Below are 57,671 nucleotides of genomic sequence, written 5' to 3'. Positions count from 1 at the left end.
GGCCTTCTCCTGCGCGGCGTCGGGGCGCACGTGAGCCACGAGCGTGTCGCTGTCCGGCCCGAACCACACGCGGTCGATCGCGGGCAGCCGCCCGGGCGGCTCCCGCGTCCGCCGGGTCGTCAGTTCCCGGATCCGTACCTTCCCGTCGGTCGCGGTGACCACCTCGCGGGCGTCCGGGGAGAAGTCCGCCAGACCGAGGCGTTGGTCGAAGGACGTCCCCGGCTCCCCGAACTCCTCACCGCGGATATCCTGCTCCCTGCCCAGCACCGCTGCGTCGTCGGCCCCCGCCGGGTCCACGTCGTGCCAGAACAGAGTGCCGCCGTCCTCGGTGGACAGGTAGGCGATCCTGCGGCCGTCCCTGCTGACCATCGGGAAGAAGACCTGCTCGGCGAGGGGGAGCCGGGCCCGTACGACCCGCTCGCCGGCGCCCCGGACGAAGAGCACGGCGCCCCCCTTCGAGCTCGTCGACCCTCCGGCCTTGGTCGTCACGAGGACCACGCGGCCGTCCGAGCTCGTCGCCACCTGGTCGATCAGGGCTTCGGTCCCGGACAGGGCCCACCTGTCCGCCATGAAGTGGTCGTAGCGGCGCAGCAGCGCGTTGCGGGCCTCCTGGGTGGGGGAGAGGTCGTGGGCCGCCATGGCGACCAGGGCGGCGCCCCCCGGGTCCCGCCGCGCCAGGTCGTCCGAGAGGGTCGCCAGCGAACGCGACCGCCCCTCCGCCTCCCGTTGCGCGCTGTCCCGCGACTCCTGGACCAGGAAGGTACCGAGCCCCACGACGAGCGCGAGGACGAGTGCGGCGGCGCCCCAGGCGACCCGCGTCCGGGTCCGGCGCAGACGTCGGCGCCGTCCGGCGAGGTCGATGAACGCACGTTCCCGCGAGGAGAGTTCGGCCTCGCGGGCCCGTAGCCGCCGGGTCAGGGAACCCAGCTGGACCGGACCGGGCAGCAGGTCCGGGGAGCGCCCCGCCTTCTCCCACCGGTCGAGGTCGTGGCGCAGCTCCGCCCGGGCCGCCAGCAGGTCGGCGTCGGTGCGTACCTGCTCGGCGAGCGTCGGCCAGGCGCTGATGAGGGCTTCGTGAGCGAGCTCGGCCGTCTGCGGTTCGCCCTGCTCGCCGCGCAGCACCAGCAGCCGCCGCTCGGCCAGGGACCGGGCGATCCGCCACCGCGCCCCGCCCGCCTCCTCGCGGGTGATCATCCGGCGTAGCGGGGCCTCGCTGCCGGGCAGCACCCGGACGAGCCCGGTGAGCAGCCGCAGCGCGTCGGCCTCGTCCGCCGGGCGTACGCACTCCCGCCACGCCTGTTCCGCGTGGCGCGCCAAGGCGCCGTGGACCCCGCCGATCTCGTCGTACGTCGTCCGGCGCAACCGGCCTCCGGACTGCCGGTCCCACAGCTGGGTGAGGACGAAGCCGAGCAGGGGCAGGATGCCGGGCGCGCCCCCGGCGTCGTCCAGGATGCGCTGCTCCAGCCCGGGTTCGTACGCCACGGCCGGCAGATGCCTGACCGGCTCGCCGATCACGTCCGCGAGCTGGTCCCCGGACATCGGGGTGAGCGGGACGGTGGTCCCGTCCTTCAGCGCCGGCCCCATGACGGGGTGGCTGAGCGCCGCGTCAACGAAGTCCGCGCGCAGGGTGAGCAGGACGCGCACGTTGCTGGGCTCCGCCTTCGGGAAGAGCAGCCGGACGGCCTCCGCCACCTCGTCCTCGGTGCGGTCCAGGAGGGCCTCGGCCTGGTCGACGACGACGAGCACCCGGGCTGCCGCGGGTCCGAGTGCGCGGTGGAGGGTGTCGGCCAGTCCGTGCTCCGCCAGCTGCGCCTCCACGAGCCCGGCGCTCCGCGCCGCCTCCGGAGCGCGCGCCGGCCGGTACAGCTCGGTGGCGAGCGCGGAGCGCAGGGAGAGGACGTGCCCGGCGTTGACGACCAGGACCGCGTACCCCGCCTCCCGCATCCTCGGTGCCGCCCCGGCCAGCGCCAGCGAGGACTTGCCGCAGCCGGAGGGTCCGTACAGGGTGACGGGCGACCGGTCGCCGTGCAGGGCGTCGACCACCTCCTCGATGTCGGGGCCCCGCCCGAAGAAGACGTCGGCGTCGGCCTCCTGGAAGGTGGCGAGGCCGCGGAAGGGGGTGGGCGGGGTGACGAGGGGCACGAGCTCGGGCAGCGCGTCCAGCAGCGTCCGCGTCCGCAGGGCGAACGCCTGCTGGGCGTCGCGTCCGGGCCCGGCGGCCACCATCAGCCCGACGGCCGCCCCGAGTTCGTCGTCCCAGACGGGGCTGCCGCTGAAGCCCGGCCTGACGTGCACGCCCTCGCCGTCGCCTCGGGAGAGCTGGATCCATCCCTCCCGGGTCGGCCCCCGGAACGTACCGCTGTGCCAGATGCCGCCGGGGTGGTCGTCGGTGAAGCCCACCGCCCGGGCGGCGTGGTGCCACACGCCCTGCGCCGGGTCGACCAGGGGCAGCGGCCGGGCGCCGGGTATCGGTTCCCGCAGCCGCAGGAGAGCCATGTCACCGGTCCGGTCGGACTCGACGGGTATCCAGCGCCGCACCTCGGCCGTGCGGGCGCCGCCGCCGTCCCGGTCGCCGGTGTCCGCGGCGTGCCCGGCCAGCGGCAGGTCGACGACGACTTCGGCCCCGGGCTCCACGGTCGCGTCCCGGGGCTGGTCGAGGGCGTCGGAGACCACATGGGCGCAGGTGAGCACGAGATGGTCGGTGACCAGGAAGCCCGCTCCGGCGATGACCCCGTCCCGGCCCTTGACGCGGACGACGGCGCGGACGAGGGCCGCCTCGGGGCCGTACGCGGGGTCGAAGTGCCCTGCCGCACGCTCACGGGGCGCCCGACGCTCGTCCGCGTCCCTGTCCTGCGGTCCGTGTGTCACTGGGCCCCCACCCGTATCAACTGCCCTGCCCGCCACCAGTATCGGCGCCGCCGGCCGGCTCGTCGCGCCTGTTCCAGGTCAGGGTGACGGCGAAATTGGCCGCCGTCGCGGTGCTGGCGATGACGACGTCCGCCTCGGCGGACAGGGAGACCCCGAACTCCAGGGTGATCTCGTCCGGGGCCTGGGCCATGCCGGAGAAGCGGCCCACGAAGCTCTCCGCCACCGGCCGTACGGTGTCCAGCATCTGCCCGAGCGTCCGCTCGGCGCGGGCCACCGTGCGGCCGCCCCGCCCCACGCGGACGAGCGCCTCGTCCACCTCGCGGATCTGGACCCGGACGGTCTCGTCGCTGCCGTCGCCCAGGGGCACTTCCACCGTGTGGACGGGGCGTTCGCTCATGGCGGTACTCCAATGCTCGGGAGCTGACGAGCGTAGCGACAGCGGCTCGGCGGGCGCCGGGCGCCGGGCGATGTGGTTCATGCACGGCGCGCGACGGCCGTATTGCCGGGCTGGGCCACCTCGGACACCGCCCCCTACACCGGCAACGGCACGTCCTTCGCGGCGCCGCACGGCCCTACGCCGTTCCGGGGAGGATGCACGGAAGGTGAGCGGACGTGGGAGGGGGATCACGCTCCGTGCCAGGGGTCCCGGCACACCCGGCGGGGCATGCCCCCTGTGGTGCGGTGATGCGGCTCACCGCCGACGTACCCATGAGGTATCCGCGGGTTACACAGCGGTTACGTGGTGCCCCGCCACCTTCGGCCACGTGACCCAGGTCGCAGTCGCCCCACCCGATTTATGGCGTCGGTGGACCGGGCACCGCATCGGCGGGCAAGCCGGTGTCCGGAGCACCTAGGCATGCCACCCGCCCGGCCCGCACCGTAGGGAACGAAGGTCCCAGACGCGCAGCCGAGAGGGAAGGTACAGGGATGAGTTCCGCTGCTCTTTACACAGACAACCGTTTGTCGGGCGAGCAGTACCGCCTGCCGCCCGACGCGGCCGGAGTGGAAGACATCGTGCTCGGCGAGCTCGGATCGCGCCTGTTCCTCTCCCTGCCGCGCAGCGACCAGCGCCGGCGCGGGATGCACTACCTGCAGGCGCTGATCGCGGCGGAGGGCCGCAAGTCGATACGGAACATCGCCGCCGTCCTGGGCGGCAGCGCGACGGAGCAGAGCCTGCACCACTTCGTCGCCAGTTCCACCTGGGGCTGGAAACCGGTCCGCCGCGCACTGGCCGAACACGTGGTGCGGGTCGCCCCGCCGCAGGCGTGGGTCGCCCGGTCCATGGTCATCCCGAAGGCCGGGGAGAACTCGGTCGGGGTGGAGCGCCAATTCCTTCCGTATACGGGTCAGGTGCTCAACGCGCAGTACGCCGTGGGGGTGTGGGCCGCGTCCGAGGCCGGCAGCTTCCCCGTCAACTGGCGACTGCACCTCTCCGACGCCTGGCTGGAGGACGGGGCCCGCCGCACCCAGGCGTCCATACCGGACGCCGTGGCATCGGAGTCGCCGGCCGACTGCGCCCACGAGGCCTACCTGGGCATGATGCGGAGCTGGGGTCTGCCGGACTGCCCGGTGGTGCTCGACGGCCACGGCGCCGACGCCGCGGACGCGGCGGCCACCGTGCGGGCGTACCACGCGGCCGGCGTACGGGTGCTGTCCCGGGTGCCGGGCAGCACCCGGCTGCACGCCACCGACCCGCTGCTCCGCGGCCGGGTCGGGGCGTCGACCGCGCACCACATCATGGCGGCCGCCCGGGACCTGCGCCGGCCGGTGGCCTGGCGCGGCCACGGGCCGGGGCGCCCCGCCCACCGGGGTCTGGTCGCCGTGGTCCGGGCGCGCATGCCGAGCACGGTGCGGGAGCCGCGCCGGCCCCGTGGTGAGCTGGTGCTGCTCGGTGTGGGCGAGCAGGGACGGGCCTGGCCCGCCGAACTGTGGCTGACGAACATGACGGACGCCCCGCCGGCCGAACTCCTGCGGCTCACCCGGCTCGTCGACCGGGTGGACCACGACTTCCGGGAGACCGCCGAGCGGGTGGGCATCCGCGACTACACGGGCCGCTCCTTCGCCGGCTGGCACCGCCACGTCACCCTCGCGTCCGCCGCGCACACCGTGGTCGCCCTCAGCCGGGCGGGACAGGGCGTGTCCGGCGGATCGTAGCGAGGGTCACGACGCCCGGCCGGCATCCACCGGGTGGTTCACTCCACGTCCCCGCCGGGGCGGGAACCGTCCGCGTGCAGTTCCCGCCCCATCAGCGCCGTCCTCATCCGCCGCAGCTTCAGGGCGAGTTGAACCTCCAGGGCCCGGTCGGGATGCTGCCAGCCGTCACCCAGCAGTTCACTGACCCGCTCCAGCCGGCGCGCGACGGTGTTGGGGTGCACGTGCAGTTCCTTCGCCGCGTGGGTGGGGGATCCGCAGGCGCTGAAGAAGGCCTCCAGTGTGTCGGTGAGCTGGGTGAGCCGCTGGTGGTCGTAGCGCGCCACCGGGCCGATCACCGAATCGATGAACCCGTCCACGTCGTGGTCGTCGGAGACGAGCAGGCCGAGGAACCCGAGCTCGGACGCGGCGGCCGACCGGCCCGACAGGCCCAGCGCGGCCATCACCTCCAGACAGCGCAGCGCCTCCAGATAGCTCCGGTGGATCGGGGCCGCCCCGGAGACCGGCCCGGCGGCGCTGACCGTCACCAGGTGCCGGAGCAGCGGGGAGAGGTCGTTGTGCACCTCGCGGGCGACTTCGGCCGCGTCGGTGCCGGGCAGCAGGAAGACCACCCGGCCCGACTGCTCCGACTTCAGCCCGTCCTTGCGATGGGCGTAGGAGGAGGCCCAGATCATCGCCTTGCGCCGGGCGTCGCCCACCGGACTGGCGACCACGATGACGTAGGACTCCTCCAGGGCGACGCCCAGCTTCCGGGCCCGCCGGTCCAGCTCCCTCGTGGAGCGGGTGCGGTTGACGAGGTCGTCCAGGAATCCGTCGCGGGCCTGGCTCTCCATGACGATGCCGTGGTTGTTCCGCATGAGCAGCAGGACGGCGGTGGCCTGTGCCACCAGGCCCAGCAGCCGGATGCCGGACTCCCACAGCGGACGTTCGGTGCGCAGCAGCAGCGCGCCCAGGTTCTCGTCGCCCATCAGGACCGGGGCCGCCCACACACCGTTCTTGACCCGGATCGCCTTCCCCGCGGCGTGGGCGTCCATCATCGCCCGGGAGATCATGAGGTGGTCGTCGGGCTGGGCCCCGGCCGTGGTGGCCAGGACCGTGCCGTCGCCCGAGCAGACGGTCAGGGCCCCGCCGAGGCCGTCGGACGCTTCCTCCACCAGGCTCTGCAGATCGCACCCGGAGAGCACCTGGGACATGAGGAACTCGTTGATGTCCCCGACTTCCTGCCACTGCCGGTAGCCGGCCTCCGCCTCGTCGGTGCGCCGCTGGAGCATCTCCATCTCCGCGGCGGTCCGGTCCATCAGCCACGCCTTCTCGATGACGGCACCGGCGAGATCGCCCAGCGAGCTCATCAGGGACACCTCGTCCGCGGAGAAGTGGCGGGGTTCGCGGTCGGCGACGTGCAGCACACCGAAGGGACCGCTGCCGTGGCTCAGCGGGACCGCCATGATGCCGCGCAGCTCCTCGGCCCGCACCATCTCGTCCAGCCGCTCGTGGTGGGGGAAGCGCGCGTCGCTGAGATAGTCCGCGCTCCAGAAGGGGGCCGAGGTGGTGAGGACGTCACTGCTCCCGGCGCCGTGCGGGATCTGCATCCCCACGTGGAACGACGACACGTGCCCGTCACTGGCCTCGACCCGGGCCGTGCCCTTCTCCGAGGTGAGCAGGGTGATGTAGGAGATGTCCGCGCCGAGCAGCATCCGGGCCCGGCGGGTGGTCACCTTGAGCAGCGTCTTCAGGTCATAGGGCGCGGACAGCTCGCGGGCGATGTCCACGAGTGCCGACAGGCTGGCTTCGCGCTGCTGCCGCCGGTCGAGCTGGGAATAGATGTGCAGGCCAAGTTTCCGCGCGTTTTCCAATCGGTCCAATTGCGGTCCCGGCATTCCCGCGGAACGGGCCATCGTGAGGAGCGATTCGAATCGGTCGGGCGGCGCGTCGGAGGCCAATAGTTCCAGTATGGCGACAGCGTCGATGTTCGCCTCGGCTTCGTGTCTTAACACGTGATCCCCCGTTGTGCGGCCCGGCAGCGTCTCTGGTCAGCGGCCTCGGCGCGGCCCGTGCGGTCGCGTCACCACTGGAGCCCCTGCACCGGTCAGAAGAGTAATATGCCCTGATCTTCAGGGGGAGGTGGTCCGGGCACCGTAGAACGGCGCGAAGAGGTAGGCAGCGCACTTTCCGCCTAATTGCCGACCGGGTCAGGGGGTGGCCGGGCACCCGGTTGAAAGGTGAATCAAGAGGGCGGGACAGCCGTCCGCGGCGGCGGTGAACCGGACGGTGAACAACTCCCGGCGCATACGCCACAGGCGTATGGCGTTTCCGGTGGTGCGACCGGATCAGGTCAGGTCGAGCGTTTCCGGGGCGCGACCGGATCAGGTCAGGTCGAGTGTTCCCGGGGTGCGACCGGATCAGGTCAGGTCGAGCAGGACCAGCTCCTGACGTGAGCCCACGCCGAGCTTCGGATACGCCTTGTAGAGGTGGTGCTCGACCGTGCGCGGGCTGAGGAAGAGCTGGGCGGCGATCTCCCGGCTGCTGCTGCCGTCCTTCGCCAGCCGCACCACCTGGAGCTCCTGCGGTGTCAGGCGGTCGATCAGGTTGTCCGCCGGCATCCGCGCGGCCACCGTGTGCTCGCCGGCGGCCTGCAGTTCGGCACCGGCCCGCCGCATCCAGGGCTCCGCCCGCAAGCGCTCGAAGGTGGCCAGCGCGGAACGCAGCTGCCCGCGCGCCTCGTTGCGCCGCCGGGCCCGGCGCAGCCACTCCCCGTACAGCAGCTCGGTACGGGCCCGTTCGAAGGGCCGGCCGCCCTTCTCGTGCAGGTGCAGCGCCTGGGTGAACAGCTCCGGCCGGTCGGTGAGGAGCGCCCGGCACCGGAGCGCCACCGCCTGCGCCCAGGGCGCGGTGGTCGCGGCGGTCCGGGGCCGCGCCCCGGCCCGCGCCCAGTTCTCGAAGTGGCGCAGCGCCTCCTCGGCCCGCTCCGGCCGCCCGAGCCGCACCGCCGCCTCGACCTGGTCCGCCGCGGTGGACAGGGAGAGCCAGGTGTACCGGTCGGGGCCGGGCGGCGGCGGGTCCAGCCGGGTGAGGGCCGCGTCGAAGTCGCCCAGGCCCAGGTCGAGCAGGACGAGCGCGCAGTCCACCCCGGTGCGCAGCGCCCCGGGCGTGGCGTCGGCGAGTTCGCGCACGCGCCCCGCGTCCCCCTCGACGGCCGCGATCCGCGCGCGTACCGCCCCCAGCCGGGCCAGGCGCTGGCGCATCCCGGTGTCCCGGGCGATCTCCTCCGCCTCCGTCACCGCGGCCTCGGCGTCCCGGTGGCGTCCTGCCAGCACCTGAGCCTGAGCCAGGACGTCCAGGGCGTAGGGGAGTTCGCCGATCAGTGCCTGGGAGCGGCACCACCGCACCTCCGCCGCCGCCAGGTCGAGCGTCGCCTCGTCGTCGCCGAGGATCGTCCCGCAGGTGAGCGCGAGCATCCGGACGGCCTGCTCGTCGACGGCACGGGTGTCGGGTGCGTCGAGCCGCCCCTCCAGGAACCGCGCGAGCAGCGGCAGCCCGTGCTCGGCGTCGTCCTCGCAGAGCCGCTCCAACCCCTCGACCAGCCCGTCGGCGCACGAGCCCGCCGCGAGCCGTCCGGCGGCGGCGCGCACCGCGTCCCCGTCACCGGCCAGCCAGCCGTAGGCGGCGGCGGTGCGCAGCAGGCCGGCCGTCCCAGGGGCGGCGGCCTCCCCGACCCGTGCCAGCAGGCCGCGGGCCGCCTCGCTCCGGTCGCCCGCCTCGAAGACGACCGCCGCGCGCACCGAGGCGATCCGGGCCCCGAGAGCCGGGTCCTGCGTGGTGGCGTCGGCCTCCTCGGCGAGTCGGTCCGCCTGCGCGCCGTGGCCCGCCGCGAGCGCCAGCTCGGCCGCGTCGGCCAGCCAGGAGCAGCGCTGTCCGTGGTCGGTGGTGATCCGGGCCGCATGCCGGAAGAGACCGGAGGCCGCGGCGTACGCGGTACGGACCCGGGCACGCCCGGCCGCCGCGGCCAGCTCCAGGGCCGCCTCCTGGTCGGGCTCGGTGGCCACCGCCAGCAGATGCCGGGCGCGGCAGTCGGGGTCGGCCGCGGCCTCGGCCAGCGCCCGGTGCACGGCGATCCGGCGGGCCAGCACCGACCCCTGGTACGTCGCCGAGGCGATCAGCGGATGCCGGAAGGTGACGGTGCCGTCCATGACGTACATCAGGCCGGTCCGCTCGGCCTCCTCCAGATCGCCGAGGTCCACACCCAGCAGCTCCGACGCCCGCAGCAGCAGGGGCAGATCACCGCGCCCCTCGGCCGCCGCGATGAGCATCATCAGCCGGGTGCGCTCCGGCAGCCTGCCGATCTGCGACCGAAAGGCCGAGAACACGCGGTCCGCGACCGGCAGGGGGGTGTGCTGGTGCGGCTGGTCGCGCCGTGCGGCGTCGAACTCGATGAGCGCGAGCGGGTTCCCCGCGGACTCGGTGATGATCTGGGAGTGCAGCGCGGGGGCTCTGCCCCGGTCCGCGAGCAGCCTGGAGGAGTCCTCGAAGTCCAGTCGGGAAAGCCGCAGTTCGGGGATGCCCGGGGCGGTGAAACCGTCGTCCCGGCCGGCCAGCACCATCGCCACGCCCTCGGCGGCCAGCCGGCGGGCGGCGAACAGCAGGGCCTCGGCCGTCGCCTGGTCCAGCCACTGGGCGTCGTCGACCAGGCAGAGCAGGGGGCCGTCCTCGGCGAGATCCGCCAGGACGGTGAGGACCGCGAGTCCGGTGAGGAAGCGGTCCGGTCCGCGCTGCTCCCGCCCGGTGCCGAGGACCGCCCGCAGCGCGGCGGCCTGCGGCTCGGGCAGGGCGTCCAGCCGGGCCTGCACCGGCCAGAGCAGCTGGACGAGGCCGCCGAAGGCCAGATCCGCCTCCGGTTCGACACCGGTGACCCGTAAGACGCGCAGCTCGCGGCCGTCGTCCCCGTCGGGCTGTGCGGCCGTCCCGGCGAGCCAGTCGAGCAGGGCCGTCTTGCCGATCCCCGCCTCACCGCGTACCAGCAGGGCGCCGCTGCGGCCGGCCCGCGCGTCCGCCACCAGCTGCTTCAGCCGCTCCTGTTCGGTGGTTCGCCCGTACAGCACCGACGTCCCCCTCCACCCGCTCCACGACCCCGCCCGCATACCACCGGTATACGGTCCCATGTTACGTACCCGTGAATACGTACCCGGAGCAGTAGAGACTACGGATTCCCGGCGTGAGCGCCGCTCCTACCGTTGTGATCAGGACATCGACCGATGATCACGCACCGATGGAGGAGACCATGGACGAGCTGTTCGCGCCGCTGCGAGTCGGCAAGATGACCCTGCCGAACCGTCTGGTGATGGCGCCCATGACCCGCAGCCGCTCCGCCGACCGCTCCGTGAACGCGCTCACCGCCGAGTACTACGCCCAGCGGGCCGGGGCCGGGCTGATCATCACCGAGGGCACCCAGCCGAGCGTGATCGGCCAGGGCTACATCGACACCCCCGGTCTGCACTCGGCGGAGCAGGCCGAGGCCTGGCGCGGCGTGACCGACGCGGTGCACGCCGCCGGCGGCCGGATCTTCGTCCAGCTCATGCACTCCGGCCGGGTCGGCCACCCCAGCCTCTACCCGGACGGGGCGCTCCCGGTGGCGCCCTCGGCCATCGCCACCGGCGGGCAGATGTACACCCCCGACGGCATGGTCGACCACCCCGTCCCGCGCGAGATGACCCTGGAGGACATCGCGCGGACGGTGGAGGACTTCGTCTCCGCCGCCCAGCACGCGGTGGACGCCGGATTCGACGGGGTGGAGCTGCACGGGGCCAACGGCTACCTGATCCAGCAGTTCCTCGCCGACGGCTCCAACCACCGCACCGACGTCTACGGCGGCTCGGTGGAGAACCGGGTGCGGTTCGCCGACGAGGTCGCGCGGGCCGTCAGCGACGCCATCGGCCCCGAGCGCGTGGGCATCCGCATCTCCCCCGGATCCACCAGCGAGGGCGTCAGCGAGAGCGACCCGGCCGAGCTGTACCGCACGCTGATCCGCACCCTGGCCCCGTACAACCTCGCCTATGTGCACATCATGGAGTTCGGCCACCGCGAGGTCACCGAGCTGATCCGGGCCGAGTGGCCGGGCACGCTGATCCTCAACCCGCACAAGACCGGTACGGAGGCCTCGGTGACCCCCGAGGCCGCGTTGGAGGTCCTGCAGGACGACCTCGCCGACGCGGTCAGCCTCGCCTCGCTCTGGCTCGCCAACCCGGACCTGGACCGGCGCATCCGGGTCGGCGGCCCGTTCAACCCGCCGGAGCCGAGCACCTTCTACGGCGGCGACCACCGCGGCTACACCGACTACCCCACGCTGTCCGCCTGACCCCGCGCGGGCCCGGCACCGGGCCGCCCGGTGCCGGGCCCGCGCGGAGACCGCCCGACCTATCCCTCACCCCTGGAGGACCGATGAGTGAATCCCTCGCGGGTCCGGGCACCGCGCGCCCCGCGGACGCGGACACCCCGCCCCCCGACAGCCCCCGCATCCCCACCTACTGGCTGGGGCTGATGGCCGGACCGCTCTCGTTCGGCATCGCCGGACCCGCGCTGGTCCTGGACGACATCGCCCGTGACCTGTCCACCACCACCGGAACCGTCACCTGGGGCGTGACCGCCTTCGGCTGGGGCATCGCGGTGGGCACGCCCCTGATGACCGGCCTGCTGCGGCACCGCGGAGCACGGGCCGCGCTCGCCGCCTGCGGAGCGCTCGTCCTGCTCGGCGCGCTCCTGGTGCTCACCGTGCCGCTGCTGCCGGCCGTCATCATCGGCTGCGCGCTCCAGGCGCTCGGCACCGCCGGTCTGACCTCCATCGCGATGAGCCTGACGAACTCCGCCCGCTCGATGGGCTTCGTCACCGCCTCGCTCGCGGTGGTCGGCTCCACCGCGCCGCTGGTCGGCTCGCTGGCCAACGACGTGCTGAACTGGCAGGCCACCCTCGCCCTGCCCGCGATCAGCCTGATCGGTCTGCTCGTCGTCATCGGGCGGGCCTCCACCAGGCCGACCTCGACCGCCCCCTTCGACGGGCTCGGCGCGGTGCTGCTCACCGCGGTGGTCACGGCCCTGGTCTTCGTCCCACACCATCCGGCGGTCGCCGGGGTCCTGTCGGTGGTGACGATCGCCGCGCTCGTGTGGCACCTGCGGCGCAAGCCGCAGGGGTTCGTCCCGGCCGTGGTGGTACGCAGCCCCGTCTTCCTGATCTCCTCGGTGCTGGCCTTCCTGCTCGCGGCGGTCAACTTCGGGCTGATGTTCGCGGTGCCGGACGCCCTCTCGGAGCACACCTCGTGGTCGAGCGGCACGATCGGCGTGGCCATGGTGTGGCCGCTGCTGCTGGGCGGTGCGCTGTCGTGGCTGGTGGTCGCCCTCTCGGCGAAGGTGGGCCGGCAGCCGGTCATCATCACCCTGGTCGCCCTGAGCGTCGCGGGGGTGGTGCTGGCCTCGGTGAGCGCCGTCGCGGTCCTGCTCCTGCTGGCGCAGGCCCTCGCCTCGATCGCGGCCGCCTCCGGGCAGGGCGTCTTCGCGGTGCACTCCACCAAGGCCGTGCCCGACGAGGAACGGCCCGCGGCGATCGGGCTGTTCAACCTCTGCTACCTGCTCGGCGCGGCCTTCGGGCCGGCGATCGTCTCGCTGCTGTAGGACTCGGCGCGCGACGGCGAGGGCCCCGGCACCAGGTGCCGGGGCCCTCGCCGGGTGCGGGGGGCGTTCAGAGGTCGCTCTCCCCCCGGTGCAGGAAGGCCAGGAGCAGCGAGACGTCCTCGTCGGTCAGGGTGAGGCCGAACTTCTCCCGCAGGGCGGCCACCACCTGCTCGGGGCTCAGCACCGCCCGTTCGGTGCGCCCGTCCGGGTGGTCGGTGACCAGGACGTCGTTGCGCAGCCGGTGACGTACGGTCTCCGAGCCCCGCTGCGCCACGAGCCGGTTGACGAACGGGGAGCCGGGCCGGGTGGAGCTGACGTAGTGGGCCGCCCGGTAGTCGACCTCGTACTGGCGCTCCGGCCGGAAGGCGTACAGATCGGTCCAGCCGCCGTCACGGCCCTGGGCCCGCAGTACCCAGTGGTCGTCGTCGACGCCCAGCTCCCAGCTCCAGCCCGCCACGGTGCTCCGCGCGCCCTCGCGCAGCGGGATCGGCTCGATGAGCCCCGCGTAGCCGTAGCCGGGGTCGGCCAGCCACACCGTGTCCGGCTCGTCCGCCGCCCTGACCAGCAGGGAGGTGTGCGAGCGGAAGCGGCGCCGGGTGTCGCCCTCCCGGATGCGCGAGAGCACCCGCACGACGGGAAAGCCGAGGCGGTCCAGGACGGCGGCGAACAGCAGGTTGTTCTCGTAGCAGTAGCCGCCGCGTCCGGAGCGGACCAGTTTCCGCTCCAGGTCCGCCATGTCGAGCGACACCGGGCGGCCCACCGCGATGTCGACGTTCTCGAAACAGATGGTGCTCATGTGCGCCCGGTGCAACTGCTGAAGGGTCTTCAGCGAGTCGTCCCGCGCGCCCTCGTAGCCGACCCGCGACAGGTAGGCGTCGAGATCGAGCCTGTCCGCACCCCACTCGGGCGAGTGGTCGACGTCGACAGGCAGCCCGGTGGCGTACATCCGGTCATCACTCCTTCAGGGGGTCGACAGCGGTCGGGGCGTGCCGGGGCGCGTCACGCCTCGACCCGGACCCCGTACACGGTGACCCAGGTGTTGAACTCGACCAGCCGCTCCATCACCGCGCGCGTCCCCCACAGCCCGCCGAGCCCGGCGTACGACTCCAGCGGCTTGTCCAGCAGCCGCTGGATGGACTCGGCCGGCACCAGGGCCAGCACCGGCGAACCCTCGTCCAGCAGGGCGGCCACCTTCTCCCGCAGCGCCCGGACGTACTCCAGGTCCTGGGTGGAGGGGTAGGGGCTCTTCTTGCGGGTCAGCACCGACTCCGGGAGCACGTCCGCGACCGCCGCGCGCAGCAGGCTCTTCTCGCGTCCGTCGAAGTTCTTCATCTCCCACGGCACGTTGAAGACGTACTCCACGAGCCGGTGGTCGGTGAAGGGGACGCGGACCTCCAGGCTGGCGGCCATGCTGATCCGGTCCTTGCGGTCGAGCAGGAAGTTCTCCCAGCGGGAGATGTTGAGGTAGGTGAGCTCCCGCATCCGCTCCTCACGGGCGGACTCGCCCGGCAGCCGGGGGACCTCCGCCAGCGCCTCGGCGTAGCGCGTCTTGACGTACTCCTCCAGCCCCAGCCGGTCCCACAGCCCGATCTCCTTCATGGTGTCCAGGCCGCCGAGCCGACGCCAGGCGTCGTACCAGGGGAAGGTGTCGCCCTCGACGGCCTCCCGGTCGAAGAACCAGTTGTACCCGCCGAACAGTTCGTCGGCGGTCTCCCCGGACAGGGCGACGGTCACCTGGCGCTTCAGCGCGGTGCACAGGTGCAGCAGCGAGTGCTCCATGTCACCGGTGGAGACGGGGAGGTCCTGGCAGCGCAGCACCCGGGCCCGGATGGACTCGTCCAGGACGTCGGCGTTCTCCAGCTCCACGACGATGTGCTCGGCGCCGCAGTGCTCGGCGACCTCGACGGCGTACGGGGTGTCGGGGTCCTGCCAGATCCCGTTGCCGGCGAAGGCCTCGTCGTTGCCCTTGAAGTCGATCGAGAACGCCTTGACCCGCTCGGAGCGCCCCTGGTCCCGGAAGGCCTTGGCCGCGAGGGCGGTGAGGGCGCTGGAGTCCAGTCCGCCGGAGAGCAGGGTGCCCACCGGCACATCGGCGATGAGCTGGCGCCGGACGATGTCGTCCAGCAGCTCGCGGACCTGGGCGATGGTGGTGTCGAGGTCGTCGGCGTGCGGCTGCGCCCGCAGCTCCCAGTAGGCGCGGGCCGTGTGGCCGCCCTTGCCGAAGCGGACGACCGTGCCGGGGACCACCTCGTGCATGCCCTGGAACACGGCGTGCCCGGGGGTGTTGATGATGGCGAAGATCTCGGCCAGGCCCTCGCGGTCCACGACCGCCTCGGCCTCCGGGTGGGCCAGGATCGCCTTCGCCTCGGAGCCGAAGAGGACCCCGTCACGGGTCGGGTAGTAGAACAGCGGCTTGACGCCCATCCGGTCCCGGACCAGCAGCAGTTCCTCGGTGCGCGGGTCCCAGATCGCCAGCGCGTACATCCCGTTGAGCCGCTGCGCGAAGTCCTCACCCCACTGGAGGTAGGCGTGCAGCACGACCTCGGTGTCGCTGGAGGTGCGGAACTGGTGGCCGAGGCCGCTCAACTCCTCCTTCAGCTCCAGGAAGTTGTAGACCTCACCGGTGTAGACGACGACCGGCAGGCCGTCGTCGGGGCCGGTGACGTGCATCGGCTGCCGGCCGCCCGCCAGGTCGATGACCGAGAGCCGGCAGTGGCCGAGCGCCACATGGGGTGCCGTCCACACTCCCGCGTCGTCCGGCCCCCGGCACGCCATCGTCGCGGTCATGGCCGCCGCGGTGTCGCCCAAGGGGGACAGATCGCGGTCGTAGCCGACCCAGCCTGCGAGTCCACACATAGTGTCTCGGTTCCTTTCCTCGTGGTGAGCCGTGTCAACAGCGCTGTGCGGGAGTGGGGCGACGGACCTCAGGTGCGGGGCACCCAGCCGGCCCGGTCCCAGTAGCGGAGCTGGTCCGCCTTGAAGGTCGTGGAGACGCGGGCGACGTCGGGGCCGCCGACCACCATCGTGCTGGGGGTGCGGGGGGAGAACTCCGGCCACGCGGGGGCGTGCGGGCTCACCGGCCTGCCGTCGCGGGCGAAGGAGGCGATCAGGTCGATCAGGGTGTCGGAGACCTGGCGCTCCAGCGGGCCGTCACCGTAGGCGGGCTCGTTGGCGGGCAGGGCGTGCGAACCGAACAGGAACTTGGAGGTGGCCTCGTGCGGCGTGCCGGAGTAGGGCGCGCGCACCGGGTGCGCGAACTCCATGAGGTACTGCGGCGACCGTCCCTCGCGGGCGTGCCGCTCGGCGAGCCGGATGATCTGGTAGCGGAACAGGCCGTCGCCCCAGATCTCCGACCAGAGCGACATCGGGTCCTGCGGCAGCCCGTCCCGCACGGCCGCCTCGCGGTAGAAGGCGATGGCCCGGTCCGCATCGCGGTAGCCGGCCCGGGCACTGCCCTTGCGCAGCACCATGAACACCGCCTCGCGCAGCTCGGCGTCGTCGCCAGGGTGGGGGCCGGGGTAGGGGTAGCCGGGTCCGCCGGTGAAGAACGAGCCCTCGGTACGGGCGTACACCGGCATGATCGGTATCCGGGGGGTGGGCAGCTCGTGGTCGTAGCCGCGCATCCACCGCCCGTCGGGCACCGGCCCCCGGTACTCCCGCCAGCCGGTCACCGGCCGCTCGGAGGGGTCGCCGGAGTACAGCGCCTCCCAGGCGGCCTTCAGCTCATGGCCCGATACCTCACGCAGTCCGGCGACCGTCGTGCCGAGCCGTGACGCGAGCAGCGCGTAGACCTCGCGCGACTCCTGCGGGCTGGTCGAACTCGCCGGGTTCCAGACGTGCTTGGCGCTGATCGGGACCGCCCGCCTGATCACGCCGCGCAGCTGCGGCAGCAGGCTGAGCTGCCAGGTGCTCGATCCGCCGGCCGAGGTGCCGGCCAGCGTGATGTTGCCCGGGTCCCCTCCGAAGGCGGCGGCGTTGGCCTGGACCCAGTGCAGCAGCGCCGCCTGGTCCTGGAGGCCCCAGTTGGCGAAGGACTGCGTCCGGGAGTCGGTGAACTCCTCGTTCAGGCCCCAGCCGAGCAGCCCCAGGCGGTAGTTGAAGTTGATGACGACCAGATCGCCGCGTACGGCCGGCCGGGCGCCGTCGTAGTCGGGCTCGCTGCCCGCCCCGAGGAACCAGCCGCCGCCGTGGATGTAGACCACCACCGGGCGCCGGCCGGTGGTGCCCGGCGTCCAGATGTTGGCGTACAGGCAGTCCTCGCTGCTGTCCGGCAGGTAGTCGGTCTGCAGCGCCGGGGCGCCGAAGGCCGTGGCGTCCCGTACACCGGTCCACGGTTCGGGCGGCCGGGGTGAGGCGAAGCGCAGCGGTCCCACGGGCGGGGCCGCGTAGGGGACACCGCGGAAGACGGTGACGTCGTCGAGCCGCTCCCCCGCTATGCGGCCGGCGGTCGTGCGGACGACCACCGATCCGCCACGGGACCGGGAGGGCCGGGGAGAGGTGGCCGCCGCCGGCCGGACCGAACCGGCGGTCGCGGCCGCCGCGGCGGCCGCCGCGGCGGTGGCGACGAACGCGCGCCGGGGAAGGCCGAGGTTGTTGCCTGATGTCATCGAAAGGTCTCCAGGGGCCTGGCGCAGCGCAGCGCGGAGCAGGGGTCGGGAGCGGCCTCATGGTGCAACGCCCCCGGTACGCCGGCCCAGGGCCGCCCGGCTAGTCCGTCAGGTCGGTACCGCTGGACGCGGGTAGACCTGATGGAATCCGCGTCACCTGACGAACTGCTCCGCCGTTGGTTGGCAGCCGCCCCGATCCCGCCCAGGATCGGCAGCCGGACCAGGGCGGGACGGCCGCCCCCCCTCCTGACCCGCGGGCTCGGGTCGTCCGGGTACCGGGCGGCGCGGCGCACCCCGCCCGCCGCCTCGTCACCGACGGCGCCCGCGACGGGCATGCCGACGCCGCACCGACTCACCCCCGACAGCGAGCGGCCCCGCTCGCCCATGCGACCGTGGAGGCACCAGTGGACAACGTCGTGTCCGAGATCCGGCTCAGGCCCGCACTCCAGCAGCCGGACTGGCCCGATGCCGACCGGCTGGAGGACGTGCGCAGAACGCTGTCCGGGCGCCGCGCACTCGTCCGTTACGAGGACGTCCAGGACCTCCGGCAGATCCTCGCGCGGGTCGCCCGCGGCGAGGCGCAGGTGGTCCAGGCGGGAGACTGCGCCGAGGACCCCATGGAGTCCAGCGCGGGGTACGTCGCCCGGAAGGCCGCGGTGCTCGACCTGCTGGCCGGGGCCATGAAGATGGCCTCGCACAAGCCCATCGTCCGGATCGGCCGGATCGCCGGCCAGTTCGCCAAGCCCCGCTCGCAGCCGGTGGAACGGATCGGCGGGGTCGAGTTACCGGTCTACCGGGGGCACATGGTCAACAGCCCCGAACCCGCCCCCAAGGGCCGCGTCCCCGACCCGTCCCGGCTGCTGACCGGCTACGACGCGGCGGGCGAGATGATGGGCCACCTCGGCTGGCACCCCGGCCCCCGCGAGGAGACCCGGGCCATCGACCCGCCGGTGTGGACGAGCCACGAGGCGCTGCTGCTCGACTACGAGCTGCCGATGCTCCGCCGGGACGGGTCGGGGGCCCTGTGGCTGGCCTCCACCCATCTGCCGTGGATCGGTGAGCGCACCCGCGCGCTCGACGGGGCCCATGTGGAGCTGTTCGCCGCCATCGCCAACCCGGTGGCCTGCAAGGTCGGCCCGTCGATGGCGGTCGCGGACCTGCTGACCCTGTGCGAGCGGCTGGACCCCTTGCGCGAGCCCGGACGGCTCACCCTCATCTCCCGGATGGGCGCGTACGTCGTCGGCGAGCGGCTGCCCGCCCTGGTCGCGGCCGTCCGCGCGGCCGGGCACCCGGTGAGCTGGCTCTGCGACCCGATGCACGGCAACACCGTCACCACCGGCGAGGGGCTCAAGACCCGCTACCTGGAACACGTCGAGCGTGAGGTGCGGGGCTTCCTCGCCGCGGTCCGCTCGGCCGACGGCACGCCCGGCGGCATCCATCTGGAGACCACCCCCGACGACGTGACCGAGTGCGTGCGCAACGAGACCCGGGCCCACCAGGTCGGGGAGAAGTACACCAGCTTCTGCGACCCCCGGCTCACCGCCTCCCAGGCGGTCTCCGTCATCGCCGCCTGGCGCGACTGAGCCGCGGACGCGTCCGCAGGCATCCGTACGTACACACCCGTACACCCCTCGTACGAAGGAGAGTTCAGGTGGAAGAGCAGACAGCACTGGTCACCGGGGCGGCCGGCGGTATCGGCGCGGCCGTGGTCCGGCTGCTCGCCGAACAGGGCACGACGGTGGCCGCCGTCGACCGTGACGCCGGCCGGCTGGCCGAGGAGGTCGGCAAACTCCGCGCGGAGTCCCTGCCGGTGACGGCCTTCCCGGTCGACGTGTCCGACAGCGCGGCGGTGAACGCCGTGGTGGCGGCCGTCGAGGAGCGGGTGGGACCGGTGGACCAGCTGGTCAACGCCGCCGGGGTGCTGCGCCTCGGGCCGGTCAGCGACCTCACCGACCAGGACTGGCGGAGCATGCTCGACGTCAACGTCACCGGCGTCCTGAACGTGTCCCGCGCGGTCGTGAACCGGATGATCCCGCGCAACCGGGGCGCGATCGTCACCGTCACCTCCAACGCGGCCGTCACCCCCCGGGCGGGGATGGCCGCCTACGCCGCCTCCAAGGCCGCCGCGACCCTGCTCATCAAGTCACTCGGGCTGGAGGTCGCCGGGTACGGCATCCGGTGCAACACCGTGGCCCCCGGCTCCACCGACACCCCGATGCTCCGCTCGATGTGGCACGACCGGGAGGCCGAACAGCACACCCTCGACGGCTCGCCCTCCGCGTACCGCGTCGGCATCCCGCTGCGCCGGATCGGCCGCCCCGCGGATGTCGCGGAGGCGGTGGCGTTCCTGCTCTCCGACCGGGCCGCCCAGATCACCCTGCACGACCTGACCGTGGACGGCGGCGCCTCGCTGGGGGCCTGACCCGTACGGCCCGCCCGCGAAGCCCCCGGGACCGGCCGAGACCCCGACAGCACCTACTCCCGAAAGGACCAAGGACCACCCATGGCCGGCATCGCCCCCATCCCGCCGTACCCGATCCCGGAACGCGGCGACCTGCCCGACAACACCGCCCCCTGGAGCATCGACCCCGACCGGGCCGTCCTGCTCCTCCACGACATGCAGCGGTACTTCCTCCAGCCGTTGGCCCCGGAGCTGCGCGAACCGCTGCTGGCCAACGCGTCCCGGCTGCGGGCCTTCGCCGTCGCGGCCGGGATGCCGGTGGCGTACACCGCCCAGCCCGGCAGCATGACAGCCCAACAGCGCGGTCTGCTCCGGGACTTCTGGGGCCCGGGCATGCGCAGCGAGCCCGCCGACCGGGAGGTCGTCGACGAGCTCGCGCCCGCCCCCGGTGACTGGATGCTCACCAAATGGCGCTACAGCGCGTTCTTCCGCACCGACCTTCTGGAGCGGATGCGGGAGGCGGGCCGGGACCAGCTCGTCGTCTGCGGTGTCTACGGGCACGTCGGCGTGCTGATGACCGCCGTCGAGTCCTTCACCCACGACATCGAGACCTTCCTGATCGCGGACGCCGTCGCCGACTTCTCCCGGGAGCGGCACCTGATGACCGTGGAGTACGCCGCGCACCGCTGCGCCGTGGTGCTGACGACCAAGGAGGCGGTGGGCTGATGACCGATCTGCTCGGGCAGGTGCTCGCTCCCCACCCGCCGCCCTTCGCCCTGCTGTACCGCCCGGAGTCCACCGGCGAGGGCACCCTCGACGTACTGGTCGGGGACGTCCGCGCCTACGCCACCCTGGCCGACATCCCGCTCCCCTCGGGCTCCGGGGGCGAGCCCCGGCACGACGCGCTGGTCCTCGTCCCGTACCGGCAGATCGCCGAGCGCGGCTTCGTCGGCGCCGAGGACGGCTCGCCGCTCCTGGCGATGACCGTCACCGGCCAGGAGGTCCGGACGGTCGCCGAGGCGCTGCGCCGCATCCCGGACGTGCCGATCGCCCTCACCGGCGGCGGCTTCGACACCGACGACGAGACGTACGCGGAGACCGTGCGCACCGTCGTCACCGAGGAGATCGGCACCGGCAAGGGCGCCAACTTCGTCATCAAGCGCACCTACTCGGCGGACATCACCGACTACGGCCCCGGGGCCGCGCTCACCTTCTTCCGGCGGCTGCTGGAGCGGGAGTCCGGCGCGTACTGGACGTTCGTCGTGCACACCGGCGAGCGCACCTTCGTCGGCGCCACCCCCGAGCGCCACGTCAGCCTCGCCGGCGGGCTCGCCGTGATGAACCCCATCAGCGGCACCTACCGGTACGCGGCCACCGGCCCGAGCCTGCCCGCCATGATGGAGTTCCTCGCGGACCGCAAGGAGATCGACGAGCTGTACATGGTCGTCGACGAGGAGCTGAAGATGATGTCCCGGATCTGCTCGGAGGGCGGGCGGGTCATCGGACCGTTCCTCAAGGAGATGGCCCGGCTCGCCCACACCGAGTACTTCATCGAGGGGCACAGCGACCGCGACCCGCGCGACATCCTGCGCGAGACGATGTTCGCCCCCACCGTCACCGGCAGTCCGCTGGAGAGCGCCTGCCGCGTCATCCACCAGTACGAGCCCGAGGGCCGCGGCTACTACAGCGGGGTGGTGGCGCTGCTGGGCCGCGACCGGGACGGCGGCCACGCCTTGGACTCCTCGATCCTGATCCGCACCGCCGACATCGACGGAGGCGGACGCCTGCGGATCGGCGTCGGTGCCACCCTCGTACGCCACTCCGATCCGATGTCCGAGGCGGCCGAGACCCGCGCCAAGGCCGCCGGGCTGCTCGCGGCGCTGGAGACCGGCGGAGAGGTCCGGCTCTCCGCCAACCCGGAGGTCAGGGCGGCCCTGGCCGAACGCAACTCCTCCCTGGCGGACTTCTGGCTCGCCCGCACCGGCGACCGGCACGCCCCGGACCCGTACCTGGCCGGGAGGCGGGTGCTGGTGGTGGACGCCGAGGACACCTTCACCTCGATGATCGCCCAGCAACTCACGTCGCTGGGCCTGACGGTGACGGTGCGCCGGTTCGACGAGCCCTACGACCCGGCCGACCACGACCTCACCGTCATGGGCCCGGGCCCCGGCGACCCACGGGGACTCACCGACCCGAAGGTGGCCCACCTCGACGCGGCCGTGGCCCGGCTCCTGGCCGACCGCACCCCGTTCCTCGCCGTCTGCCTCAGCCACCAGGTGCTGAGCAACCGCCTGGGGCTGCCGCTGACCCGCCGGGAGGTGCCCAACCAGGGCGTCCAGCGGGAGATCGACCTCTTCGGCCGCCGCGAACGGGTGGGCTTCTACAACACCTTCGCCGCGGTCTGTGACGAGGACAAGATCGACTGTCCGGGTATCGGCCCGGTCGAGGTGAGCCGGTCCGCCCGGACCGGTGAGGTGCACGGGCTGCGCGGCCCCTGGTTCGCCTCCGTCCAGTTCCACGCCGAATCGGTGCTCACCCGTGACGGGGTGCACATCTCCCGTAACCTGCTGACCGAACTGCTGCGGCGCACCGAGGGAGCGGCCCGATGACGAGCGACGACCCCGCACTGGTCGGCACCGGACCGGCGGACGGCGGCGGCCCGCCCGTCCTCACCGTCTGGTCGGACATCGGCTGCCCCTGGGCGGCGCTCGCCCTGCACACCCTGCGGGCCGCCTCCGCCCGGCTGGGCCTGCCGGTCCTGGTCGACCACCGGGCCTTCCCGCTGGAGCTCTTCAACCGCGAGCCCACCCCGAAGTTCATCGTGGACGTGGAGCTCGCCGCCATCGCCGCCCGCCGCCCCGAGGTCGGCTGGCGGCGGTGGTCGGCACCGGAGTGGACCTACCCCTCCAGCATGCTGCCCGCCCTGGAGGCCGTACAGGCCGCGAAGTCGCCGGCCGTCGGCGGACTGCGGGCCTCCGACGAGCTGGACACCGCACTGCGCCACGCCTTCTTCACCGACAGCCGGTCGGTCGGGGTGCACGCGGTGATCCTGGAGCTCGCCGAGAGCTGCGAACACGTGGACGCGAGCGCGCTGGCCAAGGCGCTGCGCGCGGGGGAGGGCCGGGCCGAGGTGTACGGCCAGTGGGACATCGCCCGGGGGCCCCAGGTGCAGGGCAGCCCGCACCTGTTCGCCCCGGGCGGGTACGCCGTGCACAACCCGGGGGTGCGGTGCCGCTGGACGGACGCGCCGGAGCGGGGCGGCTTCCCGCTCTTCGAGGCGTACGAGGACAGGTGGGCGGAGGCGCTGCTGCGGCGGCTGCACGACGCGGCCTGAACACGCGGGTGCGCGGTGGCGTCCCTCTCGGGGATGCCACCGCGCACCCGTGCGATCAGCCCCGGGGGGACTCCCCGGACCGCCCCACCTCCCGGTCGACCAGGGCGCCCGCGGCGCCCGTGTAGCACGCCGGGTCGCACAGCCGGTCCAGCTCCGCGCCGGCCGGCAGCCCCGCTGCCTCGGGACGCGCCGCCAGCACCTGCGCCAGCGGCCGGCCGCTCGTCCGTACCTCGTCGGCCACCTGACCGAGCAGCCGCTTGGCCGCCGTACGGCCGAGGTGCGGGGCCAGATGCGCCGCGATCCGTTCGGTCACCACCTGGTCGCCGGTGAGCGCCAGGTTGTCCCGCATCCGGTCCGGGTGCACCTCCAGGCCCGCGCACAGCTCCACCGCCGTGTGCGCGGCCCCGGCGGTCAGCCGCAGGCACTCCCGCAGCGGCGACCACTCGGCGTGCCAGACACCGGCCGACCGCTCGTCCTCGGAGACCAGGCACTGGGTCAGTCCGGCTGCCAGCAGCGGGACCTGGAGCGCGGCACTGCGGATCAGCGTGGCGAGCACCGGGTTGCGTTTGTGCGGCATGGCGGAGGAGGCGCCGCGCCCGGCCACGGACGGTTCGGCGACCTCGGCGACCTCGGTCCGGGCCAGCGACTGGACGTCGACCGCGATCTTGCCGAGCGCGCCGGCGGTGAAGGCGAGGGCGGCGCCGAGGTCCGCGACGGGCGTCCGCAGCGAGTGCCAGGGCAGCGGGGGCCGGGCGAGCCCCGTCTCGGCGGCGAACCCGTCCAGCAGCAGCCCGAGGTAACCGTCCACGTCCTCGGCCCGCTCGTCGCCGTCGACCAGCGCGTACTCCAGGTATCCGGCGAGCGTGCCGGCCGCCCCGCCCAGCGAGACGGGCAGTCCCCCGTCGAGCAATGAGGTGATCCGCCGGTGGGCGTCCAGCAGCAGCCGCCGCCACCCCGCCGCCTTCAGCCCGAAGGTGGTGGGTACGGCCTGGAGGGCGAGGGTGCGCCCCGGCATCACGGTGTCCCGGTGCTCCCGCGCCAGCCGGGCCAGCGAGTCCGCGGCTGCGACCAGGTCCGCCGCGATCAGCTCCAGGGTCCGGGTGGCGACCAGCATGGCCCCGGTGTCCAGGATGTCCTGGCTGGTGGAGCCCCGGTGCACGTACTCGGCGGCCTCCGGCGACACGGCCGCGACGGCCCGGGTCAGCGCCGCCACCAGGGAGACCACCGGGTTGGCCGTCTCCCGGGAGGCCAGCGCCAGCGCCCGCAGGTCCAGCGCGTCCGCACGCGCCACGCGGGTGACGGTCCCGGCGGCCTCCTTCGGTACGGTGCCGATCCCGGCCTGGGTCCGGGTCAACGCCGCCTCGGCGTCCAGCATGGCCTGCAACCAGGCCTCGTCGCCCGTCGCAGCCTCACCGGGCGTGCCCGCGCGGACCGGGGACAGCAGCCCCGAGTCGATGCCCGCGCCCGCCGGTGCCGGCCCCGTGTCGGTGCCGGCCGGACGGGCCGCCGCCCCCGGCGCGGGGGCACCGGGGGCGGCGGCCCGGGGGCCGGTCGGTTCGGCCGTCACACGATCACCCCGACGAAGCCCTCTGCCGCGGTGTGGGGCTGCGCGGACCACGGCCGGTGGGCGACGGGCGGCACGGCCAGGGCGGCCCGCGCGATGGCGTCGGAGTCGCCGAGCGTCACCGAGTCGACCCCGGGGCGGATGCCGGCGGCCGTGACCCAGTGCACCGACTCCGTCGGTACGCCGTAGGCGAAGCGCCGCGGATGCGCCTGCCCGTTCCCGTCCAGCAGCCGGTAGGGGCGCTCGGTGACGGCCAGCCCGCCGGTCTGGTAACTCGTGCCGCGCGAACCGGTGATGGCGTACGGGCGGGCCTGCCCGGTGTCGAGCAGATGGCGCATCAGCGGATCGTCGGTGCGCCGCAGATCGGGCTCGGGCAGCCGGGCCTCGATCAGCACCGTGGAGTGGATCGGCGGGCCCGGGACATCGGTGGAGACCGCGACGAACTGCGGCACGGTGGTGTCCACCGCGATCTTCGTGCCCGGTCCGGTCACCTCCAGCAGACCGCACTCGATCAGCGCGATCATCTCCTCGATGCGCGAGGCCGGCGGACCGATGGACAGGAACGCGTTGAGCGGGGTGTACCACCCCTCCAGCTCGTCCCGGTAGGAGTCCCCTGCCAGCCCGCCGTGGTCCACCGCGAGCCGGATCTCGTTGCGCAGGTCGCGCAGCACGTCCAGCGCGGCCTTGACGGGTCCGCTGACGTTGCCGCTGCGGGCCGCGACCACGTCGGCGGCCAGGTACTCCAGCAGCCAGGCCCGGAAGTCCTCCCGGCTGGTGAACTGCCGGTTCTCGTACGGCCGCGAGATCCGCTCCCAGGACCAGCGCTCCTGCGGCGGGACGCCGAACTCCGTGAGCAGCCGCTCCCCGTCGTCGTCGGCCGGCCGTGCCAGGTACCGCTCCGCCAGCGCCTCGCCGTCGCCCGCGCGGTCCCGGGAGGTGAGCAGGGTCCGGTAGTAGACGCTCTCCACCTCGCGGGCGATCAGCGGCCACAGGTCGGCGGTGAACCTGATCCGCTCGCCCTCGGCGGAGCGGGCGCGCAGATCGGCGATGTACTCCACGGTGAGCAGCCGGGGGAAGTACCGCCCGAAGGCGCCCTTCTGGTTCTCGCCGCGGGAGTGGTACGGCACCCCGCGCCGGGAGAAGGCGTACATCCGCGGCTCGCGCCCCGAGGGCCGGTAGCCGAGCCTGCCGTCCGCACCGCGCTCGTAGGCACCGCCCCGGCCCGCGCTGAACAGCGCCATGTGGTCGAAGAAGTTCAGCCCGAGGCCGCGCAGCAGCACCGGCTGTCCGGGTTCGATGGAGCTGAGGTCGAGGTCGGCGGGGTTCGCCGGGGCCACGTACGTCAGGTGGTGGATGCGGGCGAGACCGGCGGTGCGCGCCTCGCGCTGGGTCAGCCGGGTGGGCAGGTGGCCCTGGGCGAGGACGATCACGTCGAGCTGGTTGAGCCGGGTGCCGTCCTCCAGCCGTACGCCCTGGGTCCCGTCGGTGACGCCGTGCACATCGGCGATGGCCACCGCCCGGGAGCGGTGCACCATGACGGTGACGTGCTCCGGGGCGCGGTCCACCACCTGCTGGAAGCAGTGGCGCAGGTAGCGGCCGTAGAAGGACCGGGTGGGGTAGTCGTCCGGCCCCAGGGCCCGGGCCTCCGCCAGTACGTCGTCGTCGGCGTCGTCGGCGTCGACGTGGCCCGCCCCGGCCCGGGCGTCGAGCGCGCGGGCCCACTCGTACAGGCTGGGCCCGGATTCGATCGGGCCGGCCAGCCGCGCGCTGTCGTCGGTGAAGACGGTGATCTGCGAGGCCACGGTGTTCATCAGCAGGTGCCGGGACTGCTCGGGCCGCCAGACCGTACCGGCCCCCGGTGGCGAGGGGTCCACCACGTGGATGGTGATGGCGGAGTGCTGCGGGGCGGCCCGCTCGTTGGCGCAGAGCCGCTCCAGCACCGACAGGCCGCGGGGTCCGGCGCCCACCACACAGATCTCGAGAGGGGCGTCGCTCATGGCCGGTCGCCGTTCCCGGTGGAGCCGGCCGCCAGCAGCCGGGCCAGTTCCAGCCGTTTGATCTTGGTGGTGGCCGTCTGCGGCAGATCCTCCAGCTTCCACCGGACCGGGTCCGCCATCGGGGGCAGACCGACCACCGCGTCCCGCCACACGCGCTCGTCCAGCGGCTTGTCGTCGCGGGTGGACACCACCGGGACGGGCCGGCCGTCCGGGCCGGGGATGATGATGACCTCGATCAGGTCCTCGACCCGGGCGAAGAGCTTGTCCTCGATCTCCAGGGTGGACTCCACCCCGGGGATCTCGTCCACTTCGCGGTCCAGCAGGTGCAGGCAGCCCCACTTGGTGCGGTAGCCGACGTCACCCATCCGCCACCAGCCGTCGTTGACCTGCTTCTCCCACCGCGGGTGCTCACCCAGGTAGGTGACGATCCGTCCGTCGCTGCGGACCTCGATGAAGCCCGGTGAGGACTTGGTCGGCGGGTTGCCGTCGCGGCTGACCACCCGCACGTCGGTCATCCCGGGGAACGGTGAGCCGACACAGCGGCCGTCCGCCTCGGTCCCGCGCTTGCGGGAGTACGTCCGCGCCGCGATCGGGCCGACCTCGCTCTGGCCGTACGCCTGGGCGAACAGCGGGAGCCGCCGGCGCGAGGCGCCCAGCAGCTTGTGCACCGTGCGCGGGTGGATGGCGTCGAAGGTGGAGCTGAAGTACTTGACGTTGCTCAGCGGGCCGCGCGGGTCGTCCGCCAGCACCTCCCACCGCAGGAACGTGTTGGGGTGGGCCTCGATCAGCCCCGGGGGGACCTGGGAGAAGAGGGTGCCCACCGACTCCGGGTCGTCGTCCTTGAGGATGATCAGCGGGTGGCCCTGGAGGATCGCGATCGGCATGGCGGTGAACATCCGCGAGTGCACGAACGAGACGTGGATGGCGACCGGTTCGCGGCTGCGGACCGCCGAGACCACCGTCGCCTGGGGGCGGTAGCGGGACTGGAAGGTGTGGCCGGTGTGCACCGCCAGCTTCGGTGTGCCCGTGGTGCCCGAGGTGTGGGTGATCAGCGTCGGGTGGTCCGGCGGCATGGTGATCGGGGCGACCCGCTCGGTACCGGCGTACGACGCCAGCGGGGTCGCGCCCTCGAAGGTGCCGGAGGTCAGGAGCACCTTGCGCGCCGCGTCGAAGACGTCCGCCGGAAGGCTGTCGGTGAGCTTGGCCTCGTCGGTGACCAGATAGGGCTGCTGGGCCCTGCGCACCAGCTCGACGACGGTCGCGCCGTCCAGCTTGGGGGAGAGCAGCACCGGTACGGCACCGATCCGGGCCGCGGCGCAGGCCAGCAGCGAAATGTCGAAGCCGTCGGTCTTGTGGACGACGATCCGCTCACCGGTGCGGACCCCGGCGGCCCACAGCCGCGACGCCAGTTCGGCGACCAGCTCGGCCACCTCGGGCAGCACCAGCCGGCGGCCCAGCTCGGGCGCGACGTCCAGGTCGTGGTCCAGGACCACCATGTTGCCCGGGTGCCGGGCGGCCGCCCGGTCGAAGAGCGTTCCCAGCCGGATGCCCTTGTTCCCTATTCGTTGCAGAAACATCTCGCCCACTCCGTTTCACGTACGCGGGAAGGAACCCGTCATGCGGATTCGATGACGTCCTTGATTCGCTTGAGGGTGTCGTCGAGGTCCCGTTCCAGCTTTGCGGTCCAGTCCGCGACGAATCGCTTGCGGGCGTCCTCGTCGAGCTCGGAGACGATCTTGTGAATTCCGGCGGTCGCCTTGCCCATCCGGAAGTGGTGGACCAGCCTGCTGTCTTCGGCGAGCGGCTCGATGTCGAAGCCCCAGACCGATTCCTGGTCGTCCTGGGCGTGCGAGAGCATCATCCAGCGGAAGGTCTCGCCCGGCTCGGCCGCGGTGACGCGGGCCTCGGTGTACCAGGTCCCGCGCACGAGCGGGGCCCACGCCACGACGTCCTCGCTGCGCAGGTTCTCGCCGCGGAAGACGGTGCCCACGGCGGCGGGCTCTCCGCCGATCCATTCACCGCCCCGGCATTCGGGGCTCCATTCGGCGCTGCGCGGCAAATCGCTGACGACCGCGTAGACCTCTTTCGGGGTGGCGGATACGGCGATGTCCGCGCGCAGTTCGAAAAGCGGCGAGTTGTCGATGATTGATTTACTCATGAGGAGAACTCTGGTAGCGCGCCGAACCAGGGTCAACGAACCACGGTATGGTCCGTCAAGTCCTCTCCGGCGGACCTCACCTCCGCCACCCGGAGGAGGATTTTCCCGCGGACCTCGCCGCGTTCGAGCCGGCCGTGCGCGTCGGCGGCGGCGCTGAGCGGCATCAGGACCGTCGCCGGAGGGCGCAGCTTTCCCGAGGCCAGCAAGGTGCCGATGGTGTCCGCGGCGGCGGCGAGTTCGGCGGCGGTGGCCTGCGAGATGGCGAAGCCGACCACGGAGCCGTCCTTCAGGTACAGCGGACCGGCGGGCAGTACCGGCCGGGTGGCCATCCCGGCGAGCACCACGATCCGCCCGCGCCGGGCCAGGAGGTCGACCGCCGTTTCGAGGTCGTTGGCGGCCGAGGTGTCGACGAACACGTCAACTCCGTCGGGGCAGGCGGCCTTCAGCCGCCCCACCACGTCCGGGTCGCGGTAGTCGATCACCTCGGCGGCCCCCAGGCCCCGGCAGCGTTCGGTGTCCCGGGCCGAGGCGGTGGCGACGACCCGCGCTCCGGCGTGCACCGCCAGCACGATGAGGGCGCTGCCCACGTTGCCGCCGCCCCCCAGGACGACGACCGTCTCACCGGCCCGCACCCGGCCGTGCGGATGCAGGGCGAGGTAGGCGGTGGCGGCGGGATGGGCGAGTGCGACGGCGTCCTCGGGGTCGACCCCGTCGGGAAGCCGGTAGAGGCGGTCGGCGGGGACGGCCACCCGTTCGGCCGCGGCGCCCTGCCGGCCGGCGTGCCCCATGCTGTTGCACCACACCCGGTCGCCGGCCTCGAAGCCGGTACCGGGCGCCGACGCGGCGACGGTCCCGGCCAGGTCGCGGCCGATGACGAAGGGGAAGGTCAGGGGCGTACGCCAGGCCCCGGACCGGACGAAGGTGTCGACGTGGTTGACGGAGGCGACGCTCACGTCGACCAGAACCTCACCCGCCCGGGCCACAGGCGGGGGGAGTTCGCCGTACCGGATGGAGTCGGGAGTGCCGAGCTGTTCGATGTAGGCGGCGAGCATGGTGCCGGATTCTGGCAGCGGCGCCCAGGCCGCGTCGCCACCGGACGATTTCTCTGTCAGGTCGGCGGCGGGCGGTGGGGGGCCGGGGGGCGGCGGCCGGGGGGTTGGAGTCGGCGGGTCGGGGCGAGGGCGTCGGCGGGCGGTGGACGGCGTCGGCGGTCGGCGGGCGGCGTCGGCGGTCAACAGGCGGCGTCGGCAGGCGGTGGACGGCGTCGGCAGGCGGTGGACGGAGTCGGCGGGCGGTGGACGGAGTCGGCGGACGGTGGGCGGCGTCGGCGGGCGGTGGACGGAGTCGGCGGACGGCGTCGGCGGGCGGTGGGCGGCGTCGGCAGGCGGGTCGGTGGTCAGTGGTCGGTTCGGTGGTCAGTGGTCGGCAGCCCGGGGCCGGTGACCGGCAGGCTCGCGGAAGGCCCCCTGAGCCGCCCCGCCCCGCTCCTAGCATGAGAGCCGTGAACCTGACACTCACCGACCTCGCCCCTGACGACCCTCGTACGGTCACAGACATCGCCCCCCTGATCCGCACCCTGCGCCCCGCGTTGACCGCTGCCGCCTTCGCCGCCTTCGTGGCGGAGGCGTACGGCCAGGGGCTCCGCTTCACCGTCGCGTACGACGCCACCGGCCGGGCCCTGGGAGCGGCCACCCACCGCCTGCTGGCGACCAGCCGGGGCCGGATACTGTTCGTCGACGACCTGGTGACGGCACCCGCCTCACGGGGCCAGGGGGTCGGTGCCCACCTGCTGGCGGAACTGGAACGCCGCGCCAGGGCGGCGGGCTGCGCCCGGCTGGAACTGGACTGCGGCACCGCCAACGTCCACGCGCACCGCTTCTACCACGCGCGCCGCATGACGATCGGGGCACTGCACTTCGGCCTCGACCTCGACCTCGGCGGCCCGGACCTCGACCCGCCTGACCTCCGTCATCCGGACGCATGACACAGGGCCGAAGCCGCCCGCTCACCGGGCACCTGGAGCGGGTCACCTGGCTCAGGACCGAGCACGGCCCGGGCCACGGCCACGCCAAGGCCGTCGAGAAGGTCCGCAAGCAGGCCGGCATCCCCGGCGTCGTCATCGGACTCTGGATGCCGGGCAAGGGGAGCTACGTCCGGGCGACCGGTGTCGCCGACACCGCCACCCGTGACCCAGCGGCGGTCAGGAACCGTCCACGCTGGTCGCCCGGGCGGTGACCCGGATCGTCACCCCGGACAACGTCTACGACGCGGAGTCAGCCCGCGCTAGGGGAGTTCTCGTCGTCGGGTCCGGCGGGCTGCCTCACCCGGAGCCACGCTCACACCGCCGCCGGCGCGGTGCCGGCCCTGTCGTCGTGCCCCGCCCCCGGGCGCCCGCCCGGCGGCCACCGGAGCGGGACGAGGCGAACCCGGACCGCCTCCAGCCGTTCCAGGCAGGGAAGTTCGGGTACCCGGCTGGGAACACGGAATCGACGGACGAACAGGGAGAGCGCCATGGCGAAGAAGAAGGCATCCGGCACCACGCGTCCGAAGGCCGCCTCAGCGGCGGGCCGGGCCGCCAAGGGGGGCTCGTCGAAGAGCAGCAGGACGGCCGCCGCGAGCGCACTGTCGCAGACCTCCGGCAAGGCGGGCGGGGCCGAAGCGAAGACGACCACGTCGAAACCGGCCTCCGCGGCGGGCAAGACCGTGCGGTCCGAGAAGCGGACGAAGTCCGAGAAGAAGGCCGCGGCCAGCGCCTTGGCCCAGACGTCGACCGCATCGCCGCGCAGGCCCGGCAAGAAGATACTCACCGCCGCCGCCAAGGTCCTGGCCGACAAGAAGTCGACGAAGGCGGAACGTTCCGAGGCGGCGAGCACCCTCGCCCAGGCTGCGGCGTACGCACTGAGGTAACGCGAGCGGTCATGCCCTCGGCGCGGAACGGGGACCCTGCGGCAGGTCGGAACGGGACCCTGCGGCAGGTCGGAGACGAACCCCTGCCGAGGGCCACCGCACTCTCAGCGCAGCGCGCTGCGCTGCTGCCACTCGGTCCACGAGAGGTTCCACGCGCCGAAGCCGTTCCCGGGCTCGACCACGCCCTTGGTGTCCTGGCCGGTGATCTCGAACGGGTCGCCCGGCCGCACCCGCGCGTAGAACCAGGCCGCGTCCGCGTCGCTCATCCCTATGCACCCGGAACTCCGGTTGGCCCTGCCCAGGTGCCGGGCGTTCCACGGGGCGGCGTGCGCGTACATGCCCGACCAGGTCAGCCGCATCGAGTGGTCGACCGTCTTGTCGTAGGCGTCGCCGAGGCCCACCGTCTCGGAGTTCATGTTGATGGTGCCCTCCTTGGCCATGAGCACGGCGGTTCCGCGCCAGGAACGCTTGTCACCACCGGGTGTGCCGCCGGAGACGGGTATGCGGCGGACCGTCCTCCCGTCGCGGACGAGGGAGAGCCGATGACGGTCGAGGTCGACCTTGACGACCTGCCGGCCGCCGACGGTGAAGGCGGTCGCGTAGTCACGTACGAACCAGCCGCCGCCCGCCCCTGAGTCGGTGCCGTTCAGCTCGGCGTTCAGCCTGACCTCGGTCCCGGGCTTCCAGTAGGTCCTGGGCCGCCAGTCCACCCTGTCCCGGCCCGACCAGTCGCGTATCCAGCCCCAGGAACCCTCGGTGCCGTTCGAGGTGGTGATCCGGAGCTGCTTCTCGACCTCGGCCCGGTTCCTGACCGGGTGGTCGAAGACCAGGGAGATCGGCTGGGCGATGCCCACGGTGGCGCCGGCGCCCGGTCGCCAGTCGACCTTGTTGACCTTGTCCGCCGCAGCCGTGGTGACGCCGACCCTGGTGCTGCGGGCGGTTCCGCCCGCGGACCGGGTCGCCGCCGTCACCGTGTACGCCGTGCCGGGTACGGCCTTGCGGTCGGAGACCCAGGACCGGCCGTCGGCGGCGACCCGGCCGGCGAGCCGGTGGCCCTCGGCGTCGGTGACGGTCACCGAGGTGAGGCTGCCGCCCGCGGCCGTGACCCGTATGGGCTCGCCGGCCGGGGCCTTCCTCCCCGCGGGCGTGACGGTGACCGTGACGGGGCGGTCGTCGGGGCTCGGCGTCACCTCGGCGGCCGGCGAGCCGGCGGAGGTGCTCGACGAGCAGGCGGCGAGCGGCACCAGCAGGGCGGCCACGACGGTGGCCCGGAGGCGGGCATGGGCGAGGACGCGAATGCGGGACAACAGGGCCTCCGGTGAAGGACACGAGAGCGGACGAGCCGGCGATGTCGTGACTGTAGAGCCGGAAAATCCGAGGTCAGTGGCTACGGGGCGATGTGACGGCGACTGGTGAGGAACGGTCATCGTCCGGTCACATTCGCCGCGCGGAGCGGTCATGAACCGCTGTGAGCATCCTCTGCATCCCCGCGAAAGGTCCGGGGAGCCGTCCCCGCGAAAGGTCCGGGGAGAAGGAGAGGCCAGACCGTGTCAGCGCTGCTCGTGCCGTCGTCGTCCAGCCCCGTGCGCCGAGCACGGAACCGGGACGTGGTCCTGCGAACCATCACCGCCGAGACCTACCGTGCCTTCCTCGCGTCCCCCGACGGCCAGGCCCTCGGCCCCGGCTTCCTGCAATGCCCGTCCTGGGCCGACGTCAAGGAGGGCTGGCGCTCCCAGCTGCTCGGCTGGGGGCCGGATCCGGAGGCGGGCGAACTGACCGGCGTGGCCCTGGTGCTGCTGCGGCAGTTCCCCGGCACCCGCAAGTACTTCGCCTACCTCCCCGAAGGGCCCGTCGCCGACTGGCACGACCCCGACGTCGACGGCTGGTTCGACCCGCTGCTGGAGCACCTGCGCCGGGCGGGAGCCTTCGCCGTGCGCATCGGCCCGTCCCCCGCCTACCGGCGTTGGAGCGCCACCCGGCTCAAGCCGCTCACCGGCCCGGGCCGCCGCCTGGGCGACGTCCTTGCCAGTGAGGTCGACCCGCTCGGCACCGCCGTCGCCGAGCGGCTGCGGGCCCGGGGCTGGAGCCGCTGCGGTGGCGAGGGGACCGGCGAGGACGGGGACGCCCAGCCCCGGTACGTCTTCCACGTGCCGCTCGCCGGACGCACCACGGAGGAGCTGTGGTCCGGCCTCAACCAGGAGTGGCGCCGCAATGTGCGCCGGGCCCAGAAGGAGGGCGTGGAGGTGGTGGTGGGCAGTGCGGCGGACCTCCCGGAGTTCTGCCGGCTGCTCGGCATCACCGAGCGGCGCGACGGTTTCCGGCTGGGCCGCTCGCTCGCGTACTACGAGCGTCAGTACGCGGCGCTCAACGCCGAGGAGCCGGGCCGGATGAAGCTGTACCTGGCCCGTCACCAGGGCGAGATCCTGGCCGCCCACACGATGATCACGGTGGGCCGCCGGGCCTGGTACCAGACCGGCGCCTCGGCCGACCACCGCCGCGAGGTCCGGCCCTCCAACGCCCTTCAGTGGCGGATGCTGCAGGACGCCCACGCCCTCGGCGCCGACGTCTACGACATGCGCGGGGTACCCTCCTGTCTCGATCCGGAGGAACGTGCGTACGGATTGCTGCGGTGGAAGCTCGGCACCGGGGGGCAGGTCGTCGAGACGTTGGGGGAATGGGAGAGGCCAGTGGGCGGCAGCGCCAACCATGCGCTTCACCGCGCCTTCCAGGCGTACCTGAAGCGCCGATGAAGCAGACGGCCTCGATGAAGCAGACGGCCCCGACGAATCAGACGGCCCCGACGAAGCAGACCGCCCCGCCGCAGCAGACGGCCCCGACGAATCAGACGGCCCCGATGCAGCAAGCAGCTCCGACGCGACAGGTGGTGCAGTCCGGCACGGACCGTACGGAAGCGACGATGGCGGTGTCCGCTCCACGCGGCAGCGCCGTGATGGCCGCCGGATCCATCGTCTCCCGGGCCACCGGATTCGCCCGGTCCGCCGTGGTCGCGGCGGCGCTGGGCACCATCGGGCCGACCGCCGACGGCTATGCGGTCGGCAACGCCCTGCCCACCATCGTCTACATGCTGCTCCTCGGCGGCGCGCTGAACGCCGTCTTCGTGCCCGAGCTGGTCCGGGCGGCCAAGGAGCACGCCGACGGGGGAGCCGCCTACACCGACCGGCTCATCACCATCTGCGTCGTCGCCCTGCTGGCCATCACCGCGACGGCGGTATGGGCGGCTCCCGCGATCGTCGACGCGTACACCGACTACAGCGGCCGGCAGGCGGCCATGACCACCGCGCTGGCCCGCTACTGCCTGCCCCAGATCTTCTTCCTCGGACTGTTCACGCTGCTCGGACAGGTACTCAACGCCCGGGGCCGGTTCGGCGTGATGATGTGGTCGCCGGTCCTGAACAATCTCGTCGTCATGACCGTCTTCGGTCTGTACCTCGCCCTGGCGCTGGGGGGCGGGGACACGCTCACCCCGACCGGGACCGCCCTGCTCGGCTGGGGCACGACCGCCGGGATCGCCGTCCAGGCACTCGCCCTCGTCCCCGCGCTGCGCGCCGCCCGCTTCCGCTGGCGGCCCCGCTTCGACTGGCGCGGCAGCGGACTGACGCGCCCTCTGCGGTCGGCCGGCTGGCTGGTGCTGCTGGTCCTCGCCAACCAGGCCGCGTACTGGGTCACCACCCGGCTCGCCACGACCGCGGGCCTCGACGGCGGCCCCGGATTCGGCGCCTACAACAACGCCTACGTCCTCTGGGTCGTCCCGCACGGCATCATCACGGTCTCCGTGGTGACCGCCCTGATGCCCCGGATGAGTGCGGCCGCCGCCGACGGGGACACCGCCGCCGTGCGGCGCGACGTCTCCCACGCCCTGCGGGTGAGTGCCGCCGCCGTCGTCCCCGCCGCCTGCGCGCTGCTCGCCCTCGCCCAGCCGGTGATGGCCCTCGTCTTCGGGTACGGCAGGACCAGCGCCGCCGACACGGCCGCGATGGCCGTGATCCTGATGGCCTTCGCGCCGGGGCTCGTCGCCCTGTCGGGCCAGTACGTGCTGTCCCGCGCCTTCTACGCGCTCTCCGACACCCGTACGCCCTTCCTCCTCAACCTCGTGATCGTCGCCCTCAACGCCGGACTGTCCCTGGCCGCCGCGCACCTGCTGCCGGCCCGCTGGGCGGTCACGGGCATGGCGGCGGCGTACTCCCTGGCGCTGTGCGCGGGCTGCGCGGTGACCGGCCGGGTGCTGAGCCGCCGGCTCGCCGTCGTACGCCCCCTGCGGTCGTCCGCGGCGGCCACCCACGCACGGCTGCTGCTCGCCGCCGTCCCCGCCACCGCGCTGGCTCACCTCGCGGCCCTGGGCGCGGGACGCGCGGGGGCCCTGGCCGCCACGGCCGCCGGCGCGGCTGCCGTCGTCCTCACCTTCGCCCTGCTCGCCCGTCCGCTGCGGCTCGCCGAACTGGAAGCGCTTCTCCTGCGTGTACGCGGGAGACGGGCCCGGACCTGACCACCACCGAGGGAGAACTGCCGATGCCCCGCGTGCTCCTCATCGAGGACGACCCCGCCGTGCGCGAGGGGGTCGAACTCGGGCTGCGCCGCCGCGGCCACGACGTACGGGCGGCCGCGACCGGCGAGGACGGCCTCGCCGCGCTGGCGGAGTTCCGCCCCGATCTGCTGCTGCTGGACCTGATGCTGCCCGGAATGAACGGCGTCCAGGTCTGCCGGCAGGTCCGCGGCCACAGCCAGCTGCCGATCATCATGCTCACCGCGCGCGGCGACGACTTCGACGTGGTCATCGGCCTGGAGGCCGGCGCCGACGACTACATCGTCAAGCCAGCCCGGCCCGAGGTGATCGAGGCCCGGATCCGTGCCGTACTGCGCCGCATGGACGACGGCGGCACGGGACGCCCGGCCATCGAGGTGTACGGCGAACTCACCATCGACCGGGTCGGGCTGACGGTCACCAGGTCCGGCCGCCCGCTGTCACTGGCTCCCTCGGAGCTGCGGCTCCTGCTGCATCTCTCGGCCGCTCCTGAACAGGTGTTCAGCAGGCAGCAACTGCTGGAGAACGTCTGGGAGCACACGTTCCACGCCGATGCCCGGCTGGTCGACGCCTGCGTCGCCCGTCTGCGCGGCAAGATCGAGCACGAGGTCGGCAGCCCCCGCTACGTCCAGACCCTGCGGGGCTTCGGCTACCGCTTCGGTCCGTTGTGACCATCGCTTCCCGCCTCGCTCAGCAGCGCCGGCTCAAGGGCAGGGGCACGGGACCGGGCGAAGGCAAGGGACCGGGACCGGGCGAAGGCAAGGGCACGGGACCGGGCGAAGGCAAGGGCACGGGACCGGGCGAAGGCAAGGGCACGGGACCGGGCAAGGGCGTAGGCACAGGACCGAGCGGGGCGGCCGCACCACCCGCACCGGCCAGACCGTCCGTACCGGGCCAACTGTCCGCATCGGCCGGACCGTCCGCACCGGGCCGACCGGACCGCCCAGGCCCCGACGAGCGTGCGCGCGTCCGGGCGTTCGGCCTGCGCACGCGCCTGCTGGCCGCCTTCCTCCTGGTCGCGGCCGTCAGTGCGGGCACGACGTCCGCGCTGACCTACCGCGAGGCCCGCAGCGCGCTGCTGAAGACCGCCCAGGACACGGCGGTCTCGACGTTCCGCGAGCAGGTCCAGCAGACGGGCTTCGGCCTGCCCGTCCAGGAGGAGGGACTGGAGGAAGTCCTCCGCGACCTCGCCCGTAAGGGCAAACCGCGCCCCTGGGTGGTCTTCGCCGAGTACGGTTCGCTGCGCGCCTCCTCCGGCGAGAACCCGGTCTCCACGGTCATCACCCCCGAACTGCGCCGCGCCGCACGGGCCGACCCGTACGGCAGCTTCGAGCGGGTGGTCAAGGACGGCGTCCCCTACCTGACGATCGCCATGCCCGCCGTCTTCAGGACCGGCCCGCAAAGCGTGCTGCCCACCGGGCTCGTCCTGTACGCCGTCATGCGGATGACCGATGAGCAGACCAACGTCGACGCCCTCCTCACGGCCGCCCGCGACGGCGCCCTGCCCGGCCTCGCCGTAGCGCTGGTACCCGGCCTGATCGCCGCACGCAGCGTGCTGCGCCCGGTGCGGGAGCTGCGTCGGGCGGCCCGGAGCATGGGCAGCGGCAGACTCGACACCCGGATCTCGGTGCGGGGCAGCGACGAACTGGCGGACCTGGCCGCCACCTTCAACGAGTCGGCGGCCCAACTGGAGGACTCGGTCCACGAACTGCGCGAGGCAGAGGCGCGCGCCCGCCGCTTCGCCTCTGACGTCTCGCACGAACTGCGCACCCCCCTCGCCGGAATGCTCGCCGTCACCGAGGTCCTCGACGAGGACGCGGACCACCTGGACGCCGACACCGCGCGGGCGGTCCGACTCGTCAGCGCGGAGACCGGGAAGCTCGCCGTACTCGTCGAGGACCTGATGGAGATCTCCCGCTTCGACGCCCGTGCGGCCGAGCTGAACGCCGACGAGGTCGATGTGGCCGAGACCATCCGCAAGACCCTCCAGAACCGGCACTGGAACGAGGACGACCGGGTCCACACCGAACTCCCCGCCGACATCCGGGCCCGGCTCGACCCGCGCCGCTTCGACGTCGTGATCGCCAACCTGGTCGGCAACGCGCTGCGGCACGGCGGCGCGCCGGTGGCGGTACGCCTGCGCACCGGGGAACGCCCGGGGGGAACGCCCGTACTGATCACCGAGGTGGCGGACCGGGGCCCCGGTATCCGCCCCGAGTCGATCCCGTACATCTTCGACCGCTTCTACAAGGCCGACGCGGCCCGAACCCGCTCGGCGGGCAGCGGCCTGGGCCTGGCGATCACCCAGGAGAACGTGCGTCTGCACGGCGGAACGATCCGCGCGGGGAACCGGCCGGGCGGCGGTGCGGTCTTCACCGTGGAGATCCCGCTCCACGCCGGGGAGGCCACCGTATGAGGCATACGCGGGCACACCGATGCGCGGCGGCCGTCGTCGCGGCCGCCCTGCCGCTGCTGGGCGGCTGCGGCATCCAGGAGACCGACCCCATCGAGGCGGGCGGCCCGGCGACCGTCGAGGCCTTCTACAACCGCAACGACGACATGATGCTCTTCTTCCGCACCCCGGAGGGAGCGGTGACCCCCGTGATCAGGAGCGCCAGGCCTTCGGCCGGGTTCGGCGGCGACTACGTCGAGCCGAACGCCGACACCACCCCCGGCCCGCCACCGACGGAGAAGACCGTCATGGCGCTGCTCGCCGGCCCGATGCGGGAGGACCGGGCCGCCGGCCTGACCACCGCCCTGCCCGCCGCCCGCCCCGGCACGACCGCCGAGGTCGCGTCCTCCCCCGGCGACAAGGTCACCACCCGTCTCCCCCTCCCCCTGAAGGGACTGGACACCACCGCGCTACGCCAGCTGACCTGCACGATCGCCTACAGCCTGGCCGCCGACGGCCAGGTCGAAGTGGAGCTGACGGGCCAGGACGGCGCAACGACCTCCGGCACCTGCGGCCTCGCCCCCGGCCCGGCCGGCTGAGAACAGGGCAGGGTCTGGACGACGACTCAGTCCGAGAAGGGGGTTGCTGTCTCCCCCCAGGCGAATACGAACTGGCCCCGTGAAGCCTCATACGTGACAGCAGCACCTGAACTCTCCATGTCGAACCGCTCATGGAGCCACCCGTCCATGGCCAACGCTGCCGCCTCGGACCGATAGTCGCTCAGCGGGTAATCGAGTGAGGCTGCTTGAATGAAAACGCCTTCGGGCAGGAGGTCACTCAGGGCACGTGCATTGATGGAAACTCCGAATGCCAGCCAGGCGGCGTCTTTCCAGTGCAGGCCGGAGGCGGGGAGGCCGAGCCAGATGTTCTTGTGGATCTGCATGCTGTGCGGTGGGACCCCGCCTTCCGCGGGAGCGGCTTCCGCCCGCAGGTTCACCGCGAGCCCGCCTGCTGGGCCGCGAAAGCGGAACTTGAATACCTGAGTCACGGGTTCCTTCAGTCGCCGAAATTGAGGAGATCGAAAATTCGCCTGTGGAAGTAGTGCTCGTCGCCCATTCCTGTGTGACCCCGGATGTAGTCGAAGTCGTGAGGTTGTCCATCTCCGTACAGGCGACTGTAGCGATCCATGACGCCTCCGCCTCAGCAGGAGACATCTCCACGACGTCGGCTTTGTGCAAGGACGAGAAGTCGGAATCGGATATCCTGAACCTCAGGACTTCGACCTCGGCCCCACGGCCGCGGAGCCGCTCCGAGTAACGTGCTGCTTCCTCCGCCGACCCCCACGAATAGCCGCCTTCTCCGTACTGTCCACGAATGTCTTCCGTCGGCCAGGGCGTTCCGTCTCCCCGCAGACGAGTCGCGTTCGCAGCATCCTGGACGGAGTAGAACTCGCGGTACTCGGGAGCAAGACCGAGTGGGTCCGCCCAGGTATGAGGGTTGTGGACATAGGTGGACGGATTGGGAGCGGGCGTCAGGCCCAAGGGGTCAGGGGTGAGGTAGCGGGCGGTCTCGGGGTCGTAGTGACGGTGGTGGTTGTAGTGGAGGCCGGTTTCGGGATCGAAGTACTGGCCCGGGAACCGTAGCGGGGTGTAGGTGGTGCTGCCCCTCGCCCAGGCCGTCGTACCCCACAAGGCCGCCCGACTCCGCCAGGCGAGCGCGCCGGCTTCGTCGACGAGTTCGGTGGGACTGCCCACAAGGCCGGTGGCGATGGCGAAGAAGCGCTCGTCGATCGCTTTCTGAGAGGCGTTCGCGCCGAGGAGGCGTTCCGTCTGGGCCAGGGGGCGGGTGCCCTGGTGGTCCCAGGTCAGGGTGACGGTGTTGGGCAGATCGGCCGAGTCGGTGGACTGTTCGCAGAGGGTGGTGCCGTCCCAGGTGAAGCGGGTTTCCTCCAACACCGTCCCGCCGTCATGGTCGAGGCGTTGCTTCGCCGTGCGGCGTCCCATCGGGTCGTACCGGTAGCGCCAACGGCTGCCGTCGGCGTGATGGCGGAGACCAGACGGTTCTCCGCGTCCCACTCGTAACGCCATGTGTCGGGTTTACGGGAGAGCCGGGTCACCTGGCGCAGGACGATGCGGCCGGCGGCGTCGTGTTCGTACCGCACGTTGCCGGCCTTGACGAGGGCTGTGCCCGTGTACTTGCGAGAACCGGCGGCCTCGCTGCCAGGGTGGCACGAGGGCCAGGCGGCCGAGGTCTGGTTGCCCGCGGCGTCGTAGGCGTACGTCTCGGTCCAGTCGGCGGCGGTGACCTCGGTGACTCGCCCCACTTCGTCGAGGCCGAAGCGGTGAGGGCCGCGCAAGGCGTCGCCCATCGCTATGACGTGGCCGTCGGCCCGGTAGCTGTAGGAGCGGTGGTTCACCACGCGGTCCCCCGCCACCAGGTGCTGCGCGGACAGGCGGCCCGCCTCGTCCCAGGCCGAGGTCAGGGTGACGGTGTCGCCGAAGGCGCGTTGCACCTCCCGGCCGATGGCGTTGTAGGCGAACGTGATCCGGTGGTCGCCGCTGTTGAGACCGGTGAGGCGTCCGGCTGGGTCGTACTCGCGCGTGGTGTGCCGCCCGGTGGGAGTGGTCCGGCGGATACGGCGGCCCAACGCGTCGTGAGCGAAGGTGAGCGCACGGCCGTCGGCCAGCTCCGTCTTGACGTGCCCCCGCGCCCGTACTGGTACATCAGGTTGCCGTCCGGCCCGGAAGCCTCCACCAGACGTCCGGCCCGGTCGTAGGCGTACGTGGTCACCCGGCCGGCGGCGTCTTTTCGTACTATCCGGCCGAGCGCGTCGTGCGTGTAGGTGATGGTCTCGCCGAGCGGATTGGTGCGGGCGCTGATCTGTCCCGCGGGGTTCCGGTGGTAGGCGTGGACACGCCCGTCGAAGTCCGACTCGGATACCAGCCGCCCGGCCGCGTCATGGGTGTACGACCAGTTCAGGCCCTGCGGATCGGTGACCTGCGTCAGGCGCAGTTCCGCGTCATGGGCGAACTCGTAGCGGGCGCCGTCGGGTCCCGTACGTGCCGCGAGCAGATCGAAGTGGGTGTATTCGAAGCGGGTGGTACCGCCGGCGGGGTCGGTGTGGGTGAGGCGGTTTCCCTCACCGTCGTAGGTCCAGGACTCCGTCGTGCCGTCGGGACCGGTGCGCTGCGCGAGCCGGCCGTCGGCGGTCCACAGGAAGACGGTGACCGCTCCCGCCGGGTTCGTCACGCGCACGGTGCGGCCCAGGGAGTCCCGCTCGTGGAGAGTCACGCCCCCGAGAGGGTCGGTGACCTTCAGCGGCAGCCCGGCCGGGTCGCAGCTCACCTGGGTCACATGTCCCAGCGCGTCGCTGACCGAGACGAGATGGCCTTGTGCGTCGTAGCCGTAGCGAGTGGTCTGCCCGGCGGGGTCGGTCACGGCGACGCGATTGCCTCGTTCGTCGAACTCCTGCTCCCAGCGAGCGCCGTCGGGGCCGGTGAACCGGCTGGGCAGACCGAGCGGGTCGCGGTCCGTGCGCTGTTCGCTGCCGTCGGGACGGATGAGTGAAGTGAGCCTGCCCACCGCGTCGTAGGTGAAGGCGGTGGTACGCCCGAGGGGGTCCGTACGAGTCAGCTGATGGCCCGAGGCATCGTAGGAGAAGCGTGTGGTGTGACCCAGCGGATCGGTGGTCGCCAGGATGCGGCACTGGCCGTCGATCAGGTGCCGCGTGCTGCGCCCGCCGGCCGTCGTCAGTGTGGTGAGCCGTTGACCGGTGGCGGGATCGGGCTCGGCATGGGCGAGAGTGAGCTGGAAGTGCCCGGCCTCGCCGCCTTCGGCGACCACACGGTCCTGGTCGTCGTAGGAGTAGGCGTAGCGCGAGGAGTTGGAGTCGGTCCAGGAGGTGACCCGTCGGCGGTCATCGTAGGTGAAGGTGAGTGACGCTCCTGACGGCTTGGTGACGGTGGTGAGGTTGCCGTCCGCGTAGCCGTACTCCATGAGGCGCTTGGGCAGGTGACTGTCCGAGGGCGTGCGCGGCGGTGTGCGTGAACTTGCAGCACACGGCGTAAATGGCATACGCCTCTTCCCGCTCGTGCCCGTCCGAGTCCTCCGCCAAGGCGCGTGCTTCCCGGAACAGGTCCGGGAGAACTCGGAGGATCGCGACGTTGGAGGCGGTGTCCCGCAGGCGGTGCAGCCGGGTCACCTCACGCCATAGCTGTGACGCCGGTCGCGGAACCCCGTCGAAGACGGGGACGAGGTCGTAGCGACGCAGCTCGCGCAGGATCGACGAGGCGGCGATCTGCCACTGGCTGTCGTCGGGGGAGCTGCTGTACGGGCGTCCGATCAGGTCGTTCGGATGGACGTGCAGCTCTGCGGCCACCTGGTTGAGCAGCCCGACCCGGTCCAGCTCGATCAGGCCACGCTCCATCTTCGACACCCATCCCTGCGACTTCCCGAGGGCCGTCGCCAGATCGGCCTGCGGCATGCCCAGCCGCAGCCTCGCCCTGCGAGCGCGTTTGCCGATCTCCTCGGCTTCCTCCAGCATCAGGACACCTCCCAGCCGCCGGACGATCCGGCGCGACCGCCGGTCTTTCCGTACAGCGTTCGTCTCCTGCACGGTACCCATGACGAGGCTTCAGCGTGAGACGAGCTGCAAGGACAGTGGGGGCGACGGGCCGTGTACTGCGGTCTCGCCCTGAACGGCGAGTCCGAGACCGGAGGCACTTCTGTCCGCCATCAGTGCCCGGACTGCCATCAGGCATTGATCCTGACGCCGCCGGTGCCGAGCGACAGCGGATCATGAGGATGAGGGACATTCCACGTCGCACACCGCCGGAGGCAGCCAGTGATCACCGTGACCGTCCTCCACCCTGGAATCCTGGGCGCGGCGATCACCGCCGAGCTTGTCGCCGGCGGCCATGAGGTGCTGTCGGTGACCAAAGGCCGCAGTGACAGCACCTGGCTCCGCGGGAGGGAGACCGGTGCCGCGGCGTGCGACTCGCTCGCGGAAGCGCTGTCCCGAAGCGCGGTCGTTCTCTCGGTCTGCCCACCGCAGGCGGCGGAGGACGTTGCGGCGGCGGTGGCCGCGCACGGTTTCGCGGGGTGTACGTCAACGCCCTCGACGCGTACGGCGCATCGATGACGAGATCCGCCCCGGCTCCGCAGTCGTCGACGGTGCCGTTTTCGGTCAGCCGCCAGGCGAGGGGCGTGCCACACGGCTCTATCTCGCAGGGGCCGACTCTGCCGTCGAGCTGGTGGCGTCGCTGTTCACAGACTCTGCGCTGCACGTGTGCCGGGTCGGGGACACACCCGGTTCCGCTTCCGCTCTGAAGATGGCCTTTGCCAGCTACCAGAAGGCCGCTCACACCCGCGCCGGCATCGCGCACGCGCTCGCCGACGCCCATGGAGTCGGTGATCAGCTCACAGCCGAAGCCGAGATCATGATCTCCGCGATCCTCACCGATCCGGAGTATCTGCCGAGTGTCGCAGCCCGAGCCTGGCGCTGGGCAGCCGAGATGGAAGAGGTCGCCGACACCCTGCGCGCGGCTGACCTACCCACGGACATGGCCGAGGCCACGGCTCGGGTGCTCGCTTTCTGGGAGCAGGACAAGGACCGGTACGACCTGCCGGCCGTGCATGCCCTCTCTCAGCTCAGGTCAGAAATGAGCAGTTGATTCGTTCACGCTGAGGGCACGCGACACCTAGACAGGTCCAGACAACAAACAAGGCCCGGGTCGATGACCTGGGCCTCAGTCGTGGAGCGGGTGACGAGAATCGAACTCGCGCTCTGAGCTTGGGAATCAGCGGTGCCTGGACCTTTGGAAGTGCTCTGACCTGCACTTCCCTGCGAGGAAGCTTGGATTGCCCTGGTCTCCGGAGGCTGTACGAGGCTAGGGGTGCGGCGAACCTTGCCAGGGGTGTGGTCGGGGTGGGCGGGCTCGTCAGACAGGGATGATGCGGACCTGGTTTCCGCAGAGTTTGGTCATGTCGTCGCTGTCGGAGGTCAGGAGGGCGACGGGTTTCGGCTGACGCAGGGCGACCTCGGCGACCGTGGCGTCGATGGCGTACTTGTGCCCGTGCAGCCCGGCGCCTTTGAGCAGCTCCGCTGCCGCTTTCGCCGCTTGTTCGGTGACCGGCTCCACTTTGACGCGGGACAGAGCCCAGTTCAGGCGAGGCATGTTGGTACGGGAGTGGCTGACTTCCACGATGGTGTTGGCCCCGATGACCAGGTCTGCTCCCACGTCGTGGAAGACCTGAAGCATCGCGAGGAGCTTGCGGTCCTGAGCAATCCAGGCGGAGAGCCCCTCCGAGTCCAGGACGACGGTCTCGATGCGCTCGCTCACGCGGCATCCGCACCCTTGGAGGAGTCGGCGGAGCCGAAGATCTTGGCGCGGGCCTCGGCGAGCTCCTCATCGCTGAAAGAGCCGTGCTCCTCCTCGTGACGGCGGAGGTCGTCGCCCAGGAGCTGGTGCCGGATCTGGCGGGCTACGGCCTCCGCCACGTAGCCGGAGACGTTGTCCGTAAGCTTGCGGAGCTCCGCCACTTGGTCGCTGGGGAGAGTGACGGTGATGCGAGTCGTTGAGGACATGAGTCCAATCATACTGGAGTATGCAAGGGCCGGCTTGAGTCACATGCCCTGCCTTGACGGTCGCGACCGCATGCTCCGGGTGATGGCAGGGTGGCCGCTCTCCGGCAGTCCACTGCGGGGCAAGGATTTGGGCCGACGCCGCTGGAGGGCAAGCGAAAAGCCCCGGTCATCGACCAGGGCCTTCATCAAAGAGCGGGTGACGAGAATCGAACGCGCTCTGAGCTTGGGAATCAGCGGTTCTTGGGCGCCGTAGCGGTCCTGACCTGCACTTTCGCATGTCGCAGGCGGGTGGCCCCGGTCTTTGGGAGCCGTACCTGACCGCTGTTGTCCACTCTGCTGGGCACGGATGGGGCACGGCCGTTGAGGTCTGAACAGCCCGATGCACAGCTTGCCGAGCGTCCGGCCTCCATGCGGCCATCAGTCTTCGTGCGGAACTTCCACTTCCCGGAGTCGTTCGCCGATGTCGTCGCCCCATGCCTGTGCCCATTGCCGCAGCCCGGTGATTGCCTGCTCGTCGAGTCCGTAGGCGGCGCATTTCGTGTCGCCGATCCAGTCGGCTCCGCCCTGTCGCGCCTGCAAGTCGCTCAGGTCGAAGGAGTCACCGGCATGGCGCCGTCCGAGCTCCTTGGGTTCGGCTGGTTCCAGCGGTTCACGGCGGTCCGTATGTCGAGATGTCCGGGCGAACAGCGAGTGAGGTAAACCCACGCCCTGCCCCACTCACCACTCCTCGTAGTCCTCGATCAGGCGGGCCACAAGCCGGTGGAGCGCTGCTGCCCTGTTCAGGTCCTCCCGCTGTTCGCGCAGGGCCCGCTCGGTCGTCCGGAGTCGGTGCCAGGCGTCCGGTTCCTTGTCCATCACGTCGTCGACCAACGGCCGGGTGATCAGTGCGAGGCACTCGGCCAGTCGCCGCCTGGTGGACGGCGCCGGCGGCGCCGGGTCGGCGACGGCGTACCCGGTCGTCAGGTATCGGACAGGGTCGCCCAGGCTCCAGCCGACGACTGCCCCGGCCTGGACCAGGAGCGCCAGGTCGGGGGCGATACCGATCCGGGCATCCAGCGGAGTGTCGAGGACCGCGAGATCGCGCAGGCAGGCCAGTTCCGTCGCTTCGGGGTCGCAGCACAGCACCGTTGTCTGCGCGAGGGCGAAGTCGTGTGTCTCCTCCGCGCGGAGCCCGCCCCGGACGGCTCGGGGCTCGGTGGAAAGGCGGATCCCGGCCTCTGCCGGGGCGGATACGGCGGGCAGGTGGAGGCCCACGCCGACCAGCTCGCGGCTGCCGTTGTCGAACAGAAGGTCGTCGTTCTCCGACCCCAGCCACTCCTGGCTTCCGAAGGTGCCGGGCAGTAGCCGCTCGAATTCCGCCCGGTCGGTGAACTCACCGACGACCAACTGGGGGATGTCGAGGGCGAGGCGCGGGGTGGGCGTGAGCGGAGTGTCCGTCACCACGGCGCGAAGGGTGTTCAGGGCGATTTCCACAGGTGACCCACCTCACCGGATCTGGTCGGCGGGCGCCAGCGTGCCGCCTCGGCTGTCCGGAATGTTGCCGTTCACAATATCGTCATGAGTCACCGGCAGGCCGGGGTCGTCGGGCGACCCGCCGAACGCCTTGGCGCCGCTTTCCCCTCGGGTCCCCGAAGGACCGTACGCGGTGATGACATCGCCCGCACCGGCGCCCGGCCCCTTGGTGATCACGACGTCTTCTCCTTGCCGGAAGGTGAGGTTTCCCCGCTGCCCCTGGGAGTGGTAGACCGCATCGGGGTTCTTGAGGATCTCCAGAACCCGGTCGTCGCTGAACTGGTGTCGTGTGTCGGCGTGGTAGTTGCCGGACTTCCTCATCTTCCCTTCCTGGGCCCGTTCGATCACCTGGTCGGAAACCTTCCGGGCCCTCTCCTTGGGGCACTTGGGCATGAGTCCCAGTGGGTCGCACCAGGTGAAGGGGTTGTCGACGTAGGCGACGGGGTTCGGTCCGGGCGCCAGACCGAGGGGATCGGGAGAGACGTAGCGGCCTGCTTCCGGATCGTAGTGGCGGAAGAGGTTGTAGTGGAGGCCGGTCTCCGGGTCGTAGTACTGGCCGGGAAAACGCAGAGGGGTGTAGGCGGTACTCGTCCGCGCCCAGGCAGTGGTGCCCCAGATGGTGGCGCGGGTGCGCCAGGCTATGTCGCCCGACTCGTCGACGAGTTCGGTGGGGGCGCCGACGAGGTCGGTGGCGATAGCGAAGAACCGCCGGTCGATCTCGTCCTGACGGGTGTCGGCGGTCAGGATGCGTTCGGTCTGGGCGAGAGGGACTCCGGCGCGGTGATCCCATGTGAGGACAACGGTGTTCGGGAGAGCGGACTCTCGCATGGTCTGTTCGCAGAGGGTGAGGCCGTCCCAGGCGAACCTGACCTCTTCGACGACGGTCCCACCGTCGGTGGACAGGCGCTGCTTGGCGGTGCGACGTCCCAGTGGGTCGTATCGGTAGCGCCAGCGGGTGCCGTCCGGGGTGATCACCGAAGTGAGACGGCTTTCGGCGTCCCATGTGTAACGCCAGATGTCGGGCTTGCGGGAGAGCCGGGCCCTCCGGCGGAGGGTGACGCGCCCGAGGGCGTCGTACTCGAAATGAATGCCTCCAGCCCGGATGAGCTTCGTGCCGGTGTAGGAACGAGGTCCGGCGCCATCGCTGCCCGGATGTGTGGCAGGCCAGACGGCCTCGGTCTGGTTGCCGTCGGCGTCGTAGGCGTAACGCTCTGTCCAGCCTCGCGCGTGCACTGCGGTGACCCGGCCTACCGCGTCGAGGTCGAAGGTACGTGAGCCCGTCAGCCGGTCGGACAGTTCGGTGAGGTGGCCGTCCGAACGGTAGGCGTAACTACGGCCGTTGAGTGCGCGACCGTCGGCGGTCAGTTCCTCGGCAGAGAGCCGTCCGGCCTCGTCCCACGCAGAGGCGACAGTGAGGAAGCCGCCGAACACGCGGGCCGTTTCCCGACCGGCGACATCGTGGGTGAAGGCGACCCGGCAGCCCCCTGCCGTCAGGTGTGCGGGTTGTCCACTGCTGTCGTAGGCGTACGCGGTCACTTGCCCGGTGGGTGTAGTGCGGCGGGTGCGGCGGCCCACGGCGTCGTACGCGTAGGCCATGGCGTATCCGTCCACCAGCTCGGTCTTGACCTGGCCTCGGCGGTCGTACCGGTAGAGGAGTTCGCTGTCCGGGCTCGACGCCTGCAGAAGGCGTCCGGCCTGGTCGTAGGTATAGACGGTCACCTGCCCGTCGGCGTCCTTCTCGATGACTCGACCGAGCTGGTCGCGCTTGAACGAGATGGTTTGGCCGAGGGCGTCGGTGCGGGAGCTGAGCTGCCCGTCGGCGTCGTAGTGGTAGGACACGGTGCGGCCGTCGAAGTCGGTCTCCGAGATCATGCGGCCGGCCGCGTCGTACATGTAATTCCAGTTCATCCCTTGGGGATTGATGACCTGGGTGAGCTGAAGGTGGGCATCGTACCGGAATGAGTAGCGGGCTCCGTCCGGATGGGTGCGGGCCGCCGGCAGGTCGAAGTGGGTGTAGTCGAAGGATGAGACGCCGCCGACCGGATCGGTGTAGGTGAGGCAGTTGCCCTCGCCGTCGTAGGTCCACGATTCGGTCGTGCCGCCAGGGGCCACCCTGCGGGCCAGTCGACCGTCCACGTCCCACTCGAGACGGGTGGTGCCGCCGGCGGGATCAGTGACGCGCACGGGGCGCCCCAGCACGTCGCGCTTCACATGGGTGGTGCCACCCGCGGGATCCGTCACCTCCGTCGGCATCCCGGCTGCGTCACAACGGATCGTGGTGGTGGCTCCGAGCGCGTCGGTGACCGAGGTCGGCCGCCCCTGTGCGTCGAGGTTCCAGCGGGTGGTGTGCCCGGCCGCGTCGGTGACCGCTGTCAGGTTGCCCTGCTCGTCGAACTCCTGCAGACGGCGCGCGCCGTCCGGACCTCGCGTTTCCATGTGGCTTCCCGACGGGTCGCGCTTCGTCGTGAGCCGACTGCCGTCGGGGCGGGTGACGGTGAGCAGGCGGCCTTGTTCATCGTACGTGAAGTCGGTGACGCGGCCGAGCGGATCGGTACGGGTGAGGTGTCTGCCGTGGCTGTCGTACGTTGATCGAGTGGTGTGGCCGAGCGGGTCGGTGGTGGCAAGGACCCGGCACCTGGCGTCGATCAGGTGCCGGGTGGTGTGGCCGTCGGCGGTGGTCAGGGTGGTCACGCGGTGGCCTGTGGCCGGAGCGGGGTGACCGTAGGAGAGTGCGAGTTCGACGTGGCCGGCCTCGCCTCCTGCCGCGATCACCCGGTCGTACTCGTCGTACACATACGCGTACCGGCTCCGGTTGGAGTCGGTCCAGGCCGTTATCCGGCGGGCGTCATCGTATTCGAAGGTGAGGGCTGACCCGGACGGTTGGGCGATGGTGGAGAGGTTGCCGGACGCGTAGCCGTAGGACCTGAGGGGATGGACCGCTCCCGTGCCGTCCATCAGACCCAGTCCGGTGACTCGAGCTTCGGCCACGGTCAGGACGAGGCGGTGGCCGGCCGAGTGGACGAGCGCCAGGGGCGTGCCGTCGTCAGCGCGGTCCAGGCTGATGGTGTTGCTGTTGCGGTCGGTGATCTGGACGAGCCAGGCGGTGCCGTCTTCGCCGGGTTCCGCCCCGGGAGGCCCAGCGAAGTGCTTGGTCAGGCGGGTCTCGGGATCGGTGAGCGTGTAATAGCCTGCGGCGTCGCGGCTCAGGGCGCTCCGTGAGGTCCCTGATTCCGGGAGCGTGGGCAGTCCCGGCACGGGGTGGGGGTAGGTGATCAGCAGGCCGTCGTCGGTGACGTGGATGACACCGGCGGCATCGATCTCCAGGCGTTCGTCGACGGTGGAGGACCAGGAAGGGCCGAAGAACCGGCCCGCGGTGTAGCCCGACTCCACCCGGCGGGTGAAGGCCAGGGGCAGCACCCCGGGCAGGACCACATCGGTCTGGGGGAGGAACATGCGACCGGAGGCCAGGTCGACCGGGTCCGTGCCCCCGGTCGTACGTTCACCGTCGGGGCGGTTGTGGGTGCCTTCGGGGGCGGCGTTCTCCAGCTTGCGGGCGTCGGAGGCGAGGTCGGCGGCCTCCTTCGCCAGCCGCGCCCCCCTGACGCCTGCCCCCGCGCCGCCGGTGGCGAGGGTGAGGGCCAGGTCGGGCAGGAGCCGCCCGAAGCCTTCGGCGGGGTCTTTCATGAACCCGTCGATCATCTGCTTGCCGGTGCCCCAGGGGTCGTTGGCGACCCGGACGAGCCCGGCGGCGGTGTTGTTGAGCGCGAGCGCGTACTCGGCGGGGTGGGTGATGTTGTACGGGTCCGTGGGGTTGACGCTGCGCGCGAAGTTCACGATGCCCGCGGCGCCCTTGACGACGCCGCCCGCGATATGGGTCTGGATCACCCGGTGCTCGGCGAGCCCGTCCATGGCCTGCTCGGCGTACCGGGGCTTCTGAGGGGCGGTGTCGCGGGCCGCGGTCACCGCCTGGCGGGCGGTCTCGGCCGCCGTATTGCGCTGCTTACGCGCCTCCGCGAGCAGCTCCTGGGCTTCCTTCATCCGCCCGGTGCCCGGATCGCTGAAGGCGCCCGGCTTCGGCGGCAGGGTGGAGGGGTCGCGCTCGTCGGCGGGTTTGGCGTTGTAGACGTCGACGGCCTTGTTGTACGTGTTCGCCTTCTCGTTGTGCGCGTCCCTGGCCTCCTCCGACGCCTTCGTCCCGGCCTTCCACTTGTCGATCGCGGTCTGCGCCTGCCCCTGGGCCCACTCCACGGTCCCGGCGAACGAGTCCAGCGCACCGGCCGCCTTCTCGAACGCGTCGGCGGCCTTGAACCACTTCGGCGGCTCGACCGACACCGATCCCCGGAACGCGTCCGCCGCCTGCCCCTTCAACGCGGACGAGTCGACCCCCTTCAGCCCCCCACCCACCTTGTCGAACGAGCCCTGCAGCTTACGCAGATGGGTCGCGGTGGACCGGATCTCGGACGGGCTGCCGTAGATCAGCTTCGTCTTGTCCTCGGTCTGCCCGAGGTCCATCTCGTCGACCTCGGCACCCATCCGGGTCGCCACGGACCGGGACTTCTCCCGGACCCAGTCCGCCCCGGACTCCCACCCGGCGTCCTCCAGCCGGTCGCCGGTCCAGTTCCCGGCATCCTCGACCCGGTCACCGACCCACTCGACACCGTCCTCGACCGCGTCCTCGATACCATCGGGCGTGATGTCACTGACGAAATCCCCGAGCCCCATGACCTAGCTCCCCCCGCCGTCCTGCTGCTCCTGCTGCCGGGCACGCTCCTCTGGCGAGGGCCCGAACATGTCGTCCACGGACCGGTCGAACGCCGCCTGGTCCACGCCGAACATCTCGTTCAGCCGATCTGTCTGGCGGCCACCGTTGCCCTCGGTCATCAACGCCCGCCAGGTGTCCTTCCAGGTCTGCCCGGCCTCCTGCGCCGTCCGCTCGAACGACTCCCGGCTGTAATCCGGACTCAGATAGTCCGGGGTCAGCACCTCCCCCCACCCCTGCTTGACGATGTCGTCCTCGGACGCATGCGGATTACCGACACCCGCGTTCACCGCGATCTTCAGCGTGCCCTGGACGTACTGGTCCTCCTCCCACACGATCCCCGCCGCCAGCCCCAGCTTCGCCGCGATCGCATTGGCGTCCTGGACCAGCGCCCGCACCCCCCACTCCCACCGCTCGCAGAAGTCCTCGAAGTCCACCGACAACCCATGATGCCCGGCCTCCATCCCGGTCATCGACAGCCCCGAAAGCCCCTTGCCGAGCACCGCCCCCGTACCGGTACCGACCTCCCTCAACTCCGCCACGGCCTCCCGCAACCCGGTGGTGATCAGCTGAACACTGACCGGATCGACGTTCAGGTCCTCGGCCCCGCCACCGCTCACAGCCCGGCCCCCCCGCCCCGCGCCGCAGGCACGTCCGCGTCGACGGCGAAGGCATCCGGCACGATCCCCACCACCGGCGGAAACAACATCGACCCGTCCGGATCAGCCACATTCACCGCGACCCCGGCCGGCACCCCCATGGCAGGGATGACCTCATCCAGCAACCGCGCCCCCCGGAACTCGGCGTACTCCCACACCCGCTCCAGCGCCCCGGTCCCCTCCACCACAGCCCGCTCCGCAGCGAACCGGGCCAACGCCGCCTCATCGGTGAACCCGCACACCCACCGCACCCCACCGAACTCGGCGGTCCACAACCCGCCCCGGTCGAACGGCACCAGCACCAAAGCCCGCCGCAGCTCACCCACCAAAGCCAACGGATCCCCGACCCCGGCCCGCCGCTCGGCTATCCGATCCGCCAGCGCCACCCCGTCACCCACTAGAAGCCCTCCCCCGTACGCGAGTCATCACCCTTCACTTCCGCACACGCTAGGACACCACGCACGCCGGCACCCACACGGTTCCAGCCGTCCCCACAGCCTCCACATCACAGCCGGGCCCCGAACACAAGAAAGGCCCCGGTCATCGACCAGGGCCTTCATCAAAGAGCGGGTGACGAGAATCGAACTCGCGCTCTGAGCTTGGGAATCAGCGGTGCTTGAGTCTCCGGAAGGGGCCTGACCTGCACTTTCCTGCGAGGAAGCTGGGGTCGCCGTGGTCTCTGGAGGCTGTGCCTGACCGCTGTTGTCCGCTCTGCTGGGCACGGATGGGGCACGGGAGGGCGATACAGCAGACCCTGCCAGGGTGCGTGCTCGGGGTGGGCCAGCGCGTCAGAGAGGGATGATGCGGACTTGGTTGCCGCAGAGCCGGGTCATGTCGTCGCTGTCGGAGGTCAGGAGGGCGACGGGTTTCGGATGGCGCAGGGCGACCTCGGCGACTGTGGCGTCGATGGCGTACTTGTGCCCGTGCAGTCCGGCACCTTTGAGGAGTTCCGCTGCTGCTTTCGCCGCCGCTTCGGTGACGGGCTCCACCTTGACGCGGGAGAGAGCCCAGTTCAGGCGAGGCATGTTGGTGCGGGAGTGGGTGACTTCCACGATGGTGTTGGCCCCGATGACCAGGTCGGCTCCCATGTCGTGGAAGACCTGAAGCATCGCGAGCAGCTTGCGATCCTGCGCGATCCAGGCGGAGAGCCCTTCCGAGTCCAGGACGACGGTTTCGATGCGCTCGCTCACGCGGCATCCGCGCCCGTGGAGGTGCCGGCGGAGCCGAAGATCTTCCCGCGCGCCTCGGCGAGCTCCTCGTCGCTGAAGGCGCCGTGCTCCTCCTCGTGACGGCGGAGGTCGTCGCCCAAGAGCTGGTGCCGGATCTGGCGGGCTACGGCTTCCGCCACGTAGCCGGAGACGTTGTCCGTGATCTTGCGAAGCTCCGCCACCTGATCGCTAGGCAGCGTGACGGTGATGCGAGTCGTCGAGGACATGAGTCCAATCATACTGGAGTATGCAAGGGCCGGCTTGAGTCACGGGCCCCTGTCTTGACGACCGCGACCGCGTGCTCCGGATGTAGACAGGGAGCGGTCGCTCTCCGGATGTCCACGGCGGGGTGAGGCTCAGGGTCGGTATTGCTGAAGGCAAGCAAAAGACCCCGGTCGTCGACCAGGGCCTTCATCAAAGAGCGGGTGACGAGAATCGAACTCGCGCTCTGAGCTTGGGAATCAGCGGTGTTTGAGTCTCGGGAAGGGATCTGACCTGCGCTTTCCTGCGAGGAAGCCGGGGTCGCCATGGTCTCTGGAGGCTGCACCTGACCGCTGTTGTCCGCTCTGCTGGGCACGGATGGGGCATGGGAGGGCGATGCAGCGGACCCTGCCACGGGGTGTGCTTGGGGTGGGGCGGCGCGTCAGAGAGGGATGATGCGGATCTGGTTGCCGCAGAGTTTGGTCATGTCGTCGCTGTCGGAGGTGAGGAGGGCGACGGGTTTCGGCTGGCGCAGGGCGACTTCGGCGACCGTGGCGTCGATGGCGTGCTTGTGTCCGTGCAGTCCGGCGTCTTTGAGGAGTTCCGCTGCTGCTTTCGCCGCCTGTTCGGTGACGGGCTCCACCTTGACGCGGGACAGGGCCCAGTTCAGGCGGGGCATGTTGGTGCGGGAGTGGCTGACTTCCACGATGGTGTTGGCCCCGATGACCAGGTCGGCTCCCATGTCGTGGAAGACCTGCAGCATCGCGAGGAGCTTGCGGTCCTGTGCGATCCAGGCGGAGAGCCCTTCCGAGTCCAGGACGACGGTTTCGATGCGTTCGCTCACGCGGCGTCCGCGTTCTTGGAGGTGCCGACGGCGCCAAAGATCTTCGAGTGAGCCTCGGCGAGCTCTTCCTCGGTGAAGCTGCCGTGCTCTTCTTCATGTCGCCGCAAGTCATCCCCGAGCAGCTGGTGCCGGATCTGGCGGGCCACGGCTTCCGCCACGTACCCGGAGACGTTGTCGGTCAGCTTGCGGAGCTCAGCAACCTGGTCGGTGGGCAGGGTGACAGTGATGCGTGTCGTGGAGGACATGGGCTAAGCATACCCGAGTATGCGCCCTTCGGCGTCCCCTTCCGGTGGCGATGGCGTGCTACGGGATGGCATGTGCACTCCACGGCGGGCGGGGCGGGACCAAAGGGCGTGGGTGAGGTGGCGGCACTCGATTGCGGGCCGGATCGCAGCTCAAGAGTGCTCAAGTAGCCCGTTAACATAAATTCTCCGATGATTCCGTCGGCAAGCATCACTAGACCTTGTTTCACTCTTATAAGTGCAGCTCAAGCCGCTTAATGGATTGACTTCTGTATCAGTTTCTGGACTGGTGCGACCTCTTTCACGACTGCGCACTGTCGGTGCGCAGCTTGACGTCGTATCTCTCACGTTCCTACGGTTCCACTGGTCAAGAGGCGAGGTACGGGGGTTCTGATGGACGATACGGGTACCGACGATGATCGCCTGCTGTCGCGGGCCGAGGTTGCGTCGCTCGCGGGGGTGATGCGGCCCGCAGTTACCAACTGGCAGCGGCGGCACGCGGACTATCCGAAGCCGGTTCGCGCAGGGGAGACGGAACTCTTCAGCCTGCGTGCGGTGCTCGGCTGGCTTGCCTCCCGCCAGATTCCGTCCCGGGCACGCACGGCCGATGAGGCGACCGGATTTACCTATGCGGACCGGGTGCAGCGCAACCTCGCGACGGAAGACGTCCGTCAGGGCGAGGGCACACCCGTCGGAGGGAAGAACGAAAGCCGGCCAGCGAGCGACGAACGACAGCGGGCCAGGCAACTGGAGCGACTGTTGGGTCCGTTGGCCGACACGGTTCGTGGCGGCGGGTCATTGACGGACTACCTGGCTCTGCTCATCTCGCTGATCTTTCTCCGTACGAGCGAAAGCCCTCGCACGGCTGCCCTCTTGGACGAGGCGCGGATGCGGACCAAGGCCGCTGCGGCGTTGCTGGGCGAGATTGGAGAGGTGGCCGATGACGCTCTGCGTATGCGGGGTGTGACGCCAGGAATGCGTACTGCTCTGCTGAGGCTGGAGCCCCAGGAGTACGCAGATGTGGTCGAGACGATTGGCTTGACGGAGGGGCTGGGGATCGACGAGCTGCGTCAACTGATCGATCAATACGGTGTTCAAGCCGCGTTGCCCAGCAACGAGTTCTTTACCCCACGTGCCGTTGTGCGGTTGATGCGCGACGCAGCCGTGGGGGAAGAGGACACCGTGCAGCACGTGTACGACCCGTATGTGCGCGGTGGCGAGATGCTCGACGGGGTCGCGGAACGTCTCGGGGGTGCCGTGCCGTTGACCTTGCGTGGTGAAGGCCCTCAGCGTGCAACGATGCGGCTTGCCAGCATGAATCTCGCACTTCATGGGGCCACGGTTGAGCTGGGGTCCAGATCTGTGGCGCCCTGGGACGAACGAGCGTGGCCTACCAGCCAACAAGCTGACTTGGTCCTGACCAATCCTCCTTTCAATACCCATGGGGTCGTGCCGAAGCCCCGCGAGGGGCTTGACTGGCCGTACGGGCAACCTCCCCCCGGCACGGCTGGTGCTGTCTTCGGCTGGCTCCAACATGTCCTGACGTCGCTGAAGGACGGAGGCCGTGCAGCCGTGGTCATGCCGGTCAGCGCGGGTGCCTCCACTGACCCCCGTGCGCGCGAGATCCGTAGGAGGCTGGTCGAAGACGGAGCAGTCGAATGTGTGGTGGCACTTCCTCCCCGACTGTTCTCCGGAGCGCAGGTGTCCGTCTGCTTGTGGTTCTTGCGGCGCTCCGCGACGGTCCTTGAGGAGATCCTGTTCGTGGACGCCCGAGGGCTGGGCGACAAGGCGACCCGCGGACCGCGCGTTCTTTCGGAGGAACACGTCGGAGCCATCGCGGATACGGTCCGAAGGTGGCGGCGCAGCCGCGAATTTCGCTCGGGTCGCCAAGACGCTGGCCATTTGGCGGTCGCTGCTCCCTTGGAGGCAGTCCAGGCAACTGCCTACTCCCTCAACCCGTCTGATTTCGTAGACAGATGGATGTCTGCGGCCGCCACTCCCGTTGACGCCGTAAGGGAATTGGCAGCCGCAGAGCAGGCAGTGTCCTCGTCGCGGTACCGAGCGCACGCTGCGGATGGAGCGGCCGACGCGATCGCGTTCGCTCCGGCGCGCGCAGAGGTCTTCTCGTACGACGGGTTGCCGCAAGACTGGCGTCGCGTGCCCCTGCGCACGCTCGCCGACATCACAGCTGGCCCGTCCTACGCGCGCCTGCCGATCGGGGCCCGGTCGGTGGAAGGTGATCTGCCAGTGGTGATGCCCAGGCACCTGAGGGCCGGACGCATCGAGGGCCGGGACATGGAGAAGGTCACTGAGGACATGGGCCGAGCACTGTCAAGGTTCCGTCTCAGCCCTGGAGACATCGTGTGTGTGCGCTCAGGCGCTCAGATGCCGCCAGCCATGGTTGATGAGACGCAGGACGGATGGATCTTCAGCACCAACCTGCTGCGGCTTCGTGTCAGCAGACCGGGCGGAGGACCGGTAGTCGATCCCGGCTACTTGCTGGCCTACTTGTCGCTGCCAGAGACGCTGCAGTGGCTGAAGGAGCAAGCCCGCGGGACCGCTGTTCCCTCCCTGAGCGTGGCCGCGCTGGAACTCCTGCCCGTTCCGCTGCCCCCGCTCGCCCACCAGCGCCGTATCAGTGCGGCCTTGGAAGCCATGGACGCGCAGATCGCTGCGCACTCCGAACTTGTCCGCGCTGTGAAGGAGCAGCGCGTGACGTTGGCAGCGCACCTAATGACAGGCGTCTTGGTCCCGGAATGAACATGATGTTGATCTTTTGGATTCTCCGCGGAAGAAGACGCCTGTGAACACTCCACCGTCCACGCCCCGGCCCGGGACTCGGTATCTGTGGCTGCTTGTGGCGGCACTCTTTTCACTGGTCGTGGCGCTTGTCGCTGGGATCTTGAAGACCAGTACCGGAGCCGGGTTCGCCGAGGCTGTTCTCTACGGTGGAGGTGCCTTCGCTACGTCGATGTGCCTCTGCCTGGTGGTCCTATCAGCGGCTGGCCAGCTATGAAGTGCTGAGTGCCTCATAGCCGGTCCGGTGCCCGGCACCCAAGTGGCTGTACGGCCGACCCGGACAACA

43 protein-coding genes and 3 pseudogenes (1 of these 46 running past the window's edge) are annotated in these 57,671 nt (G+C 71.4%); 19 read left to right on the top strand and 27 right to left on the bottom strand.

From position 1 onward, the window contains the following. Together ACIQAK_RS10500 and ACIQAK_RS10495 are read right to left on the bottom strand one after the other, a co-directional pair. Positions 1–2,868, bottom strand: the 5' portion of a protein-coding gene (locus ACIQAK_RS10500; RefSeq protein ID WP_366388799.1) for a serine protease. 1,524 nt of this gene lie to the left of the window's left edge; only the first 2,868 of its 4,392 coding nucleotides appear in the window; the start codon lies at positions 2,866–2,868; its stop codon lies beyond the left edge, outside the window. Positions 2,869–2,884: 16 nt separating this feature from the next. After that, a complete protein-coding gene (locus ACIQAK_RS10495) occupies positions 2,885–3,265 on the bottom strand; it encodes a CU044_2847 family protein (RefSeq protein WP_366388800.1) in 381 nt (126 codons plus the stop codon). Between the two features lie 530 nt (positions 3,266–3,795). Here ACIQAK_RS10495 and ACIQAK_RS10490 point away from each other — a divergent pair. Further along, on the top strand, positions 3,796–5,022 hold the full coding sequence (locus ACIQAK_RS10490; RefSeq protein ID WP_366388801.1) for a transposase: 1,227 nt from the start codon (positions 3,796–3,798) through the stop codon (positions 5,020–5,022). 38 nt (positions 5,023–5,060) lie between these two features. Here ACIQAK_RS10490 and ACIQAK_RS10485 read toward each other — a convergent pair whose 3' ends face one another. Both ACIQAK_RS10485 and ACIQAK_RS10480 read right to left on the bottom strand, forming a co-directional pair. Continuing rightward, entirely contained in the window at positions 5,061–6,881 is a 1,821-nt protein-coding gene (locus tag ACIQAK_RS10485; RefSeq protein WP_366388802.1) for a helix-turn-helix domain-containing protein, read from the bottom strand. A 537-nt stretch (positions 6,882–7,418) separates the two neighbouring features. Beyond that, entirely contained in the window at positions 7,419–10,115 is a 2,697-nt protein-coding gene (locus tag ACIQAK_RS10480; protein ID WP_366388803.1) for an AAA family ATPase, read from the bottom strand. A gap of 179 nt (positions 10,116–10,294) precedes the next feature. Here ACIQAK_RS10480 and ACIQAK_RS10475 point away from each other — a divergent pair, with 179 nt between their 5' ends. Continuing rightward, entirely contained in the window at positions 10,295–11,368 is a 1,074-nt protein-coding gene (locus ACIQAK_RS10475) for an alkene reductase (RefSeq protein ID WP_366388804.1), read from the top strand. Between the two features lie 83 nt (positions 11,369–11,451). Beyond that, positions 11,452–12,675 (top strand): MFS transporter, encoded by a 1,224-nt coding sequence (locus ACIQAK_RS10470; RefSeq protein WP_366388805.1) that lies wholly within the window; start codon positions 11,452–11,454, stop codon positions 12,673–12,675. Positions 12,676–12,742: 67 nt separating this feature from the next. On the opposite strand, the gene ACIQAK_RS10465 is transcribed toward ACIQAK_RS10470, so the two are convergent. From ACIQAK_RS10465 to ACIQAK_RS10455, 3 genes are all read right to left on the bottom strand, one after another. Continuing rightward, the gene (locus tag ACIQAK_RS10465; protein WP_366388806.1) at positions 12,743–13,621 is read right to left on the bottom strand and encodes an arylamine N-acetyltransferase; all 879 of its coding nucleotides are present in this window, start codon (positions 13,619–13,621) and stop codon (positions 12,743–12,745) included. A gap of 53 nt (positions 13,622–13,674) precedes the next feature. Beyond that, positions 13,675–15,531, bottom strand: a complete 1,857-nt coding sequence (gene asnB / locus ACIQAK_RS10460; RefSeq protein WP_366388807.1) for an asparagine synthase (glutamine-hydrolyzing) — start codon at positions 15,529–15,531, stop codon at positions 13,675–13,677. A gap of 68 nt (positions 15,532–15,599) precedes the next feature. Then, a complete protein-coding gene (locus tag ACIQAK_RS10455; protein WP_366388808.1) occupies positions 15,600–17,282 on the bottom strand; it encodes a carboxylesterase family protein in 1,683 nt (560 codons plus the stop codon). 404 nt (positions 17,283–17,686) lie between these two features. Here ACIQAK_RS10455 and ACIQAK_RS10450 point away from each other — a divergent pair, with 404 nt between their 5' ends. From ACIQAK_RS10450 to ACIQAK_RS10430, 5 genes are all read left to right on the top strand, one after another. Beyond that, positions 17,687–18,865, top strand: a complete 1,179-nt coding sequence (locus ACIQAK_RS10450; RefSeq protein WP_366388809.1) for a 3-deoxy-7-phosphoheptulonate synthase — start codon at positions 17,687–17,689, stop codon at positions 18,863–18,865. A 68-nt stretch (positions 18,866–18,933) separates the two neighbouring features. Beyond that, positions 18,934–19,704 (top strand): 2,3-dihydro-2,3-dihydroxybenzoate dehydrogenase, encoded by a 771-nt coding sequence (locus ACIQAK_RS10445; protein WP_366388810.1) that lies wholly within the window; start codon positions 18,934–18,936, stop codon positions 19,702–19,704. An 81-nt stretch (positions 19,705–19,785) separates the two neighbouring features. Beyond that, entirely contained in the window at positions 19,786–20,409 is a 624-nt protein-coding gene (locus ACIQAK_RS10440) for an isochorismatase family protein (protein WP_366388811.1), read from the top strand. Beyond that, complete coding sequence (locus ACIQAK_RS10435; protein ID WP_366388812.1) at positions 20,409–22,292, top strand: anthranilate synthase family protein; 1,884 nt, start codon at positions 20,409–20,411, stop codon at positions 22,290–22,292. The genes ACIQAK_RS10440 and ACIQAK_RS10435 overlap by 1 nt, the downstream gene beginning before the upstream one ends. Further along, positions 22,289–23,017: a DsbA family protein gene (locus ACIQAK_RS10430; RefSeq protein ID WP_366388813.1), complete on the top strand. Its 729-nt coding sequence runs from the start codon at positions 22,289–22,291 to the stop codon at positions 23,015–23,017. The genes ACIQAK_RS10435 and ACIQAK_RS10430 overlap by 4 nt, the downstream gene beginning before the upstream one ends. Before the next feature lie 55 nt (positions 23,018–23,072). Here the strand turns inward: ACIQAK_RS10430 and ACIQAK_RS10425 are convergent, their stop codons facing one another. Genes ACIQAK_RS10425 through ACIQAK_RS10405 form a run of 5 tightly spaced genes read right to left on the bottom strand, consistent with a single transcriptional unit; the run spans position 23,073 to position 29,788 of the window. After that, positions 23,073–24,584, bottom strand: coding sequence for an adenylosuccinate lyase family protein (locus ACIQAK_RS10425; RefSeq protein WP_366388814.1), 1,512 nt, complete (start codon positions 24,582–24,584; stop codon positions 23,073–23,075). Then, positions 24,581–26,578, bottom strand: coding sequence for an FAD/NAD(P)-binding protein (locus ACIQAK_RS10420; RefSeq protein ID WP_366388815.1), 1,998 nt, complete (start codon positions 26,576–26,578; stop codon positions 24,581–24,583). The genes ACIQAK_RS10425 and ACIQAK_RS10420 overlap by 4 nt, the downstream gene beginning before the upstream one ends. Beyond that, the gene (locus ACIQAK_RS10415; protein ID WP_366388816.1) at positions 26,575–28,155 is read right to left on the bottom strand and encodes an AMP-binding protein; all 1,581 of its coding nucleotides are present in this window, start codon (positions 28,153–28,155) and stop codon (positions 26,575–26,577) included. Before ACIQAK_RS10415 ends, ACIQAK_RS10420 begins: the two co-directional genes overlap by 4 nt. Before the next feature lie 38 nt (positions 28,156–28,193). Then, positions 28,194–28,736: an SRPBCC family protein gene (locus ACIQAK_RS10410; RefSeq protein WP_366388817.1), complete on the bottom strand. Its 543-nt coding sequence runs from the start codon at positions 28,734–28,736 to the stop codon at positions 28,194–28,196. Between the two features lie 32 nt (positions 28,737–28,768). Continuing rightward, complete coding sequence (locus tag ACIQAK_RS10405; RefSeq protein ID WP_366388818.1) at positions 28,769–29,788, bottom strand: NADPH:quinone reductase; 1,020 nt, start codon at positions 29,786–29,788, stop codon at positions 28,769–28,771. 449 nt (positions 29,789–30,237) lie between these two features. On the opposite strand from ACIQAK_RS10405, the gene ACIQAK_RS10400 reads away from it, so the two are divergent. The 3 genes and pseudogenes from ACIQAK_RS10400 (at position 30,238) to ACIQAK_RS10390 (ending at position 31,643) form a co-directional block, all read left to right on the top strand. Next, positions 30,238–30,720, top strand: a complete 483-nt coding sequence (locus tag ACIQAK_RS10400) for a GNAT family N-acetyltransferase (RefSeq protein WP_401847904.1) — start codon at positions 30,238–30,240, stop codon at positions 30,718–30,720. After that, a pseudogene (locus tag ACIQAK_RS10395) lies at positions 30,717–30,929 on the top strand (DUF4287 domain-containing protein); the annotation flags it as partial. The gene ACIQAK_RS10400 and the pseudogene ACIQAK_RS10395, both read left to right, overlap by 4 nt. Before the next feature lie 318 nt (positions 30,930–31,247). Beyond that, entirely contained in the window at positions 31,248–31,643 is a 396-nt protein-coding gene (locus tag ACIQAK_RS10390; RefSeq protein ID WP_366388820.1) for a hypothetical protein, read from the top strand. Positions 31,644–31,747: 104 nt separating this feature from the next. Here the strand turns inward: ACIQAK_RS10390 and ACIQAK_RS10385 are convergent, their stop codons facing one another. After that, complete coding sequence (locus ACIQAK_RS10385) at positions 31,748–32,950, bottom strand: Ig-like domain-containing protein (RefSeq protein ID WP_366388821.1); 1,203 nt, start codon at positions 32,948–32,950, stop codon at positions 31,748–31,750. A gap of 240 nt (positions 32,951–33,190) precedes the next feature. On the opposite strand from ACIQAK_RS10385, the gene ACIQAK_RS10380 reads away from it, so the two are divergent. From ACIQAK_RS10380 to ACIQAK_RS10360, 5 genes are all read left to right on the top strand, one after another. Further along, positions 33,191–34,393 (top strand): peptidoglycan bridge formation glycyltransferase FemA/FemB family protein, encoded by a 1,203-nt coding sequence (locus ACIQAK_RS10380; RefSeq protein WP_366388822.1) that lies wholly within the window; start codon positions 33,191–33,193, stop codon positions 34,391–34,393. A gap of 200 nt (positions 34,394–34,593) precedes the next feature. After that, positions 34,594–36,147, top strand: a complete 1,554-nt coding sequence (gene murJ, locus ACIQAK_RS10375) for a murein biosynthesis integral membrane protein MurJ (RefSeq protein ID WP_366388975.1) — start codon at positions 34,594–34,596, stop codon at positions 36,145–36,147. Positions 36,148–36,170: 23 nt separating this feature from the next. Continuing rightward, a complete protein-coding gene (locus ACIQAK_RS10370) occupies positions 36,171–36,854 on the top strand; it encodes a response regulator transcription factor (protein WP_366388823.1) in 684 nt (227 codons plus the stop codon). A 227-nt stretch (positions 36,855–37,081) separates the two neighbouring features. Next, positions 37,082–38,599 (top strand): ATP-binding protein, encoded by a 1,518-nt coding sequence (locus ACIQAK_RS10365; protein ID WP_401847990.1) that lies wholly within the window; start codon positions 37,082–37,084, stop codon positions 38,597–38,599. Next, entirely contained in the window at positions 38,596–39,174 is a 579-nt protein-coding gene (locus ACIQAK_RS10360; RefSeq protein WP_366388824.1) for a hypothetical protein, read from the top strand. Before ACIQAK_RS10365 ends, ACIQAK_RS10360 begins: the two co-directional genes overlap by 4 nt. Positions 39,175–39,200: 26 nt before the next feature. Here ACIQAK_RS10360 and ACIQAK_RS10355 read toward each other — a convergent pair whose 3' ends face one another. The 3 genes and pseudogenes from ACIQAK_RS10355 to ACIQAK_RS10345 all read right to left on the bottom strand — a co-directional run. Continuing rightward, entirely contained in the window at positions 39,201–39,623 is a 423-nt protein-coding gene (locus tag ACIQAK_RS10355) for a hypothetical protein (protein ID WP_366388984.1), read from the bottom strand. Between the two features lie 412 nt (positions 39,624–40,035). Next, positions 40,036–42,580: pseudogene (locus ACIQAK_RS10350) on the bottom strand (RHS repeat-associated core domain-containing protein); the annotation flags it as partial. Positions 42,581–42,593: 13 nt separating this feature from the next. Next, positions 42,594–43,118 (bottom strand): annotated as a pseudogene (locus tag ACIQAK_RS10345) (helix-turn-helix domain-containing protein); the annotation flags it as partial. Positions 43,119–43,418: 300 nt separating this feature from the next. On the opposite strand from ACIQAK_RS10345, the gene ACIQAK_RS10340 reads away from it, so the two are divergent. Both ACIQAK_RS10340 and ACIQAK_RS10335 read left to right on the top strand, forming a co-directional pair. Further along, complete coding sequence (locus tag ACIQAK_RS10340; RefSeq protein ID WP_401847903.1) at positions 43,419–43,715, top strand: NAD(P)-binding domain-containing protein; 297 nt, start codon at positions 43,419–43,421, stop codon at positions 43,713–43,715. A 190-nt stretch (positions 43,716–43,905) separates the two neighbouring features. Continuing rightward, positions 43,906–44,247, top strand: coding sequence for a DUF1932 domain-containing protein (locus tag ACIQAK_RS10335; protein WP_401847902.1), 342 nt, complete (start codon positions 43,906–43,908; stop codon positions 44,245–44,247). Positions 44,248–44,514: 267 nt separating this feature from the next. On the opposite strand, the gene ACIQAK_RS10330 is transcribed toward ACIQAK_RS10335, so the two are convergent. The 11 genes from ACIQAK_RS10330 to ACIQAK_RS10280 form a co-directional block, all read right to left on the bottom strand. Next, the gene (locus ACIQAK_RS10330) at positions 44,515–44,916 is read right to left on the bottom strand and encodes a DNA-binding protein (RefSeq protein WP_366388825.1); all 402 of its coding nucleotides are present in this window, start codon (positions 44,914–44,916) and stop codon (positions 44,515–44,517) included. Next, positions 44,913–45,161, bottom strand: coding sequence for a type II toxin-antitoxin system CcdA family antitoxin (locus ACIQAK_RS10325; protein WP_366388826.1), 249 nt, complete (start codon positions 45,159–45,161; stop codon positions 44,913–44,915). Before ACIQAK_RS10325 ends, ACIQAK_RS10330 begins: the two co-directional genes overlap by 4 nt. Before the next feature lie 417 nt (positions 45,162–45,578). After that, entirely contained in the window at positions 45,579–45,878 is a 300-nt protein-coding gene (locus ACIQAK_RS10320; protein ID WP_366388827.1) for a hypothetical protein, read from the bottom strand. Then, positions 45,879–46,634 (bottom strand): hypothetical protein, encoded by a 756-nt coding sequence (locus ACIQAK_RS10315; RefSeq protein ID WP_366388828.1) that lies wholly within the window; start codon positions 46,632–46,634, stop codon positions 45,879–45,881. 12 nt (positions 46,635–46,646) lie between these two features. After that, complete coding sequence (locus tag ACIQAK_RS10310; RefSeq protein ID WP_366388829.1) at positions 46,647–51,395, bottom strand: putative T7SS-secreted protein; 4,749 nt, start codon at positions 51,393–51,395, stop codon at positions 46,647–46,649. Positions 51,396–51,398: 3 nt separating this feature from the next. Next, a complete protein-coding gene (locus tag ACIQAK_RS10305) occupies positions 51,399–52,052 on the bottom strand; it encodes a hypothetical protein (RefSeq protein WP_366388830.1) in 654 nt (217 codons plus the stop codon). Further along, on the bottom strand, positions 52,049–52,489 hold the full coding sequence (locus ACIQAK_RS10300; RefSeq protein ID WP_366388831.1) for a hypothetical protein: 441 nt from the start codon (positions 52,487–52,489) through the stop codon (positions 52,049–52,051). Before ACIQAK_RS10300 ends, ACIQAK_RS10305 begins: the two co-directional genes overlap by 4 nt. A gap of 390 nt (positions 52,490–52,879) precedes the next feature. Then, positions 52,880–53,281, bottom strand: a complete 402-nt coding sequence (locus ACIQAK_RS10295; protein WP_366388832.1) for a PIN domain-containing protein — start codon at positions 53,279–53,281, stop codon at positions 52,880–52,882. Continuing rightward, entirely contained in the window at positions 53,278–53,526 is a 249-nt protein-coding gene (locus tag ACIQAK_RS10290; protein WP_266922378.1) for a type II toxin-antitoxin system CcdA family antitoxin, read from the bottom strand. The genes ACIQAK_RS10295 and ACIQAK_RS10290 overlap by 4 nt, the downstream gene beginning before the upstream one ends. A gap of 416 nt (positions 53,527–53,942) precedes the next feature. Continuing rightward, positions 53,943–54,344: a DNA-binding protein gene (locus tag ACIQAK_RS10285; RefSeq protein WP_366388833.1), complete on the bottom strand. Its 402-nt coding sequence runs from the start codon at positions 54,342–54,344 to the stop codon at positions 53,943–53,945. After that, positions 54,341–54,589 carry a type II toxin-antitoxin system CcdA family antitoxin gene (locus tag ACIQAK_RS10280; RefSeq protein ID WP_099127432.1) on the bottom strand — a complete coding sequence of 83 codons (249 nt, stop codon included), beginning with the start codon at positions 54,587–54,589 and terminating at the stop codon, positions 54,341–54,343. Before ACIQAK_RS10280 ends, ACIQAK_RS10285 begins: the two co-directional genes overlap by 4 nt. A 390-nt stretch (positions 54,590–54,979) precedes the next feature. On the opposite strand from ACIQAK_RS10280, the gene ACIQAK_RS10275 reads away from it, so the two are divergent. Then, positions 54,980–57,346, top strand: a complete 2,367-nt coding sequence (locus tag ACIQAK_RS10275; RefSeq protein ID WP_366388834.1) for an N-6 DNA methylase — start codon at positions 54,980–54,982, stop codon at positions 57,344–57,346. Positions 57,347–57,671 lie beyond the last annotated feature (325 nt).

It is taken from the genome of Streptomyces sp. NPDC088706 (assembly GCF_044752765.1).
Classification (GTDB): Bacteria; Actinomycetota; Actinomycetes; order Streptomycetales; family Streptomycetaceae; genus Streptomyces.
This window is presented reverse-complemented; position numbering and strand designations above follow the sequence as displayed.

Excerpts from the sequence above, each read along its gene's own strand:
- ACIQAK_RS10495 (WP_366388800.1), bottom strand. The coding sequence starts at position 3,265 with ATGAGCGAACGCCCCGTCCACACGGTGGAAGTGCCCCTGGGCGACGGC.
- ACIQAK_RS10490 (WP_366388801.1), top strand. The coding sequence starts at position 3,796 with ATGAGTTCCGCTGCTCTTTACACAGACAACCGTTTGTCGGGCGAGCAG.
- ACIQAK_RS10475 (WP_366388804.1), top strand. The coding sequence starts at position 10,295 with ATGGACGAGCTGTTCGCGCCGCTGCGAGTCGGCAAGATGACCCTGCCG.
- ACIQAK_RS10470 (WP_366388805.1), top strand. The coding sequence starts at position 11,452 with ATGAGTGAATCCCTCGCGGGTCCGGGCACCGCGCGCCCCGCGGACGCG.
- ACIQAK_RS10465 (WP_366388806.1), bottom strand. The coding sequence starts at position 13,621 with ATGTACGCCACCGGGCTGCCTGTCGACGTCGACCACTCGCCCGAGTGG.
- asnB (WP_366388807.1), bottom strand. The coding sequence starts at position 15,531 with ATGTGTGGACTCGCAGGCTGGGTCGGCTACGACCGCGATCTGTCCCCC.
- ACIQAK_RS10455 (WP_366388808.1), bottom strand. The coding sequence starts at position 17,282 with ATGACATCAGGCAACAACCTCGGCCTTCCCCGGCGCGCGTTCGTCGCC.
- ACIQAK_RS10440 (WP_366388811.1), top strand. The coding sequence starts at position 19,786 with ATGGCCGGCATCGCCCCCATCCCGCCGTACCCGATCCCGGAACGCGGC.
- ACIQAK_RS10435 (WP_366388812.1), top strand. The coding sequence starts at position 20,409 with ATGACCGATCTGCTCGGGCAGGTGCTCGCTCCCCACCCGCCGCCCTTC.
- ACIQAK_RS10430 (WP_366388813.1), top strand. The coding sequence starts at position 22,289 with ATGACGAGCGACGACCCCGCACTGGTCGGCACCGGACCGGCGGACGGC.
- ACIQAK_RS10420 (WP_366388815.1), bottom strand. The coding sequence starts at position 26,578 with ATGAGCGACGCCCCTCTCGAGATCTGTGTGGTGGGCGCCGGACCCCGC.
- ACIQAK_RS10415 (WP_366388816.1), bottom strand. The coding sequence starts at position 28,155 with ATGTTTCTGCAACGAATAGGGAACAAGGGCATCCGGCTGGGAACGCTC.
- ACIQAK_RS10410 (WP_366388817.1), bottom strand. The coding sequence starts at position 28,736 with ATGAGTAAATCAATCATCGACAACTCGCCGCTTTTCGAACTGCGCGCG.
- ACIQAK_RS10405 (WP_366388818.1), bottom strand. The coding sequence starts at position 29,788 with ATGCTCGCCGCCTACATCGAACAGCTCGGCACTCCCGACTCCATCCGG.
- ACIQAK_RS10390 (WP_366388820.1), top strand. The coding sequence starts at position 31,248 with ATGGCGAAGAAGAAGGCATCCGGCACCACGCGTCCGAAGGCCGCCTCA.
- murJ (WP_366388975.1), top strand. The coding sequence starts at position 34,594 with ATGGCCGCCGGATCCATCGTCTCCCGGGCCACCGGATTCGCCCGGTCC.
- ACIQAK_RS10370 (WP_366388823.1), top strand. The coding sequence starts at position 36,171 with ATGCCCCGCGTGCTCCTCATCGAGGACGACCCCGCCGTGCGCGAGGGG.
- ACIQAK_RS10360 (WP_366388824.1), top strand. The coding sequence starts at position 38,596 with ATGAGGCATACGCGGGCACACCGATGCGCGGCGGCCGTCGTCGCGGCC.
- ACIQAK_RS10335 (WP_401847902.1), top strand. The coding sequence starts at position 43,906 with ATGGCCTTTGCCAGCTACCAGAAGGCCGCTCACACCCGCGCCGGCATC.
- ACIQAK_RS10325 (WP_366388826.1), bottom strand. The coding sequence starts at position 45,161 with ATGTCCTCAACGACTCGCATCACCGTCACTCTCCCCAGCGACCAAGTG.
- ACIQAK_RS10310 (WP_366388829.1), bottom strand. The coding sequence starts at position 51,395 with ATGGGGCTCGGGGATTTCGTCAGTGACATCACGCCCGATGGTATCGAG.
- ACIQAK_RS10290 (WP_266922378.1), bottom strand. The coding sequence starts at position 53,526 with ATGTCCTCGACGACTCGCATCACCGTCACGCTGCCTAGCGATCAGGTG.
- ACIQAK_RS10280 (WP_099127432.1), bottom strand. The coding sequence starts at position 54,589 with ATGTCCTCCACGACACGCATCACTGTCACCCTGCCCACCGACCAGGTT.
- ACIQAK_RS10275 (WP_366388834.1), top strand. The coding sequence starts at position 54,980 with ATGGACGATACGGGTACCGACGATGATCGCCTGCTGTCGCGGGCCGAG.